A 47,305-nucleotide genomic window follows, 5' to 3' on the forward strand; every position below is an offset into this window, starting at 1 on the left:
TCATATTTTTGCCGCGGGTGGGGCCGTTGTCTAGTTGGTGGGTGTGGGGTGCGTGTCTACTTTTGAATAAGCCTCATAATCTCTTCACTCAAGAAGAGCTTCTCTCTACCAAATTTTTCTTCCCGAAGCACCCCAGCTGCGACATACTCACCCAGATATTTGACAGCGGCGATAGGTCGTTGTGGGGTTCATCGACAGACCAGATCATGTACAAAATCTACCGATTTTTTGGGAGGTAGGCCCTCAAAACTGCTGATATTTCAAAATTTTCGCGTTTTTGACAGGTTCCGCGCTAGACAGCTACTTCCACCTGCTGAGAGCTACCCGGCAACACCATAGACTGCCCCACGCTTCCCAGGAACATGAGAAGAGCTAATGAGCCCAGTGTCCTTGAGCTTACCGAGATTGTAGGCAACCTGTCGGCGGGTCAGTTGAAGCCCCTCCATAATTTCTGCGACGGTTCGATCGCCGCCCTGGAGCAGATAAGAGTAGATTTTCTGCTCAGTTTCTGCAAGCTCCAGAGGCGCACCGTCCTGCCCAGACTCAAGAAGCTGAGCTACTTCGTCCTTCTGCACGTCCATCGAAGGGCGCCGAATAATCACAGTAAATTGGAAGCCCTTATCTACAAACTCCAGCGGCGGCAGACCGGCCTGCCGCATGGCCTTTTGAGCCTCAAAAATACCGTTCCCTTCACCCTCAATCACCCTGGAACCATCAGAAATCTGAGCAAGTTTACAAATTTCATAGAGGGCAGAATTAACCGCAGTTTTGTGCCCCGGTTGAGCAAGGTTGGCAGTAGTCACAGCCCATAACCCTCCAGGGTTAGTGATAACAATGCGATTGCGATAAACCCGAACAACAACGTCTTTCGCGTAGGCAGTATCAGCATCAAGGGCACGGTGAACCAGAGCATTCGCCACCAGCTCACGAAGCACAATGAGCGGAATCTCAGGCTGATTTTTCAGCCCTCCCTGACCATCAGGAACCACAGAAAAACGAAGATTTCTTACTAACCATTGCAGGGTTTGCTCCAGCATCTCTACCAAGGGGCCGTCAGCTTCTAACTTGTCTGCATTACGCAAGACCTCATCTTCAACCCACCCAGAAACTTTGAGAGCAGGGTAGAACTGCTGCGGGTAGTTACCCAGGGCATACAAGCCAGCCAGGGTCAGCTGTCGGTGGTCTGCTGTAGTAACGCTTTTGCGAGCAAGCACGACCTTGTCGTCTATCTGACTCAGCCGTTGCGAAGTATGCCGGGCAGCTGAAACAAATTTTTCGGTGTACCGCCTATCGAGGTCTTCAGGGCTCGTGTGAGCAACCGCTTCAAGGTCATGCTGCCTGCGTTCCCGTGCGGCCAGAACACGGGTAATCTCGTAGTCGTCCATGGCGTAGTCGCCGTCGGAATAGCGCATGTAGGCCTTGCCCCGGTAATAGCAGGGGCGGTCAACCAGGGGGAGGGGCGCAACGCTCACGATGAGGACGGCAGCATCACCCGCTGTTATGCGATCAAAGGTGGCGTTCCCCTTAGGGGTCAAAGAGTTTCGCAGGGCAGAGGCAATGGACTTTTCAAGTTCATCTATGTCATAGACTCCAACAACGGAGAAGTTCTCTGCTTCATCGATACCGCAGATAAGGGTTCCCCCGTCAGGCATATTGGAGAAGGCACAGAGGGTTTCAGCGATACTGGTGGGGTAGCCTTCCGTTGCCTTTTTAATTTCGAGGCGGGGTTCTTCGGAACCGTAGGTTCTGAGCCGGTTCAGGGTCTCATTGAGATGTTCTAATGTCCATTCCATATGTACATATATACACACTTATACACATGATGTACATGGTTTTGCACATTTCAATGTACATCTCCCCTATCAATCCGCGCAGACCCCTCAGGCCGTATGCAGCGATAAACCGGCACAGAGCGAATACGACGAGGAGTTCTACCCTTTCACCACGTCACTCTTCAAAATATCCATCAGCCCCTCATTCACAAAGAGCTTCTCTCTACCAACTTTTTCTTCCCGCAGCACCCCGGCCAAGACAAGCTCCCCCAGGTACTTGGTTACGGTCTGGCGGGTCACCGAGCAGCGACCCACCACGTCCTTAATACGGCAGTAGGGCTGCTCAAAAAGAAGATCTACAACACCTACCGGCATCTGAGAGCCAACAGATTCTTTTACCTGTTCCTGCAAGGCCTGAATCTGCTTAATCTTCTGCAGAGTACTCACTGCCGTTGAACGCATAGCTTCAACCATGTAGAGCGTCCAGTCTTCCCAGGCCCCTTCCGAGGTCACCGCATTCAAAAGGCGGTAGTAGTCATTCTTCTGTGCAATGATGCTCTGGGAAATATAAAGAATAGGTTCGCTCAAAAGCCCAGAAGATACCAGCATCAGCACGTTCAGAATTCGTCCAGTACGCCCATTGCCATCGTCGAAAGGATGGATGGCCTCAAACTGATAATGGGCAAGCGCAACCTTCACCAACGGGTCAAAGCTATCAGCAGAGTTCACGAACTCTTCCCAGTTGTTCAGCCTCTCAGAAATCACCTCAGCTCCCTGAGGCGGGGTGTAGATACGACGGCGAGTTACCGGGTTACCGATATACACACCGTCCCCGTGCCTCACCTGAGTATCAACGTCACGGATAGTGCTACAGATTTCCCGGGCAGTATTAGCAGTGATAATACCCTGACGTTCCCGCATCGCTTCAAGCCCAGCGAAGAGGGCTTTTTGGTAACGCAGAGCCTCCCGGGTTGCTCCACTAGCCTCCGTTGATACCGTTGCCGCCTTAAAGAGTTCGTCGGTGGTAGTTACAATGTTCTCAATCTCAGAGCTAGCCTGGGCCTCAAGCAGGGCAAGAGAATGCAGGAAGATACTCGGATTAGGCAGAGACACCAGGGCCTCATTTAAACCAGCAATAGCTGCCCGCGCCTCGATGACAGCCTTAAGTACGCGGGTAGTTTCCACGTAGCCGACTGGCGGTAACGGTGGTAGGTCGTTGTAGGGTTCATCAGCAGACCAGGTCATATACAAAATCTACCCATTTTTTGACATATAAGCCCCAAAAACCGCCGATATGTCAAAAATTTCGGGATTTTTTGACAGATCCAGGTCACATGTTCAATCTTTTGACAGGTTCTCCGGCCGCTCCACCCCACCCGCTTCGGTCATCTCTTAGGAGCTCGCACGCTCGCTCCCGATGACCTCAGCCAGCCGCCGCACTCCCTCGGTCAGGGCGTCCGGTTCAATCGCTGAGAAGGCGATACGTAGCTGGTTAGCGCCGGGGTTGCGGGCAACCCCGTCCTCACCGACTACCGGCTCGTAGAAAGCCGAGCCAGGAATGAAAACCACACCTGCCTCGATCGCAGGGGTCAGGGCGTCCGCCGCGTCCTGGTACTTGCCACCGAAGGGCAGGGTCAGCCAGGTGAAGAAACCACCCTCAGGTACCGTCCAGGTGGTGCCTTGGGGCATGTACTTCTGGCAGGCGGCCAGCACGGCCTTACAGCGGGCCTCATACAGGGCAGCGGTGGCGCGGGTGTGGGACTCCCACAGGCCCTCACTCATGAAGCCCAGCACCAGGCGCTGCGAAAGCACCGAGGGGCAAATAGTTACTGCCTCCCCCGCAATCTGCAGGAACTTACGCACGCGGAAAGGCGCAACCATCCAACCCACGCGCAGGCCGGGTGAAAAAATCTTAGAAAAAGAGCCCAGGTAGAGCACGTTCTCAGGGTCCAGCGAATACAGGGAGCGGCGGCGTTCCCCACTGAAGGAGAGCTGGCCGTAGGGGTTATCCTCAACAATCAGCACGCCAGCTTCACGGCAGAGGCGCACCAGCTCAGCCCGGCGCTTACCCGATAAAGAAATACCGGTGGGGTTCTGGAAGTTAGGGATGGTATAGAGGAACTTAACCTGCTTGCCCTCAGCCCGAATAGACCCAATCGCCTGGGCCACAGCGGCGGGGTCCAGGCCGTCCGCGTCCAGGGGCACCTGGCGGACGTCCGCCTGGTAGCCCTCAAAGACGCCCAGGGCGCCGGTGTAGGTAGGGCCCTCAGCCAGGATCACGTCCCCGGGATTCACAAAGAGTTTAGTGACCAGGTCCAGACCCATCTGGGAGCCTGCGGTCATCTGAATACCATCGACTGCCGGGCGGGCGCCCTCAGATTCCATAAGGTCGCAGACTAGCTCCGCTAGGGTCTCCAGGCCAGCACCTGAACCGTATTGCAGAACCTCTAGACCCTCTTCTTGGATGATGCAGGCAGCCATGCCCCCTAGCCGGTCAAGGGGCAGGAGTCCAAGGTCGGGGTTGCCGCCTGCCAGGGAGATAATGCCGGGGCGCATGGCAACCTCAAAAACATCGCGTACCGCTGAGGGGCGGAACCCGGCAGCACGGTCAGCGAAGTGGCGCATGAGGCGGGCCTCAGCTGGGGTTGCTTGTTCCAGTAATTCAGCAATCTTGCTCATGGTCATTCCTTACTGCCGTAGGTAATATCAGCGACGCCGGACGCCGGTGAAGTCGGCCCAGCCCCCACACCGGCGGCCTGCAGGGAAATCAGCTCATAGACCACATGGGCGGCGGCGATGCCGGTTAGTTCAGCGTGATCGTAGGCCGGGGCGACCTCGACCACCTCGGAGCCCACCAGGTTAAGCCCGCGCAGCCCGCGCAGAATCTCGAGAAGTTCGCGGGAGGTTATGCCGCCAGCTTCGGGGGTGCCGGTGCCCGGTGCGTGGGCGGGGTCGAGCACATCAATGTCGATAGACAGGTAGAGGGGCCTCTCACCGATGCGATCCCGCAGCAGCTCAACGACCTTCTGCACGCCCAGGTAGTAGACGTCCGCGCTGGTGACAATACCGAAGCCAAAGCGGGCATCGTCCTCAAGGTCTTCGGTGCCGTAGAGGGGGCCGCGGGTGCCCACGTGGCAGAGAGCGTCGGTGTCGAGGAGGTCTTCTTCAAAGGCGCGGCGGAAGGGGGTGCCGTGGGTGTATTCGGCACCGAAGTAGGTGTCCCAGGTATCCAAGTGGGCGTCAAAATGGAGCAGGGCAATTTTGCCGTGCTTCTTAGCTAGGTTGCGCAGGTTGGCCAGGGCGATAGTGTGGTCGCCGCCGATGGTCACCAGGCGGGCACCGTCCTTGGTGAGCTGGTGGGCACCAGCCTCGAACATGGTAAGGGCTTCTTCGATGTTGAAGGGGTTGCCGATGATGTCACCGGCGTCGGCTACCTGGGCTTCTTTGAAGGGGGAGATGTTGGCGGCGGGGTTAAAGGGGCGCAGCAGGCGGGAGGATTCGCGCACATGGTTGGGGCCGAAACGGGCACCGGGGCGGTAGGAGACACCGGAGTCCCAGGGCATGCCGGCGACCACGATGTCTGCTTTTTTGACTTCGTCGAGGCGGGGTAGGCGGGCGAAGGTGCCAAGCCCGGCCCAGCGGGGCACTTGGGCGGCGTCCACGGGGCCGGTGCGCTTAATGCCGTCGGTGCCGGCAGCAATGACGCGGTGGGGGTCTGCTGAGAAGAAGGCTTGAGCCATGGGTCCTCCAAAAGGTTAGGACGCTGGCAGCAGGCTCTGTGTTCAGGGTGCGGTAGATGCCCAGGCAGACCCTCTGCAAGTGCGTCCGGTCACACTAGAATTGCTACCACTATAACCCGCCTGCGCAGCAGCGGCAGGGTAGTTTTCCCTGCGACTCAGCAGCGGTTCTGATACTTATGCACCAGGCAGCAAAGCTATTCCACTTACCACAAGCGAACCTGGCGGGGGGCAAGCGTCCTTATTTTCTCCACCCACCTATAGGCGTATAAGTTTGCAGAAAATGAAGTTAAAAGATTATGGCCCTGCTTGGCCAGGCCTGCTTCGATTTTTATGAGCGGACGCTGGTACCGGCTGGTAGAGATATCAGCGGAAGGGTAGCATCCAGCTGTGCAGGGTTCTTAGGTCGTGTGCAGGGAAAACTCTGCACAGAGGCTAAGAACCCTGCACATTCACCCTTAGCACCTACTGGTAGGTCACCAGGTAGGGCTTGGGGGTCAGGGCGTAGGTCTGCTCAGGGGTCAGGGTGGGGGTATCTTCGTCGTAGAAGTTCTTCCATGAAGGCTTGATTGCTGGGTCAAGTTCGCGGATTAGCTCCTGGTAGGTGGAGTCTTTCAGCTCGGGTGTACCGTGGCCGTCTGCGTGCAGGGTGAGGGCCAGCTCAGGGTGGCTGGTATCGAGTAGGGCACGGTTAGTAATCATGGAGTGCTTGAACTGGTGCAGCACCACCATCTTCTGCGGCAGGTCGTGCTCATTTGTCAGCGCCGCCAGATAATCTAGGGTTTCGTTGATTTCAGTCGCGTCTACGGTGCCGATTTGTTGCAGGTGTACCTGGCCGGGGTAGATACGCCATTCGGGGTCAAGGCCTAGACCTACGTTAGGTTTTTTCAGCAGGTCTTCGTACTGTTTGATTTGTTCTAGGAAGGTGTTCTGGCCGGGCTGGAAGTCCAGAATCACGTAGATGCCGTTTTTCTCGGCTTCTTCAATGATGGGTTCTAGGCTTTCAATGGTGGGTTCATCGGAGTAGTCCCCGTCAATGCCAGGTTCGGAGCTTGCCACAGTGGTGATGATTTCAAAGGCGGGGATGACCTTCTCATCGGTGTGGGCCTGGTACTCTGCGGCGAGTGCTTTGACGCGCTCTACAGACTGGGCAGGGTCTTGCTCGCCCAGTACGCCAAGTGAGGGCCCGGAGGGGTTACCGTAGAGGGCGACGTAGCGGTGGGCGAAGATTTCTTCGCCGCCACCGAGAACTTCTTTACTAGGCACCTCGGAGGTACTAGGTTCGGGGCTAGCTGCTACGAGTGTGGAGTCTGCTTCCGTTGCGGGGGCCTCGGCGGTGGGGGTGGTTGCGGAGCAGCCGGCCAGGGCGAGAGTTGCGAGGACGCTGATGGTCAGGGTTTTGAGGAATGGGGGATTATGGGGGTACATGATTTCCTGAATATATTTAATCTGTCTTTAATTAGCCTACGGAAGAGTCTTTAGCAGCAGCAAATATGACGCCCTTCCCTCGCGTCTTATCGGAACACTCATGCAGGGTTTTACCCCGTGCACGGCCTAGGTTTCTTTAAGATTTGGGGCTCGGCACGCCAAAGCGCCTCCACTTCTGATGGTTCAGGAGTGGAGGCGCTTTGGTTTGTTGTGTGGCTCTTAGACACTCACACTAGGGCTTCTAGGTAGGAACCGTAGCTTGAGCGTTTCTGCCCCCTTTAGCTAAGGTCGCCGTCGGTGTTCCCCGGTGCAGGGTTCTGCGGGGAGGTGTAAGACGGGTTAGCAGGTGCAGCCTGCTGGGGGGCGTAGGGCTGCTGGGCAGGGGCCTGCTGCTTGCGTTCGTCCATCGCTGCCTTAATGCGGTCGCGGAACAAGAAAGCGGTAGCAATAAGGGCAAGCAGGATCAGAACGAGCAGACCTACCAGGATGATGCCCACCCAGTTAGGTGTCTTAACGTTGATCGCAAGCTCTGTCTTTTTGTAATCGCTTGTTTCACTGTTGAAGGTAACTGATGAGCGTTCTACTTCTGAGGCATCGATCTGTGCGCGTGATTCCTCAGGGATAGAGTGCTGAGACGGAAGGTCAATGGTGTAGCTATACCCGTTGGCGAGAGTTGCATCGTAGTCAGAGGTAGAGAAAGGCAGGTTGATGTACAGGTCGTACTTCTTGGAGAACCAGTTGCCTTCACGCTCTACCTTGGTGATACGAGCACCGGGCACGTAGGAAGAGAGGCGGGAGGTGAGTTCTTGGGCATCTGATCCTTCAATGGTGGCGGTGTAGGTGACCATACCATCAGACTCAGAGCGGTCGATGCTGGTGCCGTCACCTTCAGGTGCCAGGAAGTCCTGCAGGCCGTCCCCTACTCGGTTAGCCTGGTCGGCGTTCAGTGAGTAAGAGAAGGTTGCTTCACCGCCGCCGTCACCGTTGAGATCTAGGTTCACATCTACTGCATCGAAGGTGAGGGAGTAGGTGTATTCAAGAATGGAGGTGCGGGAAATCTTGGTAGATTCCTCAGCGGAGTCGATGTTCCCTGAGTAAGACTTTTGCCAGTTGCTGGGGACCTTTGCGTCAAAGCGGGGGCCGTTGCCTGCGGGGGAGCAGACAGTGGGGCAGGTAATTTTAGCTTCAATGCTTGCTGTGAACAGGGTCTTGTCTGTTTCAGAGGGGCGGTCAGTCAGAGTGATGGCGTTCTGGTCAGATGAGAGCAGTTTCTGCAACTTAGTGTTGAAATCGTTGATGTCTGTTGCAGAGAAGGTAACAAGCTGACCGTGAGTGATGGTTGAGAGGTTGTTGGTCTCAGCGAAAGTGGTGTTGTCGATAGCGGAGACGGTGTGACCTTCGGGGGCGTTTTCGCTGATGTAGGTATCAACGTAGCCCTGCTTGACTGAGCCGAGAGGGGTGGTAGAACCAAAGGCAACGCGCCCGGTGTAGGTGCCGTCATCTTCAAAGATGAGCTGTACGCCCAAGGAGGGCACACCGTTGTCGGTGACGTCTGAGACCTTGATGGTGCTGTTGGTCTTATGGTCCTTGCCGCCGACATGCACAATAGTTTCTTCGGTACCGCTGAAGATGTTGCCATCTGAGTAGACGCCATCAGCCTTGAGGGCATCACCCAGCCAGCCTAGGAGCTGGGCAGAGGTGAAGTTTTCTTGAACTGTGGTGCCGGTGACGAGGCCGGTGTCTGCCAGGTTGATGACGATAGTGGGTTCCAGGTCTTTACCGCTGGATTTGAGCAGTGATTCTACCTTGGTCTGGTAGTCATCTACGGAGCTAAATTTGAGGGTAAAAGTGGCGCGGGAGCCTTTATCGTCTGTGGAGATGCCGCTGTATTCAAGTTCGGCAGGTAGGTGACGTTTGATGGATTCGTCTACGGCAGGCAGGCCACCTTTGAGGGAGGTGCTTTCGCTGTCTGAGGTGCCGATTTCCATGACCATGGTGCGGGAGCCGCTGAGGTTGTCGTCTATGGATAGAGTCGTGTTAACGGCGGCACCGCAGGCGGTGAGGACGAGAGCGATAATGCTCAAAAGCGCAAGGTGCGCACGTTTCATAGGTGAGCGAAGTGTTTGCATAATGATCAACTCTTAGGACAGGACGCTAGTGATGATCTGGTAGGCAACGTACCAGACGATCCATGCGGCGACGATGACGCCGGTGGTGGTGAGGATGTAGCGCATGACCGGGGAGCCAACGAAGCGGGTGGAGCGGCTCATACCTACGTAGGCCTGGATGTTCAGGAAGAGTGAGCAGACCATGAAGAAGAGGAAGATAAGGATAAGGACGATGAGGAAGATACCGGGGGCCGGGATTAGGGACAGGAGCCAGAGAATCAGCAGGGCCGGGATGAGGGCTACGTTAGATTCTGCGTAGACGTTAGCGGCGTAGCTGAAGGGGTATTTCTTGTCTCCACCGTTGAGAGCCATCATGAGGCCGGCGGCACGGAGCGCCAAGGTTCCGAAGGTTGCGGCGGTGACCACGAGGAAGGTGGTGAAGAGTTCGCCGCCGGTGAGTGAAAACAACCCATAGCTGAATAGGTAGTAGACAGCTGAGTTTGCCAGGTTGGAGGCGGTGTTCAGCAGGGAGATAGCCCACAGGCCTGCTAGTAGAGAGATGATGCTGAAGTTGAATACCCAGAAGAGGGGCAGGGAGGTGGCGAGCTGCTGGCTGGCCTGGTTCTGGCTCTTGAAGTTGAGGGTAAGAGTGGTGAACTGTGCCTTGAGTGCTTCAAGGGCGGGGCTGGGCTGGGCAGGTGCAACCGGTGCGCCGTATTGCTGCGCGGGGAACTGGCCCTGAGCAGCCTGGGCTGCAGGTGCCTGCTGTGCATACTGGACGGGCTGCTGCTGTGCAGGGAACTGGCCCTGAGCAGCTTGTGCTGCAGGTGCCTGCTGTGCATACTGGACGGGCTGCTGCTGTGCAGGGAACTGGCCCTGAGCAGCGTGTGCTGCAGGTGCCTGCTGTGCATACTGGACGGGCTGCTGCTGCGCGGGCTGTGCGGGCTGCTGCTGCGCGGGCTGGCCAGGGGTAGGGACGTCGTTACCCTGCGGCTGAGGGTTTGCTGACTCCGGGGGGAGTGACATGAAGATTTCTCCTTCGGTGCGTAGTGTGTACTGCCCTACCATCCCATTAGTGGGGTGTAGGGGGCTCATCTGAAACGAGAGTGTTTTGGTTGGGGTAGCGATGGCATATTTCTGGCAACTGCCCAAGCTACTAACTGTTATTATCTCTTCTTTCAGATAAATATGCATACATTTAGCTGAGTTTGTGGAGTGTTCTGTATGAAACTTTCCCGTATTTTCCCCGCAAGCAGTGAGCAAAGCGCCGCCGCTTCTGAAACATTCAGAAGTGGCGGCGCTTTGAGCTAGCTAGATGTTCTCTAGATTGTGAGCAGAGAACTACTGTGCGCGGCGGCGGGAGACGACAAGAGCGCTACCACCGGCTGCCAGCAGACCCAGGCCAGCAACTAGAGGTGCAACACCTTCAGCACCAGTGTTTGCCAGCTCCTGGGGCTGACCGTTTGATGAGCCAGCAGCAGCGTTCTGAGCAGAAGATACAGCGGCCTCATTGTTAGCTACAGGTACAGATTCACCGGCAGCAGGGTTCTGTGCAGCGGGCTGCTCAGAAGCGGGCTGTTCTGCTGCGGGTTGCTCTTCAGCAGGCTGCTGGGAAGCTGCGGTTACAGTCACGCCAGTGCTGAAGGTGACGGGGCTTTCGGCAATGATCTCACCTGCAACGTAGTCAGGGACGTAAGTGATGGTTGCGGTGCCTTCACCAACGGCAGTCAGGACGGTGCCTTCTTCGTTGACGCTAACAACCTCGGGGTTTGAAGAAACCCACTTACCCATGAAGCCTGCCTCTTCATTACCGGAGAAGATAGCTTCGATGTCTGCACGGCCAGCTGCATGAGTGTATTCGATGTAGGCGTTGAGGGTGTCCCCTACAGTCAAAGCGTGTGCGTTATCTACTACTACATCGGCACCGTCAAAAGCGCTAACGGGAACGCTAGCTAGGTTAACGGGGGTGCCGTCGGTCTGGCGGTGTGCGTCAGCGGCTGTTGCGAGGATGATGCCGTCAGCTAGCTTAAGGGGTAGGCCGAGAGCTGATGCGGGGGCGAGGGCGACCTTGCCGTCAGTAACCTGCAGATCGATGGCGTAGACGCCATCAGAGTAGACTACGGTTTCGTCCTGGATGAAAGCGGGGGTGAAGTAGACAGTAGCGGCACCGTTTGCGCCGACGGTGAAGTTACCGCTGGGGTTAACTGAGATCACAGATTCGTCAGATGAGCTCCAGGCACCGATTGCGCCGGTGTAATCGCTATTGACGATTTCGGCATCGAGGCTAACTGCATCACGGATGTTTGCCTTGATGCCCTGAGCACCGTTGCGTTCAACGAGTTCCAGGTAGATCTTTGAGAGGTCGTAGTTCTCAACAGCGCCTGCACCGTTGGGAGTTCCATCGGGGCCCGCTACGATACCCATTGCGTAGACAACGAAGAGGCCGTTGCCGGTCTTGACGTGCTCGCCGGGCTGGTACCAGGCGTTGAGGGCACCCTGCCCAGCGGCTGCGGCAGAGGTAGTTGCGGCTGCAGGGGCTTCTTCGGCCTGTGCTGCGGTGGCAACGGAACCAGCTAGCAGCGCCAAGGCGGCGGAGGTAACTGTCGCGGTCTTGATAAAGGTCTTCATGAGATGTGCTCCTGAAAAGTGGGTGTATGTCGCATGGCGCATGATTGTGCCTAGCTACTCCTGGTGAGTCTAGCTAGATTTAAGGGATTCTTCAGCAACCTATGGGTGTTTGGGCATATTTAACACACATTTCCTGTATGCGTTTATCAGACAACCACCTGTGTTGGCCCTCTATCTCCCGCATCACACCCACTAATAACCATGCTGTGCCCTGCATAACATTACATGAGGAAAAAGTCTGTAACTTTCCGCACCAGCACCCTAAGCTAAACCTAAGAGCCCCTCCCCCGAAAGACCAGCATGATTCACCCTGCACTCCCCGACCGTTCCGGTGAAAGCACCGAACCCCGCCGCAACGCCGGCTACGCCATTCTGGCCACCCTACGCAACTACGGCATCGACACCATTTTCGGTATCCCCGGCACCCACAACCTCGAGTTCTACCGCCACCTCAAAGAGCTGGGCATCCACCCCGTCACCACCCGCCATGAGCAAGGTGCCGCCTACGGTGCGGACGGCTGGTCACAGACCCGCGGCCTACCCGGCGTCGTCATTACCACCTCAGGGCCCGGCCTACTCAACTCCCTCTCAGGTGCCGCCACCGCCTACGCCGAGTCACGCCCCATGATCGTCCTCTCCCCCGGCCGCCCGGTCGGCCACGAATTCCGCGACATCGGCTCCCTGCACGAGACAAAAAACCCCACCGGCGCCGTTAACTCCATCGTCGAATTCTCCCGCCGCGTGAACTCCGCAGAAGAAGCCGTGGATATCATCCATAACGCCTTCCGCTCTTTCGCCCACAGCCGTCCGCGCCCCATCCACATCGAAGTGCCCCTCGACGTGCTCGAACGCGACGTCGAACTCGACCCCGCTATCATGCAGGCCCGGCCCCTGGGCAAGCCCCAGCCTGCCCCCGCAGACGATGTGCACGAAGCAGCCCGCATGCTAGCTGAAGCCCAGCGGCCCATCATCATCGCAGGTGGCGGCGCCATCGGGGCAGCAGATGACCTACTCCGCCTAGCCGAAACCCTCGAAGCACCCGTCATCACCTCAATCAACGGCAAGGGTGCCATCCCCGAAAAACACCGGCTCTCCCTGGGGGCTGACCTGCGCCTGAGTGCCGCCCACGCCTTCTGCCGTCACGCCGACACCATGCTCATCATCGGCTCCAAAATCGGTGAAGCCGAACTCTGGGAGGGCGACATCCGCCCGGCAGGCCCCGTCATCCGCATCGACATCATGCGCGACCAGATGCTCACCAACATCACCCCCGATATTGAGTTGCCCGGCAACTCTCAGGCAGTACTCCCCCAGCTTCTGGACGCCCTGGCCGAACTCGACCTAGCACCCGGCTCCCGCGACCCCCGCGACCTACAAGACATCTTCGATGCCTTAGACAACGAAGGGCGCGCTAAAGCCCCCGAGCTGGCAGAACTCAACGAGAAAATCATGGAGATACTGCCTGATCACACCATCATCGCCGGCGACTCCTCCCAGGTGACCTACATGGGCACCACCACCTTCTACCGGGCAGCCCGCCCCAACTCCCTGCTCTACATGGCCACCTACGCCACCCTGGGCTACGGGCTACCTGCCGCCATTGGCGCCAAGATAGCTGCGCCCGAGCGTCCGGTGGTCTGCCTGCTCGGCGATGGGGCCCTCATGTTTGCCATTCAGGAGCTTATGACCGCTGTTGAGCAGCAGCTTGACCTGCCGATTATCTGCGTGGAGAACGGCGGCTACGGCGAAATCCGCCAAAACGAGCGCGACCGGGGCATCGCCCCCGTAGCCGTAGATTTAGTGCAACCTGACTGGGTGAAACTAGCCGAGGGCTTTGGTGCCACCGGCTTCTCAGCGACCATGGAAACCCTGGCCGAGACGGTCCAGCAGGCCCTGGCTACCCGCGGCCCCTCGGTAGTACACCTCAAAATCGGTGAGACTCTACGCTAGCTACTCGTAGCGCAGGGCCTCGATGGGGTCGAGCTTAGCGGCCTTATTGGCCGGGTAGTAGCCGAAGAAAAGGCCGATAGCCAGGGAGAACCCTAGAGCCAGCAGCACAGCACCCAGCGGTGGGACAACGAAGGTCCCCAGCAGGCTGGCCCCCAGCATACCTAGGCCACCACCTATCAGTACCCCCAGTAGACCACCGACCAGGCAGACCATCATAGCTTCAACCACGAACTGCAGGCGGATTGCCCCTCGGGTTGCGCCCAGGGCCTTACGGATACCGATTTCGCGGGTCCGTTCGGTCACCGTCACGAGCATAATGTTCATAACACCGATACCACCGACCAGGAGCGAGATACCGGCGATAGCCGAGATAGCTGCGCTGATGCCGTCCAGAACCGCGTTGAACTGCTCGGTCATCGCCGAGAAGTCTTGAATCTCAGCCATGTAGTGCTCATCGGTACGGTACATGCTGGTCAGATGGGCCTGAAGCAGGGCCTTCACCTGCCCCAGGTCCTTACCTTCTGCTGGGCGTACGGTGATGCTGTTCCAGCCGTTGCTGCTATAGGATTCGATGTCAGATTCCAGCGAAACCGGTAGGTAGACTGAGCCGGGCCCTGTATAGGCGAAGATACCGCTACCTATAGCCTCGGTTTGATAAACCCCGACCACCATAAAGCTTCGCGAGGTCATGCCAAATTGCAGATCGATTTCATTGCCTACTGCCGCCTGCGGGTCACTAAAGAGCTGATGAGCCTGGTCGGTTGAAAGCAGGATGACCGGTCGTTTGGCGTCCATATCGGCTTGACTTAAAGAGCGCCCTGCCACCAGGGTAACCGGGTTGAGCTCTAGGTAATCCATATTGACGAACTGGGCGTTGGTGTAGGGGGCCTGGCTCTCACCGGCGCTGAGGTTTACACTCACATAGGAGTTGGCCCCGATGGGAATGCCCGCAATGTTATCGCCCAGGGCCTCTTTAAGAGTGGCGATGTCGTGCTCATCAAACTTAGACTCAGCGGCGGGCTCAATGTATTCCCCATTCGGCATACCCATGGGGCCGGAGGTCAAACCAGCTTCTTCCTGTTCCTCGGTGGGGCGGGGGACCACATTCACCATCAGGTCATTGGCGCCAGAGCTCACAATCGACTCAGAAGCCTGAGTTTTCAAGGAATGACCCAGGGTCATGATGGTAATGACAGATGCAATACCCACAATAATGCCCAACAGTGTAAGGAAGGAACGCATCTTATTGGTGCGTAAGCTCCCCAGGGCTAAGGAAATTGATTCTCGTAGGTTCATTGACGGGCCTCCTGCTCAATCCGCCCATCTACCATCGTGACGGTGCGGTCAGTCTCAGCCGCCAGCTCAGGGTTGTGGGTAATGAAGACGATGGTCTTACCTTGCTCTTGGTGAAGCTCATGGAAGAGGTCCATGACCATGCGCCCAGTGTGGGAGTCCAGGGCGCCGGTTGGTTCGTCCGCCAGGAGCAGGGGCGGGTCGTTGGCTAGGGCGCGGGCGATAGCAACACGCTGTTTCTGGCCACCTGAAAGAGCTGCAGGGCTATGATCCATACGGTCAGCCATGCCCATCTGCTCCAGCAGGTGAGCGGCGCGGTCGCGGCGGTCGCGGGGGTTCACACCGGCGTACATCATGGGCATTTCCACGTTTTTGAGAGCCGAGATACGGCCCACCAGGTTAAAGCTTTGGAAGATGAACCCAATGTTCTGGCTGCGGTAGTAGGCCAGTTCGTCGTCAGAGAGGGAAGGGATATCCTCACCGGCGAAGGTGTAGTAGCCGTAGGTGGCCCTATCGAGTAGGCCGATGATGTTCATCAGTGTGGTTTTACCGGAACCTGACTGGCCCACCACTGACACAAACTCACCGTGATCAACATGGAAGTCGATGCCAGGGAGTACCGTGATGGCGCTGGGTGTTCCCATGTTGAAGGTTTTGACGATACCTCGCATATCGAGCAGAGTGCTCATGGCTACCACCCGAAGCTGGTGCCGGCGTCAAGGGTGACTTTTTCACCCACGCGGTGGCGGTAGGTTTCGCCGGGGGTGAGTACCATGTCACCGCTGGCCACCTCACCGCTGGTAAGGGAGATATCGAATTCGTTGGCTAGGCCAGTTTCTACAGGGCGCTCTTCGAGGGTGAAGGAGCCATCATCGTTGGGTACGGCCACTACGATGCTCTTCTTACCGAGGTCGTTGGTGTAGACCGCATCCAGGGGCACAGCCAGGGAGCTCTCTTCTTCAGAGGTGATGATGCTGGCCTTGACAGATGAGCCCAGGTAGAGGCCCTCACGGTTGCCGGTGACTTCGATGGTGACGGTAAAGGTGGGGGCTGACCCGTTACCGGCCATTACACCGGCCGCTTCATCGTTGCCCTGCTGGGCTGAGTCAGCGATGGAGGCTACGGAGGTGACGGTGCCTGCGTATTCCTTGCTTCCGGTGGCTCCGGCGGTGAAGGTGACGCGGTTGCCTTCCTTAATGGTGGCCACATCAGCTTCGCGGACGCTGGTGGTGATGGTGAGCGTGGAATCGTCACCGATAGTAACAACAGGCCCACTTGCCGGGGCACCAGGTTTAGCGACGCTCATAACTACACCGTTGATGGGTGAGGTGAGGGTAGCTGAGGTGAGGTCGCTTTGTAGGGCACCTACTGTCTGGTTGCGGGTGGTTTCTGCGCTGGCCAGGGCGGTGCGGGCGTTGTTGAGTTCAGTTTCCAGGGCTGCTAGCTGGGTGTTTGCGGCGGCGCGGGCGGTGGTGACGCCGGTGTCTGCGTCCGTTTTGGCCCCGTTAGCCAGGCGCAGGGCAGATTCTGCGGCGGCAACGTCGGCGTTGAAGAGGGTGAGGTCTTCACCGGCTGCAGCGGCCTGGTCGCGCATCTGCTGCTTGGTTTTGAGGTCGGCCGCAGCTAGGGTGACCTGCTCGTTAGCAGTGCGCTGGGCGGCTAGGGCGGCCAGAATTTCGGGGTTGGTGCCGTTGGCGATTCCCTGGCTGTACTGGTCGTAGGCGGTCTGTGCTGCGTTCAGGGCACTCTGGGCGGTGGTGACGGACCCGTCCAGCTGGGTGCGCTGGGTGTCAAGGTCCCCTTGCAAGGTGGAGGTATCGATGGTGGCTAGGGTCTGGCCAAGTTCTACCCGGTCACCTACTTCTACCTCCACGGAGCTAACGGGGCTGGTCAGGTGGGTGGTAATGGAGCGAATTTCACCGGGCTGCACAGTGCCGTCCACCCGCACCTTGTTGCTGACACCTTCATCGCTCAGAGTCAGGTAGTCGCTGGAAGGAATAGTTGAGTGGGCGCTGGTGCCGCTACCGAAGATGCTGTTGATGAGAAGTGCACCGATGGCGATCAGAGCGATGATGCCTAGGGCAAGGCCGATGAGTACCTTACTGAGGGTGCTCATTTTCTTTTTAGCTGGTGCACGCCGGTGTGCTGATCCCGGTGTAGGGGGTGGGGTGGTGGGGGTGGTGCTCATGGTTGTGGGCCTTCATCAATAGGGGAAATAGATGTGATGTAGTCCTTTCAGTGTAAGTTCTTATCTGCCCTATGTGTGGCCGTATTGATACTAAAAATGACAAATCATACTTGAGTATGACAAGCAGCGGCACCACCCTGCACCCATCTTTTACACAAAAATATTGCCGAGCATCAGGAAGATCGCGAAGCCAATCACCATAAGCAGTGGGACGAAGATGATGACGGCACCCCCGATGGTCAAGGCAATGGTGGCGGTAACTTTTTCTTTCCCCTTCATGAAGAGAGCCACGATGGCAAGGACGACAACACCGACCCAGCTGATGCCTCTAGGCAGCATGAAGTTAAACGATCCCTCGATGAATAAGAAATCAATGATGCCGGTGATGGTGAGTAGTGCCATCAGTGCTAGGGCCCCAAGGCCTAGAGGGTTCAGCTTTTTTCCTTCCTCGGGGAGAGGAGCCCCAGGGTTGGAAGTGCCGGGATGCGGGGCGCTAAGGTGTGGGGTTGCGGGCTGTGGGTTCAGCTGCTGCGGCCCAGGGTGAACCGGAGCAGAGGGCAAGGGGGTAACCGGGCTTGCAGGGTGATGAGATACATTGTTCATGTTCACCAGTATGGAGAGAAATTCTCATTCCCACTAGGACTTTTAGAGATTTGTGGACAAATCTGGGGGTACCTTACGTGTTTATGACTGAATGTTGAGCGAGTTATCCACAGGTTCGGCAGGATGGGCTGCATCAACGGCGCGAATGGCCTCACCCAAATCATAGGCCTCCTGCTCAGCGAGAAGCTGGGCAGAATCAGTGAGCACATCAGCCACACGATTCTTCAGCTCAGTTGCACTTGCCAGGCCGTCCTCTTGCAGGACCAGGCGCTCACCGGCGTCCGTATCAGCTTCGGCGCCCGAACCGGCCCCTGCGCCCTGCTCCGTAGCGTCCTCAAGCTCGAAGAGAGCGAAGCCGTAGCGGCGTTCGTCCCCAATGTAGAAAACGTTGAGTAGCAGGGTGAAGACGCGACCGGTCAGGTCGATGTAGGTCTTTTCAAGTTCAGCGGTTTCTAGCCAGAGGCCATCGACCTCAGCGGGGCGTCATAGGCGAACTCGTAGCCAAAGTCAGTTGCCAGGGCGTGGGCCAGCGGGCCGATACCGTAGTCAGGGCGAGCCATCGGAATCCTTAATGCGGGAAAAGTAGTAGAGCGGACGCCGGAATCAGCTAGTCCATATCGCGGCCGGCGGTCTCGGGTACCGCCGCGCGGGTAAAGGTAATCAGGCCGATACCAATAACGGCAAAGACCGCGAAGGTCATACCTAATCCCAGGGATGCAACCATCTGCGGGAAGAAGAGAGAGACCATAAAGTTAGCAATCCAGGAGACAAAGGTAGCCAGGCCCATACCGGCACCGCGCACGCGGGCAGGGAAAACTTCGCTCATGAGCACCCAGGTCACCGGCGAGACAGCACCTTGCTGGAAGACCAGGAAGATAATCGAAATGGCCAAGGTAGCCCAGGGGCGGGCGGTAGCATCGAGCACCTGTGAGGTCACCGCCAGCATAGCCAGTGAGAAGGTGGTGCCGGCCAGGCCGATGGTCAGTACCAGGCGGCGGGGGAAGCGCCCCACGAACCAGAGACCCACCGCCGCACCCAGCACCGACAGCACACCGTTGGAGATATTAGCGGTCAGTGCCGCATCGGTGGAGAAGCCTGCCTCACGCAGCACCTGGGTGCCGTAGTACATGAGGGCGTTCACGCCGGTAGCTTGCTGCACGATACCGATAGAAGCAGCCAAAAGTAGGGTGGTGCGCAGGGCCGGGTCGCGCCAGAGCAGCTTGAAAGCACCGCGCTCGGCGGTGGCTTCCCGGCGGTACCCTGGCGATTCGGGCACCAGGAACATGCCCACGAAAAGGACGATGGCCGGGACGATAGAGATAGCGAACATGACTCGCCAAATCATCACCTGGTGGGCAAAAATATTGCCAATCATGGCATTGACCACGTAGGCGGTGAGCTGACCAAAGACAATCATGAACTGGTTACGCGTCACGATAGCCCCACGGCGGTTAGCCGGGGAAATCTCCGCCAGATAAATCGGCACTACCGCCGAGGCTGCACCGACCGCTAGGCCCACCAGCACACGGAAAATAATGAAGATACCAAGGGTGGGGGCCAAGGCTAGGCCCAGGGAGCTAGCAGCGAAGACGAGGGCGAGGGTGAAGAGCACGCGGCGGCGTCCGAACCGATCGATGAGTTGCCCGGCAAGGAGTGCACCAAAGGCGGCACCCAGGGTCAGGGCTGAGGTTGCCATACCTTCAGCGGCAGGGGACAGTGTGAAATCCTGTTGTAAGAAGGGTAGTGCACCGTTAATAATTCCGGTGTCGTAGCCGAAGAGAAAACCACCCACCGAGATGATCCAGGTGTAGAGGGTGACCCGGCGGGGGTCAGTAACGTGTGTCATGCGCACTCCTTTATAAACCTCAGCAATTCTAAGCCTTCTTGCGGCACGCTAGGCGTATATGACGCCGCCCCTGTGTTGGCTTGGGCCGGGCGGCAGATAGAAAATACCCCCTCAAAAATGCAGCCGCCTGCCATTTTTACAGGGTTTGTGCATTTTAAGGGGGTAAGTGGGCTGGGCTAGGTTAGTGCTTGCGGCGGCGCAGAGTCAGGACGCCAGCACCCAGCGCGAGCGCGCCAACCAGGGAAACACCAAGGGCTGAGGCGCCGGTTGAGGCCAGGCGACCTCCGCCTGCTGACGGGGACTCAGTTGCCCCGGTGGAGGGCTGTTGGGTGGCTCCACCGGCAGCTTGCTGGCTGGGGTTTGCCCCGGCGTTAGCTGATGCGGTGTTGCCCGAGTCAGCGCCAGCAGGGCTGGTGTTCTCAGCTTCGGTGCTTTCAGGTGTGCGGACGTCATCGGCCCCCTGGCTGGGCTCGGCGGTGGGTTCAACAGTAGGCTCGGCAGTCGGTTCAACAGTGGGCTCGACGGTCGGTTCAACGCTGGGCTCAGGGCTAGGTTCAACGCTGGGTTCGGCAGTGGGTTCCACACTAGGCTCGACTGTCGGTTCAACGCTGGGCTCAGGGCTAGGTTCAACAGTAGGCTCTGCACTGGGCTCAGGGCTAGGTTCAACACTGGGCTCAGGGCTGGGCTCGGCAGTGGGTTCAACAGTAGGCTCGACAGTCGGTTCTGCGCTGGGCTCGACAGTAGGCTCTGCACTGGGCTCAGGGCTGGGCTCGGCAGTGGGTTCCACACTAGGCTCGACAGTCGGTTCTGCACTGGGCTCAGGGCTAGGAGTTTCATCCTTGGCACCGGTGAGGCATTCCTCCAGGGTAGCGTTACCTACCACAAAGATTGCCTGCTGGGTCTGACTGCGGGCAATGGTGCCGTTCGGCAGCGGGGCGCTGTAGTAGACGTCAAAGGCGTAGGTGCCGGGGGCGGTAAAGACCCAGTTTGCGTGGGCGTGGGTGGCGAAATCAATGTCGATGGTGGTGTCTTTGCTTGCGCCTCCTGCCTGGAGGGTCACACCTCCGGCAAAGTCCTGTTCGTAGACACCGTAAGCGGCACCGTCAGGCAGCGCGGTGGGTACCAGGTGCAAGGTAACAGGCCCTGCTAGCTGGGTGTAGTCAACGTCTTGGGTGTTCCAACCGGGCCAGACAATTCCGGCCTGCTGAGTTTGTGGAAGGCCGTAGAACTCGCTACCAGCGGGGCCGAGGAAGTCCAGTTCAGGGGCCATCATCTGTTCCTGGCGGGTGAAACGAGCGTTATCCCCTACCCCAAGCACTACATCGTTCAAGGAACGGTCAGCGGCTTCACGGGTAATAGATGAGGTTTCATCTTTCAGGGCCAGCTTGAGGGCACCGCCAGCTAAGGATGCCTTGATGTCAACGTGGCCGTTAGTGAGTAGGTAGCGGCCTTCCATGCTGGGGCTCTGGCAGCGTTTGGCATCTGGCAGTATCTGGGCAGGTGCGGAAGGGCTGACGGTGGGCTCGGGGCTAGCGGAAGGTTCCGGGCTAGCGGAAGGTTCCGGGCTGACCGTAGGTTCAGGGCTAGCCGTGGTAGAAGGAGCAGGTAAGGACGCGCTCGGTGCTGGCTCACTGGGCTCAGGGCTCGGCGCAGGCTGGCTGGGTTCCGCAGTGGGCGCGGGACTCGTAGAAGGCTCAGGGCTGGCAGAGGGTTCAGGGCTGGCAGAGGGTTCAGGAGCCGGTTCTGCTAGGGGTTCGGTCAGTTGGAGCGAACCGCTAGACATATATTCCTCACCGGGCACATAGTTGCTGGTGACCGTGTGACGGTCGGTGTGAGCGTCCATGTCGGGGTGGGGAGTGATGTTGAAGATGGCGTGGTAGCCCTTGAGCCAGCTAGCTGCGCTGAGGTAGCAGCTAGCCACACCGTTATCAATGTGGGCGTAGCAGTTAGCTGCCCCAGAGGCATCCTCGGCACGGCGGAACATGCCCCCTGCCACGTAGCCGCGCACGGTGGGGTCAGCGAACTTAATCTGCACCAGGTTGTAGCCCTCATATTCAGAGGGTTTGATGGTGACGCTGTAATCTCCACTGGTGAGGGCCTGGTGGCCAGTGGGGAGCACTGTGTTGTCGGGGTCAGTGATGGGGGCGGGCCAGCGTCCTTCACCGGCATCTGAGCGCACACTTACTTGCTGCTCTGGCTGGTAGGTTAGGGCGGGGGTAACCCACTTGGCGGCGGTTGCCCCAGAGCCTGCCGCAGCCCCGTCAGGAATAAAGACACCCTGAATCTGGGAGTCTAGGGAGCCGAGCATCTCAGACCAGGTGGCGGTGCCGCCCTCGACCCGCACATCGGTGAGGAAGTAGCCCTGGTTGTAGAGGGTTAGGGTGCCTGAGACGTCGGTGCGGCCGGCATCAAAGGTGATGTCGGTGAGGGATTCGTCCCCATCCTGCTCTTGGGTGGGCTTGGGAGAAAGGCTTAGGCTGTAGTTTTCGGCGCTCAGGGCGGTGGTGAGGGCCTTGTTGTAGGTGTCAATGAGGGGTGCCTCAGTGGCTGCCCCTTCACCGTCAACTGGGCGGTTGCCGCCTACCTGCCAGATGGCGGTAACTGGTTTGGATTCGATGGTTTGCCCATCAAGGCCGCGGGCTACTGTGCGGTAGGTGATTTCGTAGCGGCCGGGGCGGGAGAAGGTGGTGTAGTTGTGGGTGTGGGCGCCGGGGGTGAGTACGGCCGATTGAAAGTCGGGGTCGGTGGAGCTGAGCATGCGGCGCACGTCGTTGGGGAAGTAGTTGGAGCGGTAGGTGAACATTTCCATGACGCCGGGGCCGTCAACCTTGAGCAGGTCGAGGGTGAAGGTGCCGTCGCGGAAGTTTTCTACGGGAATGTTGCTATCTGCCCCGAAGCCGATCCAGGCTGGGTCGTGGTTGCCGTAGGGCAGGGAGGGTGCCATGTAGAGTTTGTCGCCGGGTTCACCGAGGAACTGGGTGTTGGGGGAATCGGGCACGGTGAAGATGTACTGATTTTTGGCTTCTGCGCGGGTGGAGTAGCCTTTACCGATCCAGAGAACGGACTGGTCAAAGGGGATGAGGGCGTCCTTCTGGTCGCCGTGGGGCATTTTGCCGTAGAGGTTAAAGGTGTCTTCTTCCCAGACAGTTTGGGGAGCATCAATGTGGGCTTGGGTGCCTACGATTTTTCCGTCGTCGGGCCCTGCGATAGCAGGTAGGGCTGAGCCGGCGAGGGTGGCGATGGCTAGGGCTGAGAGGGTCAGGGCCCGGTAAGGACGCCGGGAGGAGGCTAGTCGAGATGAGGGAGATGGGGCGGGGTTTTGGTTGTGCATGGGGGTCTTTCTAGTGGGTGCTGGGGGAGCTAAAAACCATATTAGTTATTGAGAATGATTATCATTAAAGATATTCTAAAAGGTGAGAAAAACCAAGCATTCACCTAGAAAGCAGATCATGCGACAATTCCCCCAAGTCCTCTCGGTTGCAGCCCTTTCAGTGGCCCTTATAGCAGGCCCCCTAGCCGCAGCACCCGCCACCACTAACACCCCTGGGCACACTGCCGACGCCATCAGCCAGGTACAACCGGCTAGCGCAGACGAAGCCAGCCCCCGCACCGTCCTAGCTACCGAGCACACCGACGCCCTGGCCGTAGGGTTAGCCAACGGCCAGCTAGACCTCTTCACCTTCGCAGACCTGCCCGGCGCACCCCACACCCGCCTAGACCCGGCACAGACCACCTTCAACTTGCAAGACCGCCCTGAGACCCGCGTCCAGGTTCCCGCAGGGTTCGATTTCCTGGGAGAAGAAGGCAAAACCATCTGGCTAGCCCCTCAAACCCAGATAGCTGAGGTACTCTGGCCCGGCTGGAACACTGAGAGCATCCGCCCCGGTGAATTGGCAGGGGACACCATCAACTTGGAGCTGGTAAGAACCAAGGCACCCGAGGGTGGAGCCGTTGAAATATTCCAGTCCTCCCCCTTTGGTATCAGCCGGATCTTTAGCTCCAGCGAGAAACTACCTACCTACCAGCAGCCGGTAGGCGCACACGTTCACGCCAACTGGGCCTTTACCGCTACAGGAACCTACGAGCTAACCTTCCAGGCCAGCGCTACCCGCACAGATGGAACCTCCATCAGCGCCGAGCAGACCTACACCTTTGTCGTAGGCCAGCTACCTGACGATTCAGCCGACCAGGGTGAGCAGCCCCAGCCAGAGACCCTGAGCCCCGCACCAGAAGCACCGGCACCTACCTCTGCCCCAGAGGTAGCTACCCCTGCTTCTCCTGCCCCATCAGCCCCGGCACCTGCCCCGGAGGAAACCAGCGCAGCACCGGCCCCCACCCAAGATGCAGCTGAAACTCCTTCTGCTCCAGAAACAGAGTCTGCTGCCCCCGCTGGCGATGACCAGACCAGCCCTGCCACTCAGCCTGAAGCTCTGCCGCCGGTAAGCAACCCCAACCAGGCTCATCAGACCCCTGACTCACAGGCCCCTGCCTCCCAGGCACCAGCCCAGAGCCAGCCTCTTTCAGGGAGCACCCAGCAGAACCCCGCCCCCCAGAAGTGCCAGGCCACCGAAGAGCTCATTAAGCCTGCCCAGCAGGCTCAGGCCAGTGACGAAGGAACTATCAACCGGGCGTCCGCACCGACCCTAGAGAAGCCTGCCTTCACCATTCAACGGGCTGTAGACACCCGCACCGACCGCGCCACCAGTGGCCACTTTGATTTTGGTGCAGTTCTCAACGGCGGCAACCTATCAGCACAGATTAAGGACGACCGTACCTCCCCGGCCATCTGGAAGCAGCCCAGCGCTCTTACCTTCGTCCTCGGTGACGGCGCTAAAACCACCATGCCCGGCGGTATGGGGCACATTGCTCCGGCAGGGTCCGAGGTCTACCTCATTGGGGCAACCCAGCAGGCCACCGTACCTTGGGTTGGTTGGAACACCCAGAACCCTGAACTGGTTGCCCAGGCCGCTGGCCCCGCAACCCTCACCCTGACCGACATGCAGGGCCCCGGCCAGCTCTCAGTGTTCCTCTCCGGTAACTTCGGTTCAGCAGGCACCACCGTCTTCAATAAGGTCGGTGACTCCTTCTCTGTACCGTTGAACACCCACCAGCACGGGAACTGGGTCTTTACTGCCCCTGGCATCTACACTGCCACTCTCACCTGGTCTGCTCCCCTTAAGAATGGTCAGCAGGTCTCATCTAGCGGCACCCTTACCTTTGAGGTAGGCGATGTCAGCTCAGCACAGGCACCTCAGCAGCAAGGCCAGCCCCAGGAAGAGACCCAAGATCAGGGGAAGGCCACCCAGCAGGACGCCACCCCCAAGTCCACCTCTGATGGCGAGCAGAAGGGGTCAGTAGATCAGACCACCGGCATTGTGACTCGCCCTGATGGGTCACAGGTGCGCATTGTGGGCAAGACCGCTGATGGGCGCGACTGCACCTTGAGCGAAGAAGAATTGAAGCAGGCTCAGCAGGCTTCTGCTCGTGGCGAGCTAGCCTACACCGGTGCTTCCTCGGTGGGCACTGTAGTTGCAGCTGGCGCCCTGGCTCTGCTTCTTGGTGCCGGTGCTTTGATTGTTCTGCGTCGCCGTTCCGCTGGCCATGCAGCCTAAGCACCTGCCTGCCTGCCTCCCCCTTCTGTTAGCTTTTCTTCTAGCTTTAACCGGCTGTAGTGGGTTAGCAGAGCGGGGGCAGCAGGGGTTACAGGTGGTGGCCTCCACCCCGATTCTGGCCGATTTGGCCTCATCGATTGCCGGCGACAGGGCCCAAGTGACGTCCCTGGTGCCGGCAGGGGCCAACCCTCACACCTATGAGCCTTCCCTGCATGATGTGCGTCAGATAGCCTATGCCGATGTGGCTTTCACCAACGGCTTACTGTTGGAACAGCAAAAGCTGGTGCGCATGGTAGATGCCAACCTACCTCAAGACGCTATCTCGGTGGCCGTTGCTGAAGAGATTGAAAGCTACGGGGGTAAGCTCATCCCTATCGTTGAGGACGCTTCTTTAGACTCCATCTGGTTAGGTCTGCGTACCTCTGGTGCGCCTCGTGAAGCCGAGCTAGCCCGTGATGCTTCAGTTACCTTCCGGGCCACTGAGGCCAGTGGGCCGGGGCAGCTAGCAGCTTTCATTACTGGCACCTTTGGGTCGGTAGAGAAGGTGGCCGATTCGGGGGAAGGCGGGCATCATCATTCTGGTGCTTTGGGAGAGACTGCTCTTCCTCTCCAAGCTCACACCCACCTATCATGGGCATATACCCAGCCGGGTATATACTCTTTGAGTCTTGAAGCCCAAGCCCGCACCACTGAAGGCAACCCCCTTCCCGGGCTTAGAGACGTCCCCCCTACCCCCGTACATTTTGCGGTAGGTGTCTTACCTGATGCCCAGGTTCAGGCCATGGAAGAAGCAAGCGGTAAGCCAGTTACTGTGCTTGACGCTGGGCACGCTGATTTAACTGCTCAGCTAGATAGCGGCCAGCTAGTAATCCGCACCGATTCTGACGGTCAGGTCACCGAGTACGACCCGGCCACCACCGTCATCGCGGTGCCCTCCCGCACCTTACAGGAGCTTCCGGCCGGGCCCCAGTACCGCTTCCTCGGCAAACCAGGCGACCAGGTCTATCTTCTGGCCCAGGCAGTGCTAGGTAAGCACGTACACGGCGAAATTGACCCCCACATCTGGCATTCGGTGCCCAACGTCATGTCCACCGCCCAACTCATGCGCGATACTCTCATCGCAGCCGACCCCGCAGGGGCCGCCACCTACCGGGCTAATACTGAGGCCCTACTAGCTGAGCTAGAAGGAACTGATCAAGAGCTTCACCGCATATATGATCAGCTCCCCGACGCAGCTAAAAATCTGGTGACCACCCACGACGGTTACCGCTACCTGGCTTCAACCTACGGCCTAAATATTGCTGGCTATGTCTCGCCGGTGGCTGGTGTTGAGCCTAGCATCCAGCAGCGCGAGCGCCTGCGGCGCACTATCGACGATTTGGCTGTGCCTGCTCTTTATACGGAGCGCCGGTTGATGAATAGGACGCCGGTGCTCAAGCAGGTGGGTGATGAGGCTGGTGTGAGGGTTTGTGAGCTTTATTCCGATTCTCTTGATGCAGATGCGCCTAGTTATTCCCAGATGATGCTGACGAACGCGCAGATTATTACTGATTGTTCAGCTACTTCCCCTTAAGGATTTTTCTATGAAGACTTCTACTCGTTGTACTGCTGCCCTTGCTGTGGCGGCCTTGTTGGTGCCTACCTCCGTGTTGAGTTCGGTTGCTTATGCTGCTGAGGAGAATAAGAGCGCCCAGGAGCGTGCTTTGGAGCAGACTCTTTCTCCTGATGAGCCGGTGGTGACTGGTCAGCATGAGATTTCTGCTGGGCATGTTGATATGGGCCCGGCTTTTGTGGAGGGTTCTTGGGAGTTGATGTTCCGTGATGATTCGACTGCTGAGCCGGTGTGGCGTGATCCTGCGGAGGTGGTGCTTCGTGGGGATGATACTGCCATGATGTTGGTGCCTGATGATCCTCGTTATTCTTTTGTGCAGGCTAAGGCTGGTGATGAGGTGTATGTGATTCCGCAGACTGAGCTGGCTGGGGTGGTGTGGCCGGGTTGGAATACTCAGAACCCTCAGGTGGTGGAGCGTTTGGGTCGTGGGGTTACCTTCACTCTTGAGGGGGTGGAGGGCCCTGGCGGGTTCTCGCTGTATTTGGAGAACGGTACTTTCGGCGCCCCTGATGTGTTGTGGTCCTCTGATAATAGTGACCCTCAGGATATTTTTGTTGAGCCTAATGTGCATACTCACGCTAACTGGGTTTTCACTGCCCCTGGCGCCTATTATTTGACGGTGCGGGCTCATGCTGAGCTGGCTGATGGGACGGTTGTGAGTGATACTGCCCGTTTGCTTTTTGCTGTGGGTTCGTCGGTGAGTAATGAGCAGGTTTTTGCTGGGGCGGACGCTTTAGGTTCGGTTGATGAGGGCGCTACGGCGCAGGGGGGTGAGAGCTCATCTGCCGAGGGTGTTGCTTCTGCCCCTGCTGGTGATAGTTCGCAGGCTGGTGTCGAGGCTGAGGCCGGTGGGTCTGGTCTGCCGCTTGGTTTGGTTGTTGGTGGTGCTCTGCTGCTGCTAGGCCTCATTGTTGGGGGTATCTTGGTAGCTCGCCGTTCTGCCGCTGCTAAGGCTGAAGCCTTTAAGCACTCTACGGGGGCTCGTTCATGACCACCGCTTTACCTGATTTTACGCAGCAGGGTGTGGGTGCGGCGTCCGCCCCTACTCTTACTATCACCGACTTGCATGCGGGTTACCCGGGGCGGCCTGTGCTGACTGGTCTGAGTCTTACTCTGTGCCCCGGTGAGTTTGTGGGGCTGATTGGTGCTAATGGTTCTGGCAAGACTACCTTGCTGCGGTCTTTGCTGGGGCTGGTTCCTACGAGTAAGGGGCGTATTGATATTTTGGGGCTGCCACCCCTTAAGGCTCGCTCTCATATTGGTTATGTGCCGCAGAAGCATCTTTTTCAGTGGGATTTCCCTATTACTGTGGAAAATGCTGTGATGAGTGCCCGGACGCGGGCGATTGGTTGGTTTCGTCGCCCTGGTCGAGCGGACTGGCAGGCGGTTTATTCGGCTCTTGATAAGGCTGAGTTGACTGGGCTGAAGGATCGCCCTGTGGGTGAGCTTTCTGGTGGGCAGAAGCAGCGGGTGTTGCTTGCCCGTGCTTTGGCGTCCGCGCCGAAGCTTTTGTTGCTGGATGAGCCTTTTACTGGTGTGGATGCCCCTACCCAGGATTCTCTTAACCGTCTTTATCGGTCTTTGACGGCTGAGGGCATGACTATTCTCATGTCGACTCACGATATGGTGTCGGCCCGTAACTGGTGCAGCCGCATTGTGGGTGTGCGCGGTGATTTAGCCGTTGATGCCCCTGCCCAGCAACATAGTGTCGAGGAGCTTTATGCTTTCTTGCACGGACAACACGAAGGCTGTGAGTTAGCCCTATGATTACTCCTCTGGAATTTGTTCAAGATCTTTTCAACCCTAATCTGGCGTTTCTGGCGCGTGCGCTGGCGGCGGTGGTGATTGCTTCTCTGATTACGGGGCTGGTGGGTTGCCATGTGGTCATGCGCGGCATGGTTTTCATTGGTGATGCTGTGGCTCACTCGGTTTTTCCGGGTTTGGCGGTGGCTTTTGTGGTGGGTGGTTCTTTGGTGCTGGGCGGTTTGGTTGCTGGTGTGGTGACTGCTGTTCTGGTGGCAATTTTTAGCCAGAATCAGAAGCTTAAAGAGGATTCGGTGATTGGTATTTTCTTTGCTGGGGCTTTTGCTTTGGGTATTACTATCATTTCTCTTGCCCCGGGGTATTCGGGGTCGGTGCAGGACTTTTTGTTTGGTTCCATTGTGGGTATTTCTAGTGCGGACGTTGCCCAGGCGGCGGTGATTGCCGCGGTGCTGGCGCTGGTTTTGGGTCTTTTCCATAAGGAGATTGTGGCGGTGTCTCTTGATAAGGAGAGTGCTCGGGCTGCGGGTTTGCCGGTGTTGGCTCTGGATATTTTGCTCTATGTGGTGGTGACGGTGTCTGTTGTGATTTCTTTGCAGACTTTGGGTAATGTGCTGGTGCTGGCTTTGCTGGTGATACCGGCGGCTACGGCCCGGCTGCTCTGCTCTACCTTGGGGCGCATGATGGTCTTTGCACCGGCCTTCGGGGCGGTGACGTCAACGGTGGGGCTCTATCTTTCCTGGGCTTTCAACCTGCCTACTGGCGGTGTCATCGTGCTGACTATGATTGCCGGGTTCCTGCTCTGCTGGGCGGCTAGTCGGATCTTTCAGGGGAACTTTAGCGTCAAAAGCGCGGTTCCTGGGTAGGGATCGGCAGGGGTTGGGGGCATCTTCTGTAAAGAAGTTGTCCTTATCTTGCTTTTGTTCCCTGCCCTGGGAAAGATAGTGAGTGAACTATTATCGAGCGATTGAAGGATGAGACATGATTTTCATTGTTGTGAAGTTTCAGGTGAAGGACGGCGACCGCGAGGGCTTTTTGGCTGCAACTCGTGAGTTCACTGAGGCTACCCGCGCTGAGCCGGGTAATAAGTGGTACGAGTGGTCTTTGAGCGTGGAGAACCCCAATGAGGTAGTTCTGATTGAGGCTTTTGAGGACGACGCTGCGGAAGCTCATGTGGAGTCTGAGCACTTCGCTCAGGGTATGGAGTCTATCCGTCCTTGGCTAACTGCAACCCCCAAGATTCTTTCTCGTGCCGTTGAGGGCGATGGCTGGGATGAGATGGAAGAGCTGAAGGTTTCTTAGTCTTTTCTTCACGAGCTTTCTGAAGAGAAGGGTGATGGGACCGGCCTCCCCCACTGTCCTCGTTACGGGTGCCACAGGTTTCTTGGGTAAATATGTGGTGCAAGAACTGTTGGATCATGGGTATCGTGTTCTTGCTGCTGGGCGTAACCGGCAGCGGCTAGCTAGTTTGCAGGGCCCTGGTGTTACTACCTTTGCGGGCAGTCTTACTGAGCTTTCTCGCCAGCAGGTGAGCTTTGATGGTGTGGTTCATTGTGCGGCGCTTTCAACCACCTGGGGCAGCCGTGAAGAGTTTTATCTTCATAATGTTCTGGGGTTGCAGCAGGTGGTTGATTTTGCCAAGCGCAGTGGGGCTCAGCGTTTGGTGCATATTTCTTCCCCTAGTATTTATGCCCAGCGTGGGGATCGTTTGAATATTCGTGAGGACGAGTACGATCCGGCTAATACTCTGACCAACTATATTTGGAGTAAGTTGCGCTCTGAGGAGCTCCTTGCGGCGGTTGATTCTCAGGAGCTAGAAACTGTTGTGTTGAGGCCGCGGGGGCTCATGGGTGCTGAGGATCCGAGCATTGTTCCTCGTTTTCTTGCTATTAATGCCAGGTTCGGTGTTCCTCTGGTCAATGAGGGTGCCCATCTGATTGATTTGACCTGTGTGCAGAATGTTGCTCTGGCCTGCCGTCTTGCTATGGAGTCCCCGCAGGCTGTAGGTGGAACCTATAACATTACGAATGGGGAGCCGCGGCCCTTTAAAGAGCTGGTTGATTTTATGTTTGACCGGTTGGGGCAGCCGGTGCGGTATCGCAGGGTCAGTGAGGCTGTACTGTATGGGGGTGCGGCGGCTCTTGAGGGCTTGTACCGTACCTTTAATTGGGTGGCGGAGCCTCCTTTGATGCGGTATAGCGTCTGTACTGTTGCTTATGCCCAGACCCTTGATATTAGTCGTGCCCGTGAGGATCTGGGCTATTGCCCGCAGGTGCCTCTTGATCAGGGGATTGAGAGTTCTGCTGCGGCCCATCGTGGGGTAGGGCCGTCATTTTAGGGGCGGGTGTGGTTTTCTAGGGCTGCGGTGTAGACCGCTAGTAGCTTGTCAGTAAAGTTTGTTTGTTGGGCTCGTTGCCTCTCATCGAGGGTTGCTTGGCTTAGTTTTTGCACCATTTCTGGTGCGGACGCCAGCCGGTTGAGGGTGTGCGCTAGCCCTTGTTCGTGGGGGTTGGGGGTGCAGAGGGCCCCAGCTGGGGGGACGACTTCTGCTAGGTCTGGGTCGCAGTAGATGATGGGTAGGCCGGTGGCTATGGCTTCGAGCATGACCATGGGCTGGTTATCAAAGTCGTGGGAGCTTGAGACGAAGACGTGGTTTTCTTGCATGGCGGTGAGCACTTCGCTCTGCGGTACTCCCCCGTGTACTGTCACTTTTTCTTCTAGCTGGTGGTGGGCTATGAATTCTTTGACCTGGTTGAGGGCCATGCCGTCACCGTACATGTTGACCTGTAGGGGTGCTTTTAGCTGGGTGAGGGCGCCGAGGAAGACCAGGGGGCGTTTTTCTGGGGAGACTCGCCCGCACCACATGATGCGCAGGGGTTCTGTTCCGTCGTACTGCCGGGCTTCTGCGTGGGTGAGGGCCTGGGTGATGGAGGGTTCGATACCGTTGGAGATGATGGTTAGGGGCTTGTAGACCCCTTGTTCTTGGAGTTTGTGGGCAAAGTGGGCTGAGGGGACGATGACCTGGTCGGCGGTGTTGGCTTGAACGACCATGCTACGCCACATGTTACGGGCTGCGCGGGTGCGAGTGTAGGGTTGCCCCGGCTTGATGTGCACCCCTTGGTGGCTCATGGTGCGGTGGTGTAAGCGTTCGTAGATGCTTGTGGTGATGGTGGGTACTGGTAGTACTTTGCTCATGTAAACATCGAGTCTGCCGTGCATGGTTTGCACGAGGGGGATTTTTAGTGTGTGGGCTGCGCGGATTCCGGCGAAGGCTACGAACATTTCTGAGTGCACGTGGATAATGTCAGGTTTGATCTCTTGTAGGGCTGAGAGTGTGGCCTTATAGACTCGGCGCGGCGACCAGGGCAGGGGGTATCCTCCTGGTTTTATGAAGGGGTGGGTGGGTAGGCCGATAATATCTGGGTTGTCGTTGGGTTCGGTGAGGGGGCAGAGCACTGTGACCTGGTGCCCGAGGACTTGGAGTGCTTCTTTTTGGGCTTTGATGGATGTTTGGGCCCCGCCGAGTGTGGGCAGGTAGTAGTCGGTCAACATGGCTATGTGCATGTTTATCATTCTATGTAGATTCTGTGGGTCTAGGCCGGTGGTCTTGACTAGAATGGGTAAGGGGCGTTTTGTGCGTCCTCACTTTTACTGCCTACGACCGGGGAGCCAGATGACTTTGCCGAATGCCGCCCAGGCCCACCACGATGAGCATCTTGATGCTGATCATACGTCGGTTTCGCTTGCTGTTTCTACGGTGATTTTGGCTTTGCGCCGTAAGGAGGGCGAGTCGCATCATTCTCTGTGGCTGCCTCTGGTGCGTCGTTTGCGGGAGCCCTATAAGGGCCAGTGGGCTTTGCCGGGTGGGCCCTTGCACCCTGATTTGTCGCTTGAGGAGGCTGCTGGTTCTACCTTGAAGCGGGCTACTGGCCTGGTTCCGGGCTATTTGGAGCAGCTCTACGCTTTTGGGGATGTGCACCGCACTCCTGACTATAAGATTATGCGTGAGGGCGGGTCTTTGCCGCTCCCTTCTGAAGAAAATACACATGAGCGGGTAGTGTCGGTCATTTATTGGGCTTCTATTCCTCAAACCGAGGTGAATCGTACTCGTGTGCACGAGAATATTCGCTGGTTCCCGGTCGATGAGCTACCTATTTTGGCTTTTGACCATAATGAGATTATTGAGTACGCCCTCTACCGCCTGAAAAATAAGGTGGAGTACTCCCGTATTGCGCATTCTTTTTTGGGTGAGGAGTTCACTCTTGCCCAGTTGCGGGAGGTGTACGAGGCGATTTTGGGTCGGGCTCTTGATCCGGCGAATTTCCGCCGTCAGATTGCGGCGTCTAAATCTATTATTGATACAGGTAAGCGTGTTGAGGGCACCCGTCACCGCCCCCCGCGTCTTTACCGTTACAATCACTCACGTGCTTTTGCGGATCAGGGCCCTTTGGGTATGTACCGCGAAGCTGCTTATAAGGCCGAACAGGGGAAATAATTTTGATGAAGCGTCTTGCGCCCTTAGCTGCAGTTACTCTTCTGGCGTTGACCGCTTGTGGTTCTGGCACAGAGCCAGCCCCAGAAGCGACGACAGCTATCACCTATACCGATGGTATGACTGCCACTGTAGTTTCAGTGAAGTCGGCCAATACTTTTACCGCCAGTTTTGATGGGGTTGAGAAAGAGGTCCGCCTGATTAACACTGCTGCTCCTTCTGAGAATGGTGTGGCACTGTCTAATAATTGTTTGGTGGAAGAGTCCACGTCTTTGCTGGCTGAGAAGTTGCCTGAGGGTAGCCAGGTGACCTTGCATTTTGATGAGTCGCAGCGTGGGGCGACCGGCTATGTTGAGGCTGCGGTCTATGCCGGGGACGCTTTCATTAACCGTGATATGGCGCGGGCTGGGCTAGTTTCTACTACTTTCACTACCGCCACGGATGAGTTCTACGGCGAGGTTTCTCAGGCCCAGCAGGAGGCCGCTCATGAGGGCTTGGGTCTGTACTCAAAGGATGTCGAGTGCACTATTCCTGCCCAGATTCAGCAGCAGAAGGCTCTTGTAGAGGATGCCCGGTCTTGGGAGGTTGATACGTCACCGGAGGCTTCTGCCGAGCAGAGGCAGCGTGAAGCTGAGCGCCAGCGCGTCTACCAGGATGCTTCTCGTTTTTATAGGGAATTGGAGGGCCAGACTAAGGCTCCTGCCCAGTGGGTTGGTTCTATTGTTACCCTCGATGCTCTTGAGAGGCAGCTTGAGGATTTCCGTATGCTTCTGGGTGATGATTTCTACCCTGAGAACGGCACGAGCGTGAACCAGCAGAAGAAGGCTGAGTCGGAGGCTGTTCCGGTTCGCCCTGGTTCTTAGAGTCGTTTTAAATAAGGCCGGGTGCTGGCCGTCCCTCTGTATAAGAGCGGACGCCAGCACCCGGCTTTTTAGCTATGCGCAGGGCGCAAGGGGTTTAGGCTTCGGGGATGACCAGGCCCTTGGTCTGGGATACGGCGCGGTCGAAGCGGGCTGCGACGTCTTCCCAGTTGACGATGTTCCAGAAGGCTTTGACGTAGTCAGCCTTGACGTTCTGGTAGTCCAGGTAGAAGGCGTGTTCCCACATATCCAGCTGTAGGACAGGAATCAGGGCGACGGAGATATTGCCCTGCTGGTCGTAGAGCTGCTCGATGATTAGACGCTTACCGACGGTGTCCCAGGCGAGGATTGCCCAGCCGGAGCCCTGGATGGTGAGGGCTACGTTTTCGAAGTGGGCACGGAAGCCGTCGAAGGAGCCGAAGTCGTTGTCGATGGCTGCTGCTAGTTCGCCAACGGGCTTGTCGCCGCCCTCGGGTGAGAGGTTCTTCCAGAAGACGGAGTGGTTGGTGTGGCCGCCCAGGTTGAAGGCTAGGTCTTTGGAGAGCTTGCCGATGTTAGCGAAGTCGCCCTTTTCGCGGGCTTCTTCCATCTTTTCTAGGGCGGTGTTGGCGCCGCCGACGTAGGTGGCGTGGTGCTTGGAGTGGTGCAGCTCCATGATGCGTGCTGAGATGTGGGGTTCGAGGGCTGCGTAGTCGTAGTCGAGTTCAGGCAGTACGTACTTCTCTGACATGGTCTTTCCTTTCGTTGAAGGCCCTTCTTTGGGTCTTTCTGGGTTTAACTCTACACAGTGGGGTGGGTAAGGCACGAGAAGTTACTTGATAAGTTCCCTTATTTAGCCCTGGGCAAAATAGGTGACACCAGGAAGCGCGGACGCCAGCAGCAGGTTTTCCACAGTTTTCCACTTAAGAGCCAAGAAAGTTATCCACAGGTGGGGATAAATCTGGGGATATTCGAATTACACAGCCGAGGGTTTCGAAGATGTTCGAGAATTCCTAGGGTAAAGCAGGGAAGAACAAGGGCTGGGGTTCGAAAGTACATGGGTGTTGTTCGAAAATAACACCAGTGTCACTTATCCACGGGTGTGGATAAGGCTTGTGGAGAACCCCTCTTGAAGCCCTGGAATCGGGGTTTTTATGCACTTTCTGCCAGCTTTACCCACAGGGTCAAGGGGTTTTCCACCCTTTAAGTGGATATTGTTCACAGACTTATCCACAGGTGGGGATAAAGTGGCAGGTCGCTTCCCCACTGCCCCCAAAGACCCTTGGTAACTAGCTCTACCGCAGAGTCTTAGCCAGGAGCGTCCGCACCACTCTGGGGATAACCCTTGTGGATAAAGAAGAACCCCACCCCCTAGCCGAGGGTGGAGTTCTTATAACCTCTAGGTGAAGCCGGCCTACTACTTTTTAGTCCTCATCAAAAAGTTCGACATTCCGCACAGTGATAACTTCACTGGGCTTATTGCCCAGCACCGACTCGCCAATCTTTGCCAGGGACTTAATCTGACGGTTATTGAGCTGGTCAAAAACAATCTTCCGCACAGCCTCCACGTGACCAGGAGCAGCCTCCTGCACCTTAGCTAGACCACCTGGGAGCAAATGGCAGATGGAGACACGGCGGTCTTTAGCCCAAATGCTGCGCTCTACAAAATTATCTTTCTCTAACCGGGTTACTACGCGGGAGAGACGAGGTAGCAGGGTGTTAGTGTGCCGGGCCAGATCGGTCATAGTCAGCTTGTGCTGGGGAGCTTCTGAGAGCATGGCAAGCACCATATACTCAACGAAGCTCAGATTTGAATCCTTCTGTAGCTGATGTTCTAGCTGCCCAGGCAGATTAAACATGATAGATGAGATAAAGAGCCAGCCTTCACGCTCTTCTTCATTGAGCCAACGGGTTGTATCTTTGACGGCTAGGGGGGATTCTTCGCTCATGGTTCCTCTGGTCAGTACAGGGTGTGTAGGGGATACGGGGGGCATCTACCTAGTCTAAGTTTCTTCTGAAATAGTTTCTGCTTGAGTGTGCTCGTGTTGGTGAGTTTAGGGAAAAATATAGAATATTCTGGGCTAATTTTTACCCTGTGTCTCAAGAGGCACCCCATGAGCCCGGTTGTTAATATAGCCAGCTGCCAAAGATGCACCCCCATCACGTCACCGCCATCCTTACCTTGTTAACCGCCCAGATTTCGGCATTAGCTGAACTTAAGGCGCATAATGGAACCTAAAGCAAGCGAACACACACACTTGACCTAAGGAGAGGCATGTCTGAAGCGCCTCATACGGACCCGCTCTTTTCCCGAGGATCCTACGCAGAAACTAGCCGCATCTCAGAAATTATGCGCAAAGAATCGATAGGCGGTTTCATTCTTCTTGCCGCCACCGTCCTGGCGGTCGTACTGGCTAACACTCAGGCAGCCAGCTTCTATGAAGGCATCAGAGACACCGAGCTTGGGTTCAATATCCCCGGGTTTAGTCACCTGATGATGAATGTTCACCTCTGGGCAGCCGATGGCTTACTGACGGTCTTTTTCTTCCTGACCGGCCTGGAGCTGAAGAAAGAGTTCGCAGTAGGCGATTTGCGTGACCCGGGTAAGGCTATCGTTCCGGTTGCTGCCGCCTTCGGTGGTGCTATGACCCCAGCTATCATCTATTTCGCTATCAATCACGGCAACGAGACAGCCGTTCACGGTTGGGCTATTCCCGCAGCTACCGATATCGCTTTCGCCGTGGCCGTCTTAGCCGGTGTAGGAACCTTCCTGCCTGCGGGTCTACGCACCTTCCTGCTGACCTTGGCTGTTGTCGATGACCTCATCGCCATCGTCATTATTGCCCTCTTTTACACCAGCAACTTCCACGCCTGGTACCTGATTGCCTCTATTCTTCCTATCGGCCTCTATTTCTGGGTGACCCACAAACATGAGAAGCTCTTCCACGATCACAAGTGGGCTGCCTGGGTTATCTTGCTGCCGCTAGGTATCGTCACCTGGGCACTCTTCCTTGAATCTGGTATTCACGCCACCATCGCCGGTGTTATTCTGGGCTTCTGTGTGCCTGTGCACATGACCGGCCAGACTAAGCAGGCTGAGGCCAATGCTTCTTTGGCTGAGACTCTAGAGCACCGCTGGCGCCCGCTGTCCACCGGCATCTGTGTGCCTCTCTTCGCCTTCTTCTCAGCGGGTGTGGCCGTGGGTGGCTGGGAGGGCCTGCGCACCGCCCTGGCTGATTCGGTAGCTATCGGTATTATGGTCGGTCTAGTTATCGGTAAAACTATCGGTATTACCGGTACAACCTGGCTCATTACCCGCTTCCGCGGGGTTAACCTGGACCCCGATATCAAATGGGTGGATGTTATCGGTCTAGCGGTGACCGGTGGTATCGGCTTCACCGTTTCCATGCTGGTTGCTGAGCTCTCTTTCGAGACCGGCTCTATCCACACCGAGGACGCCAAAATCGGTATCATGATTGGCTCTGCTGCCGCCGCTATCTTAGGTGCCACGATTCTCTCAATCCGCAATAAGCACTACAAGCAGGTTGCGCTCAAAGAAACTATCGACGAAAACAAGGACGGCATACCCGACGTCTTTACCGACGATACGCACGCACCCCGCCCCACCGTCTAGCACCCTCACCGAGACAGGTAGACTCAAGGGTTCAGGGAGCTCACTTTTGAGGACGCCGCCGCCCGCCACCTTGCTCTAAGGCAGAGATGGCGAGTGGCGGCGTCCTGGTTTTATCCCACTAATTCGAATGATGTATTTACCCCTTTTGAAGATGCTGCTGTGAGGTCTTGGGGTTGGGTGATTATTGTGGCTGTGGCAGGTCAGGCGTGCCACGATGCGGGGCTTAGCACCGGTCAAACGTATAGAAGAAGGGGCAACACGCCATACGGGGGTAAAAAATTTTTATAGATAGATAAAATTTGTACTACTTGTGGCTGATTTTGTTTGACCTTGCCAGACCCAAATTAGGGGGCAATAAACCCCACCTGCCTGCCCTTTATCCCCTTTTATGCCTACAGAATCTCAGGTTTTGCAAAGGTTGAGCTGGCATACTTGGTGTAGTAGGCCTGGAAGAGTTTGGGCTGACAGGCCTGCGATTCAGAGTATGAGTGTGTTTCAAATTTATCGTCTCTGATAGCTGCCCGCAGGGGTGTGGGCAGTAAAACTGAAGTGGAGGCGAGCCCCCTGGGAAGGGCTCGGCTCCACTTTTCTTTTACCCCTTTCTTTGAGTCCCAGTACAGTAGATACGAAACACTCGTCTTGACAAGGAGAGCCCATGGCTGTTGATTCGCAGCACACCCAGATTAAAGAGACTGCTTTTGCGCTGGCCCGCAAGTTTGGTTGGGCTCTGGAGTATAACGGCGGGCTAGAACTTGACGGGGAGTTCCTTGACGATGCTGACCTATCTATAGAGCGCACCGAGGACGGCCTGCAGGTAGAGTATGTGCTCAATATCAGCTACGCCGATTCCACCGCCTACGGGTACACGTTCACTCGGGAGTCTGCCAGCGCACCAGTCTCTACCTTTGGGGTGGGCGCTTTTGGTCAGGACGCAGGCGGGCAGGCGCCTGCCGCCAGCAGCCTGGGTGCGGGGGCTAGTTTTGGGTTGGGGTCTTTTGCTACAGAGGGTTTACCGGGTGAGAATGCTGTGACCTTAGCTGAGAAGTATTACATCACCACTCTTGCTGAGCTGATTGAGGCGGCGGAGGAGAAGCTAACCACTCTGGCTCTCTAGAAAAGGTTTTCATCCTGTGCGTGCCTTCTAGGCATCGCACCATCCAAAAGGTAAGGTTACTTAAAATTCCTTTGATTCCAGGAAGGTTGCCATGGCTGACTTTACCTACACCGCCGTTTACCCCTACGATGAAGACACTGTGCGTACCTGGTTTTTGCGCCCGGGCGCCCTGACTCGGGCGACTCCTCACTGGGCTGGCTCCGTCACCGAAGAGGGCAATCCGAACGATCTGGGAAGTACCGCTCGTACCAGGGTGGCCCTGCCGCTGACCTCGGGTCTACTGACCCTACCCTGGACGGCCCGCCATACCCGGGCGTCCGCAGATTCCTTCACTGATGAAATGGTCCGCGGCCCCTTTTCTTCCTGGGAGCACACCCACGATTTTCTGTCGACGCCGGGCGATACGGTGGTGCGCGACAGTATTACCTTCACAGCTCTTCCCACGCTGCCCGCACCCGCGGAAAAGGTAGGAGCTGCGGCTGAACGGCTTGCTCGGGCAGCGGCTCAAAAGCAGCTAGAGAAAGTTTTTGCCGCCCGCAAGCGCCGAATCGGTGCTGATCTTGATTTTCAGCAGCGCTATGAAAGTGCCCCCCCTGACGGTAGTGGTTGCGGGCGCGTCCGGCATGGTGGGGCACCAAGTGGTTGCCCTGTTGACCGGGGGCGGGCATAGGGTGCGCACGCTGGTGCGCCGCGCACCCGAGGCTGAGCACGAGTTCCGTTGGGATCCGTCTGCTGGTGAGGTTGATACCGCTGCTTTTGAGGGTGCGGACGCCGTAATTCATCTGGGCGGGGCCAGCATCAACCAACGCTTTACCGAGGAGAATAAGAAGAAGATTCTTACCTCCCGTGTTGAGTCCACGACTCTGCTGGCGACTACCCTGGCCAACCTGGTGCGGCAGAGGGGTGCGGACGCCGCCCCGCGCGTTTTTGTCTGCGCTTCTGCGGTGGGTTTCTACGGCTCTGACCGGGGCCAAGAGATACTCACCGAGGATCAGGACGCCGGGAGCGGCTTCCTGGCGCAGGTATGCCAGGCGTGGGAGGCAGCCTGCCAACCTGCTCGTGAGGCTGGACTTCGAGTAGTTAACGTGCGCACCGGCCTGGTGCAGTCTGCCCTGGATGGTATGTTGTGCCTGCAGCTTCCGGCTTTCTTGAGCGGGACCGGTGGTTGGATTGGTTCGGGTGAGCAGGTGCAGAGCTGGATTAGCCTGGATGATATTGCCGGTATCTATGTGCATGCGGTGCTTACCGAGAAGCTGGAGGGGCCGGTCAACGCGGTGGCTCCCACGCCGGTAACGGCGAAGACCCTGGCAAAGACGGTGGGTAGGGTGCTGCGCCGCCCCGTCCTGCTCCCTATTCCGTCCGCTGTGCCTGCCTTACCCCTGGGGCGGGAGGGAGTTCGTGAGTTGGCGCTAGCTAGTCAGCGGGCCAGCGCCGATAAGCTTCTGGCCAGTGGCTATGTTTTCTTTGAGCCGGAGCTCGAATCTGCCCTGGCTCATGAGCTCACACAATAGGGCGTATTATTGTTCACCGAAATATCACCCTAATACGTCAGCGAAGCGGCACTGAGCGGGATATTCTATTGAGTGATACACATCATTCATTCACGAGCGAAAGCTAAACATGCACTCTTCTCTCTCACGCCGTTTAGCTGGTTTAGCGACCAGTGGCGCAACCCTTCTTGCCCTCGTTATTGTTCCTATGCCCAGTGCTGGTGCAGCTGACACCACCACCTTGACTCTGCTGAACATTAACGACTTTCACGGTCGTATCTCTACTAGCACTGCGATGGGTCTAGCTAACACTATTCAGACCGAGCGCGCGGCAGCTGATGGTTCTTTGCTGCTGTCTGCTGGTGATAATGTGGGCGCTTCCCTCTATGCTTCTAGTGTGCAGAAGGATCAGCCCACCCTGGATTACCTGAATGCCCTGGGCCTTTCTGCTAGTGCGGTGGGTAATCATGAGTTCGATGCGGGTATAAATGATTTGCTGAACCGTATTATCCCTGCTTCTTCTTTCACTTACTTGGGTGCTAACGTCCTTAAGACTGACGGCACCCCCGCCCTGGAGCCCTACTACACCACTGAGGTCAATGGCACCACGGTGGCTGTGATTGGTGCTGTCACCACTGAGACTCCGCAGCTCACTGACCCCTCAGCGCTGGCGTCCGTGCAGTTTACCGACCCTATTGAGGCTGTGAATATGTACGCCGACCAGCTCTCTGACGGCGATGTGAGTAACGGTGAGGCTGATGTGATTATCGCTGAGTACCACGAGGGTGTAGACACCTCAGCTCCTGCTTCTGATGCGATTATCACCCAGACCAGTGCCGAGGTTGATGCTATCTTTACCGGCCACACTCACCAAGAGTATGTGATTGATGGTGCTGTGCCTGGCCAGGCAGGCAAGACTCGCCCCGTGATTCAGACCGGCAACTACGGCGATAACTTGGGCAAGGTTGTGCTGACCTTGGATGCTGAGCAGAATGTGATCGCCTATTCTTCTGAGCTGGTTAAGCGCATGGACGCCCCAACCGCCGAGCAGATTGCAGCTGACCCTGTGCTGGCGCAGGTTAACACCATCGTTACTGAGGCTAACGCCTACGCTACTGAGCAGGGTTCTGTGATTGCAGGCCAGGTCAGTGCCCCTATCACCACTGGGTTTAACTCCGCTAAGGATGCCCAGGGCGGCTTTGATATGCGCAACTATGAGTCCACCATGGGTCACCTGGTGGCAGATATGTACCTGGCGGCTGCTAACTCTACCGGCCGCACCCCTGCCGATATCGGCATCGTTAACCCCGGTGGCCTGCGCGATGAGCTGCCCGGGGGCCTACGCACCTCGCTGGGGTTGGCGGTTAACAAGAATGTGCGCGTCATGGACGTCGTCAATGTGACCCCCTTCGCCAACAACCTCTGGACGACCGAGCTGACCGGTGCCCAGCTCAAGGCTGTGCTTGAAGAGCAGTGGCAGCGCAATTCAGCAGGTGAGATGGCTACCCGCCCTTACCTGCAGCTAGGGTTCTCTTCTAACGTCACCTACACCTACACTGGTTCCCCCGATGCTGAGGGGTATGCAACTCGCGGTTCTAACGTGCTCGATGTGTATGCGAACGGCACAAAGGTTGAGGACGCCGATACCTACACCGTCGCTGTCCCCAGCTTCTTGCTAGGTGGCGGCGACAACTTTAGCACCCTCGCTCAGGGCGCTAACGCTAAGGACACCACCCTGGTCGATTCAGATGCTTTCGTTTCTTACGTCAAGCAAGCTGGCACCCTTGAACCTAACTTCGCCAAGCAGGCTGTGCGCGTAACAGACCTTGCTGAGAGCTACGATGTGAACGGCACTCTTACCTTCACCCTCTCTGACCTGAATGTTCGCAGCTACGGCGCACCTGCTCTGACTGAGCTGAAGATTGCCGTGGGCGGCCTTGAGGTTGGCACCGTCGCTGTTGCTGAGGACGGCAGCGCGGCAGTTTCCCTGAATCTGGCAGGTAGGGGCATCACCAATGGCGCCCACGACATCGTGCTGACTGATGCGACTGGTGTGGCTGGTACTACCGTCCGCCTCTCAGCCAACTTCACCGGTGCGGTTGCCGAACCCACCTCTGCCCCCTCTGAAGAACCCACTCCCGCTCCTTCTGAAGAGCCGACTGTAGCTCCCAGCCAAGAGCCCACCGTTGCTCCCTCTCATGAGCCGACCGCTGAGCCCACCACCGAGCCGACCGTAGCTCCTAGCTCCGAGAGCACTGTTGTTGCACCTGCCCCCTCAGCTACCGCTTTTGAGTACGAGAACTGCGCCGCCGTGTGGGATGACTTGGGTCGCTCCATCAAGTCCGACGAGGCAGGCTTCCACCAGGGCCTGGACGCCGATAAGGACGGCGTAGGGTGCGAGCAGGACCCCAACTACACCAACAAGGCTGAGGACGGCAGCGCCATCAAGTCCTCTACCTCTTCTTCGGGTAGCAGCTCCTCCGGCAACCTGGCTAACACCGGTTTCACCGCCTCTATGATTGCTGGCGCGGGCGCCCTGACCCTGTTTGCCGGTGGCGCTGCCCTGGTAGCTAACCGCCGCCGCAAGGCCTAGAAGTTTACACCGCAGGCTCCACGCCCTAGAACGGTGAACACCTAGTCTGCCCTCACGAAGGGACCAGATTACTCCGCATTGTATGTGTTGTGTACAAGGACTATCGGAGTAATCTGGTCCCTTCTCTTTCTTCTGCCCACTACCATGGACACTATGCCCCTCGATTACCTTTCCACCCCCGCCCTATCGCCTACACGCACACTTGCCGCGGGCGTCCTCACCGCCGAGCAGACGGGAACCCAGCTCAGCCTCTTCGGCTGGTTCTTCTACCCCCTGCTCTTTCTCGCAATGGGCCTGGCTATCTTCTGCGTGCTCACCGTGCATCGCCAGCCTCACCTGAGTGAGACGCAGAAGCTCAAGTGGCTGCTCTTCACCCTCTTTATCCCCATCGTGGGCCCCCTCGCCTACTGGCTGCGCATGCGCTCTGACCGGCGCGAGCACACCGAAGGCACAACCGCTCACTCTGAGAGCGAACCGGCGGCGCAGTAGGTAGCGCAAGAAGCGGGCAGGCGTAGAGTGAAAGGTGACAGCACCACCTCATTCAGGAGACTCTATGCCTATCACCGTCAAAGCCCTGCAAAAATTTGGCCCCGACCAGCCCTTCAAGATCACCGAAATCGAGCGCCGTGACCCCCGCGAAGACGATGTGGTCATTAAAATCGAGGCAGCCGGTATCTGCCATTCTGACATCCACACCATCCGTAACGAGTGGGGTGAGGCCCACTTCCCCCTGGCTGTAGGTCATGAAATTGCGGGTACGGTTGAGGCTGTTGGCTCTGCCGTCACCAAGTTCAAGGTGGGCGACCGTGTGGGTGTTGGCTGCCTGGTCAACTCCTGCGGCAAGTGCGAGCAGTGCGCCGCCGGGTTCGAGAACAACTGCCTGAACGGGGCGGTGGGCACCTACAATTCCAAGGACGTGGACGGCACCATCACCCAGGGTGGCTACTCCCAGAAGGTCACCGTCAATGAGCGCTTCGTTCTGCGTATTCCCGACGCCCTGGACTTCGACGTGGCAGCACCCCTGCTCTGCGCCGGCATCACCACCTACTCACCCCTGGCCCGCTGGGGCGTTAAGCCCGGCATGAAGGTTGCCATCTTGGGCCTGGGCGGTCTGGGGCACATGGGCGTGCAGATTGCCGCCGCCATGGGCGCCGAGGTCACCGTGCTCTCCCGCAGCCTGAAGAAGGCGGACGCCGCCGCCAAGCTGGGTGCCGCCCGCACCCTGGCTACCACCGACGAGGGTTTCTTCACCGAACACCGCGGTGAGTTCGACCTGATCCTCAACACCATCTCTGCCCCCATCGACCTGGATTCTTACCTGGGCCTGCTTAAGCCCCGCGGTATCCTCTCGGTGGTGGGCCTCCCCCCGGAGGCCCTGGAGATTCACATGAACCGCCTGATTGGGGGCGGCAAGGTGCTCACCGGCAACAACATCGGCGGTATTCCCGAAACCCAGGAAATGCTGGACTTCTGCGCCGAGCACGGCATCGGCGCTGTGATTGAGAAAATCGGCGTGGACGAGGTTGATGCCGCCTATGAGCGTGTTGTGGACGGTGATGTGCAGTTCCGCGTGGTTATCGACACCGCAACCTTCGACAGCGCTGAGGTCAGCGCTTAGCCGACCACCGGCGTCCTGATCTGGAGGTAGCTCAGACCCCGCCCGCTAAAGTGTGTGCGGGGTCTTAGCCTGCCTAGGGCCGCCGGGCAGTATTCTTAGGAACAAGACAACCTATGTGTTCCTGAAGGAGATTTCTATGGCCGGCGGTTTAGCGGCTCTCTTAGATGATGTGGCAGCTCTTGCCAAGCTTGCTGCGGCAAGAGCGGACGACGTGGCGGCAGCAGCAGGCCGCGCCAGTGTTAAGGCTGCCGGTATGGTGGTGGACGACGCCGCCGTCACCCCGCAGTATGTGCGCAATATTGAGCCTAAGCGCGAGTTGCCCATCATTAAGAAAATTGCGGTCGGTTCCTTACGGAATAAGCTGGTTTTCATTCTTCCGGCTGCGCTGTTGCTGAGCCAGTACCTGCCGTGGATGCTCACTCCCCTACTCATGTTGGGCGGCTCTTACCTCTGTTTTGAGGGTGCTGAGAAGATTATTGAGATGTTCTCGAAGAAGGGCCATGCTACCGAAGATGTACCGGCTGTGGTGCAGGGTGAGGATGCTGAGAAGAAGATTATCTCGGGGGCTGTGCGCACTGACTTTATTCTGAGTGCCGAGATCATGGTGATTGCCCTGAACGAGGTTGCCTCTGAGGGTTTCTGGGCCCGCGCCGCTATTTTGGCTGTGGTGGGTATTGGCATCACCTTGCTGGTCTATGGTGCTGTGGGCCTGCTGGTGAAGATGGACGATATTGGCCTGGCGATGGCTCAGCGTGAATCTGCTGGGGCGCAGAAGTTTGGCTTGGGCTTGGTGAAGGCTATGCCCGTGGTCATGAACGTTATTTCTGTGGTGGGTACTTTCGCCATGCTCTGGGTGGGTGGCCACATTATTCTGCTGGGCCTTTACGATATGCACTGGTGGGAGGCTCCTTACCAGTTCGTGCACCATCTTGAGGAGTACGGCCACCATCTGCCTGCCCTGGGTGGTGCAGCAGCCTGGCTGATTAACACTTTCTGCTCTATGGTGCTGGGCTTGATTTGGGGTGGATTTATTGCCCTGGTAGTTCATTTTCTGCCTGGCAAGAAGCACCACTAGGCTTTGTAGCTTCTCGTATAGGGGTTCGGCAGGCTCACGCTCGCCTCTATGAACCCTTCCCCTAGTTTGTACCGTGGCCTGCCCGCTTTTGACACTAAAAACGGGCAGGGCACGGTACAAACTATTTAAGATGGCATTCTAGGTATCAAGTAGTACCTTTTGACCAGCAGGCTGTAAGGCGAGGGAGAGTCAGGACCTCGGCACTAAGAACTATCAAGACCAGATTAAGAAAGTTCGCCAGGGATGGGAGTCTCGTGGGCTGAAAGTTCGTAGCGTCGGTGAGAGTAAAGGCATGATGCAGATAGCTACCGATTTAGCTCACGTGAGGTTACCCTCGAATAGTGGACACCCGATCAGTGCGGATCTTGTGTCCGCCAGAGAGGATGTTCATTATGAGTCAAACACGCCGTAAGTATACCCCGGAATATCGGGCTGAGGCGGCCAGGTTGGTCATTGAGACTGGTCGGCCGATTGCTCACGTTGCTAAAGAAATCGGAGTTGGCGCCGGTTTACTGGGCAGGTGGGTCAAAAACGAGCGCGAACGCCAGGGAAATGCCGATGGAATGAGCGAGTCTGATCTGCGTGCTGAGAACGCCAGGCTGCGCCGTGAGTTGGCTGAGGCTCGGATAGATAACGAGTTCTTCTCAAAAGCAACAGCCTTCTTCGCTGCGAAGCAACGACAGCGGAACGATTCGAATTAATACGGCAGGAGAAGGCAAATTACAGCATCAAGCGCATGGCCAGGCTTTTGAAGGTATCTCGTTCCGGCTACTACAAGTGGGCCCAGGCACAGCACAAACGCGATTGTGGCGAGGATAGGGGCCAGAACTACGTGGATGCCCTGGATAGGCAGATCAAGAAGATGTGGGATGAATCAGATGAAGTCTACGGCTCACCACCGATCACCGTGGCGCTAGCCGATGACGGGTTTATCGTTGACCGTCGCCGGGTGTTGGGCTGGGTGATGGATTCTGTCCAGACAACGGACGTGGTGGAGCGCGCTCTGCGGATGGCTCACATGCTGCGTGGTGAGGTGCCCGACGGTCTGGTGTTCCATGCTGACCGTGGGTGCTAGTTCACCAGTACGCAGATGTGGCAGGTCTGCCAGGAACTGGGGATTGCTCAATCGGTGGGTCGTACCGGGGTGTGCTTTGATAGCGCGATGAGCGAGTCGTTTTGGTCCACGCTTAAGACCGAATTCTATGACTGGACATCGTGGGCCACAAGGAACCAGGTGCGCAAGGCGGTAGCCCACTGGATTGAGGTGGTCTACAATCGGCGGCGCCGGCACTGGGCCATCGGGATGATCTCACCCGTTAGCTTCGAGAGCTAGATCATCGAAGGAAAGGCCCCAACAAACGCGGCCAACACCAAAGCCGCTTAATTACGTGTCCACGATTTGCGGACAACCCCAGGCGGGGGTAGCTTTTTTAGGTGCTCTTGGCGTTTGTGTTCTGCTTGGGCTTTGGCGTGGCTTTGGTAGGTGATGAATCGCTTGTGCCGGGTGTAGTCGTGCTCGTCCCATTCGCGATGGGGTTTGTTGTTGTAGTACCAGCGGGCGAAATGCATGTAGTCAGAGATGAGGGTGCTTGGTGCTCCTAGTGATGTTTGGAGTCGGTAGATGAGTCGGCCAGCGTTTTTGCCCAGTGCGTAGACGTTAGAGCAGATGGTGGTGGTTCCGCTGTAGGTTATTGAGTGAAGAGAGCAGACACAGAGCTCAAAGTCATACCCCCAAGACGTCTTCTTTTTCCAGGCACCTCACTACTGTTGATACGCCCACCCCAAAGAAAGCTGCGAGCTCCCGAAGGCTCCACACTCTGCCAGTCTGAGGATTCACCTCCGAACGCATCCGCACCAACTGCCCCCGTTGAGCAACCGATAACTTCAAAGGCCGCCCGGGACCCGCGCCATT

Annotated in this window: 41 protein-coding genes; 22 read left to right on the forward strand and 19 right to left on the reverse strand. The window is 57.3% G+C overall.

Going from position 1 to position 47,305, the window contains the following annotated elements:
* Window positions 1–56 precede the first annotated feature (56 nt).
* From ACED87_RS08440 to ACED87_RS08480, 9 genes are all read right to left on the reverse strand, one after another.
* Entirely contained in the window at window positions 57–173 is a 117-nt protein-coding gene (locus ACED87_RS08440) for a hypothetical protein (protein WP_449083861.1), read from the reverse strand.
* Between the two features lie 147 nt (window positions 174–320).
* Window positions 321–1,793 carry an ATP-binding protein gene (locus tag ACED87_RS08445; protein WP_449089922.1) on the reverse strand — a complete coding sequence of 491 codons (1,473 nt, stop codon included), beginning with the start codon at window positions 1,791–1,793 and terminating at the stop codon, window positions 321–323.
* A gap of 138 nt (window positions 1,794–1,931) precedes the next feature.
* The gene (locus ACED87_RS08450) at window positions 1,932–3,017 is read right to left on the reverse strand and encodes a Fic family protein (protein WP_449089924.1); all 1,086 of its coding nucleotides are present in this window, start codon (window positions 3,015–3,017) and stop codon (window positions 1,932–1,934) included.
* A 147-nt stretch (window positions 3,018–3,164) separates the two neighbouring features.
* On the reverse strand, window positions 3,165–4,451 hold the full coding sequence (locus ACED87_RS08455) for an aminotransferase-like domain-containing protein (RefSeq protein ID WP_449089926.1): 1,287 nt from the start codon (window positions 4,449–4,451) through the stop codon (window positions 3,165–3,167).
* Window positions 4,452–4,453: 2 nt separating this feature from the next.
* Window positions 4,454–5,512: an agmatinase gene (gene speB, locus ACED87_RS08460; RefSeq protein ID WP_449089927.1), complete on the reverse strand. Its 1,059-nt coding sequence runs from the start codon at window positions 5,510–5,512 to the stop codon at window positions 4,454–4,456.
* A gap of 462 nt (window positions 5,513–5,974) precedes the next feature.
* Window positions 5,975–6,937: a hypothetical protein gene (locus ACED87_RS08465; protein ID WP_449089929.1), complete on the reverse strand. Its 963-nt coding sequence runs from the start codon at window positions 6,935–6,937 to the stop codon at window positions 5,975–5,977.
* A 278-nt stretch (window positions 6,938–7,215) separates the two neighbouring features.
* Entirely contained in the window at window positions 7,216–9,066 is a 1,851-nt protein-coding gene (locus ACED87_RS08470) for a hypothetical protein (RefSeq protein WP_449089930.1), read from the reverse strand.
* Window positions 9,067–9,078: 12 nt separating this feature from the next.
* Window positions 9,079–10,071, reverse strand: a complete 993-nt coding sequence (locus tag ACED87_RS08475; RefSeq protein ID WP_449089931.1) for a hypothetical protein — start codon at window positions 10,069–10,071, stop codon at window positions 9,079–9,081.
* A gap of 315 nt (window positions 10,072–10,386) precedes the next feature.
* Window positions 10,387–11,673, reverse strand: a complete 1,287-nt coding sequence (locus ACED87_RS08480; RefSeq protein ID WP_449089932.1) for an Ig-like domain-containing protein — start codon at window positions 11,671–11,673, stop codon at window positions 10,387–10,389.
* A gap of 300 nt (window positions 11,674–11,973) precedes the next feature.
* Between ACED87_RS08480 and ACED87_RS08485 the strand changes: the two genes are divergently transcribed.
* Entirely contained in the window at window positions 11,974–13,623 is a 1,650-nt protein-coding gene (locus ACED87_RS08485) for a thiamine pyrophosphate-binding protein (RefSeq protein ID WP_449083786.1), read from the forward strand.
* Here ACED87_RS08485 and ACED87_RS08490 read toward each other — a convergent pair whose 3' ends face one another.
* The 5 genes from ACED87_RS08490 to ACED87_RS08510 all read right to left on the reverse strand — a co-directional run bounded on the left by ACED87_RS08490 (window position 13,624) and on the right by ACED87_RS08510 (window position 17,923).
* Window positions 13,624–14,919, reverse strand: a complete 1,296-nt coding sequence (locus ACED87_RS08490; RefSeq protein WP_449083788.1) for an ABC transporter permease — start codon at window positions 14,917–14,919, stop codon at window positions 13,624–13,626.
* Window positions 14,916–15,605, reverse strand: a complete 690-nt coding sequence (locus ACED87_RS08495) for an ABC transporter ATP-binding protein (RefSeq protein WP_449083790.1) — start codon at window positions 15,603–15,605, stop codon at window positions 14,916–14,918. The genes ACED87_RS08490 and ACED87_RS08495 overlap by 4 nt, the downstream gene beginning before the upstream one ends.
* 2 nt (window positions 15,606–15,607) lie before the next feature.
* On the reverse strand, window positions 15,608–17,032 hold the full coding sequence (locus tag ACED87_RS08500) for an efflux RND transporter periplasmic adaptor subunit (protein WP_449083792.1): 1,425 nt from the start codon (window positions 17,030–17,032) through the stop codon (window positions 15,608–15,610).
* Between the two features lie 222 nt (window positions 17,033–17,254).
* Entirely contained in the window at window positions 17,255–17,506 is a 252-nt protein-coding gene (locus ACED87_RS08505; RefSeq protein WP_449083793.1) for a hypothetical protein, read from the reverse strand.
* A 282-nt stretch (window positions 17,507–17,788) separates the two neighbouring features.
* Entirely contained in the window at window positions 17,789–17,923 is a 135-nt protein-coding gene (locus ACED87_RS08510) for a hypothetical protein (protein ID WP_449083795.1), read from the reverse strand.
* A gap of 39 nt (window positions 17,924–17,962) precedes the next feature.
* Here ACED87_RS08510 and ACED87_RS08515 point away from each other — a divergent pair, with 39 nt between their 5' ends.
* Window positions 17,963–18,103 carry a hypothetical protein gene (locus ACED87_RS08515; protein WP_449083797.1) on the forward strand — a complete coding sequence of 47 codons (141 nt, stop codon included), beginning with the start codon at window positions 17,963–17,965 and terminating at the stop codon, window positions 18,101–18,103.
* A gap of 211 nt (window positions 18,104–18,314) precedes the next feature.
* Here the strand turns inward: ACED87_RS08515 and ACED87_RS08520 are convergent, their stop codons facing one another.
* Complete coding sequence (locus ACED87_RS08520; protein WP_449083799.1) at window positions 18,315–19,553, reverse strand: MFS transporter; 1,239 nt, start codon at window positions 19,551–19,553, stop codon at window positions 18,315–18,317.
* Window positions 19,554–19,734: 181 nt separating this feature from the next.
* The gene (locus ACED87_RS08525; RefSeq protein WP_449083801.1) at window positions 19,735–22,884 is read right to left on the reverse strand and encodes a choice-of-anchor M domain-containing protein; all 3,150 of its coding nucleotides are present in this window, start codon (window positions 22,882–22,884) and stop codon (window positions 19,735–19,737) included.
* A 118-nt stretch (window positions 22,885–23,002) separates the two neighbouring features.
* Here ACED87_RS08525 and ACED87_RS08530 point away from each other — a divergent pair, with 118 nt between their 5' ends.
* The 7 genes from ACED87_RS08530 to ACED87_RS08560 all read left to right on the forward strand — a co-directional run bounded on the left by ACED87_RS08530 (window position 23,003) and on the right by ACED87_RS08560 (window position 30,876).
* Window positions 23,003–25,165, forward strand: coding sequence for a TIGR03773 family transporter-associated surface protein (locus ACED87_RS08530; RefSeq protein ID WP_449083803.1), 2,163 nt, complete (start codon window positions 23,003–23,005; stop codon window positions 25,163–25,165).
* Between the two features lie 97 nt (window positions 25,166–25,262).
* Window positions 25,263–26,738: an anchored repeat ABC transporter, substrate-binding protein gene (locus tag ACED87_RS08535; RefSeq protein ID WP_449089933.1), complete on the forward strand. Its 1,476-nt coding sequence runs from the start codon at window positions 25,263–25,265 to the stop codon at window positions 26,736–26,738.
* Window positions 26,739–26,748: 10 nt separating this feature from the next.
* The gene (locus ACED87_RS08540; RefSeq protein WP_449083806.1) at window positions 26,749–27,768 is read left to right on the forward strand and encodes a choice-of-anchor M domain-containing protein; all 1,020 of its coding nucleotides are present in this window, start codon (window positions 26,749–26,751) and stop codon (window positions 27,766–27,768) included.
* Window positions 27,765–28,544: an anchored repeat-type ABC transporter ATP-binding subunit gene (locus tag ACED87_RS08545; protein ID WP_449083808.1), complete on the forward strand. Its 780-nt coding sequence runs from the start codon at window positions 27,765–27,767 to the stop codon at window positions 28,542–28,544. The genes ACED87_RS08540 and ACED87_RS08545 overlap by 4 nt, the downstream gene beginning before the upstream one ends.
* Window positions 28,541–29,404 (forward strand): anchored repeat-type ABC transporter permease subunit, encoded by an 864-nt coding sequence (locus ACED87_RS08550; protein ID WP_449083810.1) that lies wholly within the window; start codon window positions 28,541–28,543, stop codon window positions 29,402–29,404. Before ACED87_RS08545 ends, ACED87_RS08550 begins: the two co-directional genes overlap by 4 nt.
* A gap of 115 nt (window positions 29,405–29,519) precedes the next feature.
* Complete coding sequence (locus ACED87_RS08555) at window positions 29,520–29,840, forward strand: putative quinol monooxygenase (protein WP_449083812.1); 321 nt, start codon at window positions 29,520–29,522, stop codon at window positions 29,838–29,840.
* A gap of 34 nt (window positions 29,841–29,874) precedes the next feature.
* Window positions 29,875–30,876, forward strand: a complete 1,002-nt coding sequence (locus ACED87_RS08560) for an NAD-dependent epimerase/dehydratase family protein (RefSeq protein ID WP_449083814.1) — start codon at window positions 29,875–29,877, stop codon at window positions 30,874–30,876.
* Here the strand turns inward: ACED87_RS08560 and ACED87_RS08565 are convergent.
* The gene (locus ACED87_RS08565) at window positions 30,873–32,102 is read right to left on the reverse strand and encodes a glycosyltransferase (protein WP_449083816.1); all 1,230 of its coding nucleotides are present in this window, start codon (window positions 32,100–32,102) and stop codon (window positions 30,873–30,875) included. The two genes, ACED87_RS08560 and ACED87_RS08565, sit on opposite strands and share 4 nt — an antisense overlap.
* A 109-nt stretch (window positions 32,103–32,211) precedes the next feature.
* Between ACED87_RS08565 and ACED87_RS08570 the strand changes: the two genes are divergently transcribed.
* Window positions 32,212–33,033 carry an NUDIX hydrolase gene (locus ACED87_RS08570; RefSeq protein ID WP_449083818.1) on the forward strand — a complete coding sequence of 274 codons (822 nt, stop codon included), beginning with the start codon at window positions 32,212–32,214 and terminating at the stop codon, window positions 33,031–33,033.
* A 5-nt stretch (window positions 33,034–33,038) separates the two neighbouring features.
* The gene (locus ACED87_RS08575; protein ID WP_449083820.1) at window positions 33,039–33,893 is read left to right on the forward strand and encodes a thermonuclease family protein; all 855 of its coding nucleotides are present in this window, start codon (window positions 33,039–33,041) and stop codon (window positions 33,891–33,893) included.
* A 94-nt stretch (window positions 33,894–33,987) separates the two neighbouring features.
* On the opposite strand, the gene ACED87_RS08580 is transcribed toward ACED87_RS08575, so the two are convergent.
* Window positions 33,988–34,620, reverse strand: a complete 633-nt coding sequence (locus ACED87_RS08580; protein ID WP_449083822.1) for a superoxide dismutase — start codon at window positions 34,618–34,620, stop codon at window positions 33,988–33,990.
* Window positions 34,621–35,293: 673 nt separating this feature from the next.
* Window positions 35,294–35,818, reverse strand: coding sequence for a MarR family winged helix-turn-helix transcriptional regulator (locus ACED87_RS08585; protein ID WP_449083824.1), 525 nt, complete (start codon window positions 35,816–35,818; stop codon window positions 35,294–35,296).
* Window positions 35,819–36,144: 326 nt separating this feature from the next.
* Here ACED87_RS08585 and nhaA point away from each other — a divergent pair, with 326 nt between their 5' ends.
* The 11 genes from nhaA to ACED87_RS08640 all read left to right on the forward strand — a co-directional run bounded on the left by nhaA (window position 36,145) and on the right by ACED87_RS08640 (window position 46,726).
* On the forward strand, window positions 36,145–37,503 hold the full coding sequence (gene nhaA, locus ACED87_RS08590) for a Na+/H+ antiporter NhaA (protein ID WP_449083825.1): 1,359 nt from the start codon (window positions 36,145–36,147) through the stop codon (window positions 37,501–37,503).
* A 655-nt stretch (window positions 37,504–38,158) separates the two neighbouring features.
* Window positions 38,159–38,617 (forward strand): hypothetical protein, encoded by a 459-nt coding sequence (locus tag ACED87_RS08595; protein WP_449083827.1) that lies wholly within the window; start codon window positions 38,159–38,161, stop codon window positions 38,615–38,617.
* Window positions 38,618–38,708: 91 nt separating this feature from the next.
* The gene (locus ACED87_RS08600) at window positions 38,709–39,287 is read left to right on the forward strand and encodes an SRPBCC family protein (protein ID WP_449083829.1); all 579 of its coding nucleotides are present in this window, start codon (window positions 38,709–38,711) and stop codon (window positions 39,285–39,287) included.
* Window positions 39,241–40,128 (forward strand): TIGR01777 family oxidoreductase, encoded by an 888-nt coding sequence (locus ACED87_RS08605; RefSeq protein ID WP_449083863.1) that lies wholly within the window; start codon window positions 39,241–39,243, stop codon window positions 40,126–40,128. Before ACED87_RS08600 ends, ACED87_RS08605 begins: the two co-directional genes overlap by 47 nt.
* A gap of 109 nt (window positions 40,129–40,237) precedes the next feature.
* On the forward strand, window positions 40,238–42,700 hold the full coding sequence (locus ACED87_RS08610) for a 5'-nucleotidase C-terminal domain-containing protein (protein ID WP_449083830.1): 2,463 nt from the start codon (window positions 40,238–40,240) through the stop codon (window positions 42,698–42,700).
* 153 nt (window positions 42,701–42,853) lie between these two features.
* Window positions 42,854–43,189, forward strand: coding sequence for a PLD nuclease N-terminal domain-containing protein (locus ACED87_RS08615; protein WP_449083832.1), 336 nt, complete (start codon window positions 42,854–42,856; stop codon window positions 43,187–43,189).
* Window positions 43,190–43,253: 64 nt separating this feature from the next.
* A complete protein-coding gene (locus tag ACED87_RS08620; RefSeq protein WP_449083834.1) occupies window positions 43,254–44,318 on the forward strand; it encodes an NAD(P)-dependent alcohol dehydrogenase in 1,065 nt (354 codons plus the stop codon).
* A 136-nt stretch (window positions 44,319–44,454) separates the two neighbouring features.
* Window positions 44,455–45,393 carry a DUF808 domain-containing protein gene (locus ACED87_RS08625; RefSeq protein WP_449089935.1) on the forward strand — a complete coding sequence of 313 codons (939 nt, stop codon included), beginning with the start codon at window positions 44,455–44,457 and terminating at the stop codon, window positions 45,391–45,393.
* Between the two features lie 392 nt (window positions 45,394–45,785).
* On the forward strand, window positions 45,786–46,094 hold the full coding sequence (locus ACED87_RS08630) for a transposase (protein ID WP_449089936.1): 309 nt from the start codon (window positions 45,786–45,788) through the stop codon (window positions 46,092–46,094).
* A gap of 47 nt (window positions 46,095–46,141) precedes the next feature.
* A complete protein-coding gene (locus ACED87_RS08635) occupies window positions 46,142–46,468 on the forward strand; it encodes a hypothetical protein (RefSeq protein WP_449089937.1) in 327 nt (108 codons plus the stop codon).
* A gap of 15 nt (window positions 46,469–46,483) precedes the next feature.
* Window positions 46,484–46,726 carry an integrase core domain-containing protein gene (locus ACED87_RS08640; protein WP_449089938.1) on the forward strand — a complete coding sequence of 81 codons (243 nt, stop codon included), beginning with the start codon at window positions 46,484–46,486 and terminating at the stop codon, window positions 46,724–46,726.
* Window positions 46,727–47,305: the final 579 nt, after the last annotated feature.

It is taken from the genome of Rothia sp. 32237D007AR (genome assembly GCF_053544675.1).

Excerpts from the sequence above, each read along its gene's own strand:
- ACED87_RS08525 (WP_449083801.1), bottom strand. The coding sequence starts at position 22,884 with ATGCACAACCAAAACCCCGCCCCATCTCCCTCATCTCGACTAGCCTCC.
- ACED87_RS08630 (WP_449089936.1), top strand. The coding sequence starts at position 45,786 with ATGAGTCAAACACGCCGTAAGTATACCCCGGAATATCGGGCTGAGGCG.
- ACED87_RS08620 (WP_449083834.1), top strand. The coding sequence starts at position 43,254 with ATGCCTATCACCGTCAAAGCCCTGCAAAAATTTGGCCCCGACCAGCCC.
- ACED87_RS08640 (WP_449089938.1), top strand. The coding sequence starts at position 46,484 with ATGTGGCAGGTCTGCCAGGAACTGGGGATTGCTCAATCGGTGGGTCGT.
- ACED87_RS08540 (WP_449083806.1), top strand. The coding sequence starts at position 26,749 with ATGAAGACTTCTACTCGTTGTACTGCTGCCCTTGCTGTGGCGGCCTTG.
- ACED87_RS08455 (WP_449089926.1), bottom strand. The coding sequence starts at position 4,451 with ATGAGCAAGATTGCTGAATTACTGGAACAAGCAACCCCAGCTGAGGCC.
- ACED87_RS08625 (WP_449089935.1), top strand. The coding sequence starts at position 44,455 with ATGGCCGGCGGTTTAGCGGCTCTCTTAGATGATGTGGCAGCTCTTGCC.
- ACED87_RS08550 (WP_449083810.1), top strand. The coding sequence starts at position 28,541 with ATGATTACTCCTCTGGAATTTGTTCAAGATCTTTTCAACCCTAATCTG.
- ACED87_RS08445 (WP_449089922.1), bottom strand. The coding sequence starts at position 1,793 with ATGGAATGGACATTAGAACATCTCAATGAGACCCTGAACCGGCTCAGA.
- ACED87_RS08615 (WP_449083832.1), top strand. The coding sequence starts at position 42,854 with ATGCCCCTCGATTACCTTTCCACCCCCGCCCTATCGCCTACACGCACA.
- ACED87_RS08505 (WP_449083793.1), bottom strand. The coding sequence starts at position 17,506 with ATGGCACTACTCACCATCACCGGCATCATTGATTTCTTATTCATCGAG.
- ACED87_RS08610 (WP_449083830.1), top strand. The coding sequence starts at position 40,238 with ATGCACTCTTCTCTCTCACGCCGTTTAGCTGGTTTAGCGACCAGTGGC.
- ACED87_RS08465 (WP_449089929.1), bottom strand. The coding sequence starts at position 6,937 with ATGTACCCCCATAATCCCCCATTCCTCAAAACCCTGACCATCAGCGTC.
- ACED87_RS08600 (WP_449083829.1), top strand. The coding sequence starts at position 38,709 with ATGGCTGACTTTACCTACACCGCCGTTTACCCCTACGATGAAGACACT.
- ACED87_RS08520 (WP_449083799.1), bottom strand. The coding sequence starts at position 19,553 with ATGACACACGTTACTGACCCCCGCCGGGTCACCCTCTACACCTGGATC.
- ACED87_RS08570 (WP_449083818.1), top strand. The coding sequence starts at position 32,212 with ATGACTTTGCCGAATGCCGCCCAGGCCCACCACGATGAGCATCTTGAT.
- ACED87_RS08595 (WP_449083827.1), top strand. The coding sequence starts at position 38,159 with ATGGCTGTTGATTCGCAGCACACCCAGATTAAAGAGACTGCTTTTGCG.
- ACED87_RS08495 (WP_449083790.1), bottom strand. The coding sequence starts at position 15,605 with ATGAGCACTCTGCTCGATATGCGAGGTATCGTCAAAACCTTCAACATG.
- ACED87_RS08560 (WP_449083814.1), top strand. The coding sequence starts at position 29,875 with ATGGGACCGGCCTCCCCCACTGTCCTCGTTACGGGTGCCACAGGTTTC.
- ACED87_RS08500 (WP_449083792.1), bottom strand. The coding sequence starts at position 17,032 with ATGAGCACCCTCAGTAAGGTACTCATCGGCCTTGCCCTAGGCATCATC.
- ACED87_RS08450 (WP_449089924.1), bottom strand. The coding sequence starts at position 3,017 with ATGACCTGGTCTGCTGATGAACCCTACAACGACCTACCACCGTTACCG.
- ACED87_RS08530 (WP_449083803.1), top strand. The coding sequence starts at position 23,003 with ATGCGACAATTCCCCCAAGTCCTCTCGGTTGCAGCCCTTTCAGTGGCC.
- ACED87_RS08555 (WP_449083812.1), top strand. The coding sequence starts at position 29,520 with ATGATTTTCATTGTTGTGAAGTTTCAGGTGAAGGACGGCGACCGCGAG.
- ACED87_RS08470 (WP_449089930.1), bottom strand. The coding sequence starts at position 9,066 with ATGCAAACACTTCGCTCACCTATGAAACGTGCGCACCTTGCGCTTTTG.
- nhaA (WP_449083825.1), top strand. The coding sequence starts at position 36,145 with ATGTCTGAAGCGCCTCATACGGACCCGCTCTTTTCCCGAGGATCCTAC.
- ACED87_RS08605 (WP_449083863.1), top strand. The coding sequence starts at position 39,241 with ATGGTGGGGCACCAAGTGGTTGCCCTGTTGACCGGGGGCGGGCATAGG.
- ACED87_RS08580 (WP_449083822.1), bottom strand. The coding sequence starts at position 34,620 with ATGTCAGAGAAGTACGTACTGCCTGAACTCGACTACGACTACGCAGCC.
- speB (WP_449089927.1), bottom strand. The coding sequence starts at position 5,512 with ATGGCTCAAGCCTTCTTCTCAGCAGACCCCCACCGCGTCATTGCTGCC.
- ACED87_RS08490 (WP_449083788.1), bottom strand. The coding sequence starts at position 14,919 with ATGAACCTACGAGAATCAATTTCCTTAGCCCTGGGGAGCTTACGCACC.
- ACED87_RS08575 (WP_449083820.1), top strand. The coding sequence starts at position 33,039 with ATGAAGCGTCTTGCGCCCTTAGCTGCAGTTACTCTTCTGGCGTTGACC.
- ACED87_RS08545 (WP_449083808.1), top strand. The coding sequence starts at position 27,765 with ATGACCACCGCTTTACCTGATTTTACGCAGCAGGGTGTGGGTGCGGCG.
- ACED87_RS08565 (WP_449083816.1), bottom strand. The coding sequence starts at position 32,102 with ATGCACATAGCCATGTTGACCGACTACTACCTGCCCACACTCGGCGGG.
- ACED87_RS08585 (WP_449083824.1), bottom strand. The coding sequence starts at position 35,818 with ATGAGCGAAGAATCCCCCCTAGCCGTCAAAGATACAACCCGTTGGCTC.
- ACED87_RS08480 (WP_449089932.1), bottom strand. The coding sequence starts at position 11,673 with ATGAAGACCTTTATCAAGACCGCGACAGTTACCTCCGCCGCCTTGGCG.
- ACED87_RS08475 (WP_449089931.1), bottom strand. The coding sequence starts at position 10,071 with ATGTCACTCCCCCCGGAGTCAGCAAACCCTCAGCCGCAGGGTAACGAC.
- ACED87_RS08485 (WP_449083786.1), top strand. The coding sequence starts at position 11,974 with ATGATTCACCCTGCACTCCCCGACCGTTCCGGTGAAAGCACCGAACCC.